The sequence below is a fragment of the Pseudomonas palleroniana genome (assembly GCF_022836895.1).
GTDB classification, from domain to species: domain Bacteria; phylum Pseudomonadota; class Gammaproteobacteria; order Pseudomonadales; family Pseudomonadaceae; genus Aquipseudomonas; species Aquipseudomonas palleroniana.
In genome coordinates this window covers 5627105-5682552 of record NZ_CP092411.1, presented here as the reverse complement: position 1 = coordinate 5682552, position 55448 = coordinate 5627105, and the positions used below count along the sequence as shown (strand labels likewise).

Sequence of the window (55448 nt, the reverse complement as noted above, 5' to 3'; positions counted from 1 at the left end):
AACCTGCCGACGCTGTCGCGCAGCGATCTGTTCGATGCGCGCAAGCACATGGGGGTGCTGTTCCAGAGCGGCGCGCTGTTTACCGACCTCGATGTTTTCGAAAACGTAGCGTTTCCGCTGCGGGTGCATACCCAGCTGTCCGACGAGATGATCCGTGACATCGTGTTGTTGAAACTGCAGGCCGTTGGCCTTCGTGGTGCCATCGACCTGATGCCCGACGAGTTGTCCGGCGGCATGAAACGCCGTGTCGCCCTTGCGCGGGCTATTGCCCTCGACCCACAAATCCTCATGTATGACGAGCCTTTCGTCGGCCAGGACCCCATCGCCATGGGCGTGCTGGTACGCCTGATCCGCTTGCTCAATGATGCGCTGGGGATCACCAGCATCGTGGTGTCCCACGATCTGGCCGAGACCGCGAGCATCGCTGACTACCTCTATGTAGTGGGTGATGGCCAGGTGCTGGGGCAGGGTACGCCGGAGGAGCTGATGAATGCCGATAACCCGCGTATCCGCCAGTTCATGACCGGCGATCCCGATGGCCCGGTGCCTTTTCACTTTCCGGCAGCGGACTACCGCTCAGATCTTCTGGGGAAGCGCTGATGCGCAAGACATCTCTTATCGAGAAGGTTCGCCTTTTCGGCCGCTCAGGCATCGACATCGTCGAAGTGCTGGGTCGCTCGACTATTTTCCTGTTTCACGCCTTGCTCGGTCGCGGCGGCATCGGCGGCGGCTTTGGGTTGCTGGTCAAGCAGCTGCATGCGGTCGGCGTGATGTCCCTGGTGATCATCGTCGTCTCGGGCGTATTCATCGGCATGGTGCTGGCGTTGCAGGGCTTCAATATTCTTTCCAGCTACGGTTCGGAGCAGGCGGTAGGGCAGATGGTCGCCCTGACGCTGCTGCGTGAGCTTGGTCCGGTGGTCACCGCGTTGCTGTTCGCCGGGCGCGCCGGTTCGGCGCTGACTGCCGAGATCGGCAACATGAAGTCCACCGAGCAACTGTCCAGCCTGGAAATGATCGGCGTAGACCCGCTCAAATACATTGTTGCCCCGCGCCTGTGGGCCGGCTTCATTTCCCTTCCATTGCTGGCGATGATTTTCAGCGTGGTGGGTATCTGGGGCGGTTCTTGGGTGGCGGTGGACTGGCTGGGGGTCTATGACGGCTCCTACTGGGCCAACATGCAAAACAGCGTGACGTTCAGTGGCGATGTGCTCAACGGCATCATCAAGAGTATCGTTTTCGCCTTTGTAGTGACCTGGATCGCCGTATTCCAAGGCTACGACTGTGAACCCACCTCAGAAGGGATCAGTCGCGCCACCACCAAGACCGTTGTGTACGCCTCGCTGGCCGTACTGGGCCTTGACTTCATTTTGACCGCCTTGATGTTTGGAGATTTCTGATGCAAAACCGCACTGTGGAAATCGGTGTCGGCCTTTTCTTGCTGGCTGGCATCCTGGCTTTACTGTTGCTGGCGCTGCGCGTCAGCGGCCTTTCGGCCAGCCCCACCGCCGATACTTATAAACTTTACGCATACTTTGACAATATCGCCGGTTTGACGGTCAGAGCTAAAGTGACCATGGCCGGTGTGACCATCGGCAAGGTCACGGCAATCGATCTGGATCGCGACAGCTTCACCGGTCGAGTGACCATGCAAGTGGATAAGAAGGTAGATAATCTGCCGACGGACTCCACTGCATCTATCCTCACTGCGGGTCTGCTGGGCGAAAAATACATCGGTATCAGCGTGGGCGGGGAAACAGCCCTGCTCAAGGATGGTTCGACAATCCACGACACACAGTCGTCGTTGGTGCTTGAAGACCTGATCGGTAAATTCCTGCTCAATACGGTCAATAAAGACGCCAAATGAGGAACCTGTTCATGATCTCTACCTTGCGACGCGGCCTGCTGGTACTGCTTGCAGCGCTGCCGCTGATGGCCAACGCGGCAGGTTCTGCGCACGATCTGGTGCAGGACACGACCAACAAGATGCTGGCGGACTTGAAAGCCAACAAAGAGCAATACAAACAAGACCCAAGCCAGTTCTACAACGCCCTGAACACTATTGTCGGGCCTGTGGTTGACGCCGAAGGCATTTCCAGAAGCATCATGACGGTCAAGTACTCGCGCAAGGCAACCCCAGCGCAGATGCAGACCTTCCAGGAAAACTTCAAGAGGGGCCTGTTCCAGTTCTACGGCAATGCGCTGCTTGAGTACAACAACCAGGGCATTACCGTTGCTCCGGCCGGCGATGAGTCGGGCGACCGCACCAGCGTGAACATGAGCGTCAAAGGCAACAACGGTGCCGTCTACCCTGTGCAGTACACGCTGGAGAAGGTCAACGGCGAGTGGAAGCTGCGCAACGTGATCATCAACGGCATCAATATCGGCAAGCTGTTCCGTGACCAGTTCGCCGATGCCATGCAGCGCAACGGCAACGACCTGGACAAGACCATCAATGGTTGGGCGGGTGAAGTGGCCAAGGCCAAGGAAGCTTCCGATAAAGAAGCTGGGAAGTCCGCGCAATGACCGAGTCGGCTGTTCGTCTTGGCGATGCCGGCGAGCTGCTGCTCAGCGGCGTGCTGGACTACCGCACCGGGCCTGCGCTGCGCAAGCAGGGCCAGGCGTTGATCAAGTCCAGCACCGCGCCCGCTCTGGTGCTCGATTGCTCGGCGGTGACCAAGTCCAGCAGCGTCGGCTTGTCGTTGTTGCTGTGCTTCATGCGGGATGCCGAGGCTGCTAAAAAGCCTGTGAGTATCCGCGCGTTGCCCGAAGATATGCGTGAAATTGCCCAGGTCAGTGGCCTGACCGAGCTGTTGGCGCATCCTTAATAGCTATTATCAAGAAAGCCCCCCGTCAGAGTCCTGCTATGCGGGGTTCGCAGGCGCGGGGCTTTTTTGTATGATGTGCGACCCGTGCGCACTGGGCGCCGATAGAGGTTGAGCATGCAGGCCCTAGAAGTTAAGAGCTTCCTTGAAGGAAAGCTGCCGGAAACGATCGTAGAAGTTGAAGGCGAAGGCTGCAATTTCCAGCTGAACGTGATTAGCGATGAACTGGCGGCATTGAGCCCGGTCAAGCGTCAACAGCAGATCTATGCCCATTTGAACCCGTGGATCACCGATGGCAGCATCCACGCGGTCACTATGAAATTTTTCAGCCGCGCGGCTTGGTCCGAGCGCACCTGAGCCCCCAAGGCGTCGAGATTCTTATGGATAAATTGATTATTACCGGTGGTGCCCGCCTTGATGGCGAGATTCGCATTTCCGGTGCGAAAAACTCCGCCTTGCCGATCCTGGCAGCGACCCTGCTGTGCGATGGCCCGGTGACTGTGGCCAACTTGCCGCACCTGCACGACATCACCACCATGATCGAACTGTTCGGTCGCATGGGTATCGAGCCGGTCATCGACGAGAAACTGGCGGTCGAAATCGACCCGCGCACCATCAAGACCCTGGTTGCCCCGTATGAATTGGTGAAAACCATGCGTGCGTCGATCCTGGTACTGGGCCCGATGGTTGCCCGTTTCGGCGAAGCCGAAGTGGCCCTGCCTGGCGGTTGTGCCATCGGTTCGCGCCCGGTTGACCTGCACATCCGTGGCCTTGAAGCCATGGGCGCGATCATCGACGTCGAAGGTGGCTACATCAAGGCCAAGGCGCCGGAAGGCGGCTTGCGTGGCGCCAACTTCTTCTTCGATACCGTCAGTGTGACCGGTACCGAGAACATCATGATGGCCGCTGCCCTGGCCAATGGTCGCAGCGTCCTGCAAAACGCCGCGCGTGAGCCGGAAGTGGTCGACCTGGCGAATTTCCTGATCGCCATGGGTGCCAACATCAGCGGCGCCGGCACCGACACCATTACCATCGACGGTGTGAAGCGTCTGCACTCGGCCACCTACAAAGTGATGCCGGACCGTATCGAAACCGGCACCTACCTGGTTGCCGCCGCCGTGACCGGTGGCCGCGTGAAGGTCAAGGACACCGATCCGACCATCCTCGAAGCCGTCCTGGAAAAACTCAAGGAAGCCGGTGCTGAAATCACCACCGGTGAAGACTGGATCGAGCTGGACATGCACGGCAAGCGAGCCAAAGCCGTTAACTTGCGCACTGCTCCTTACCCGGCGTTCCCGACTGACATGCAAGCGCAGTTCATCTCCTTGAACGCAATTGCCGAAGGCACGGGCGCCGTGATCGAGACCATCTTCGAAAACCGCTTCATGCACGTGTATGAGCTGCACCGCATGGGTGCCAAGATCCAGGTCGAGGGCAACACCGCTATCGTTACCGGCATCGATGAGCTCAAGGGCGCGCCGGTGATGGCGACCGACCTGCGTGCTTCGGCCAGCCTGGTGATTTCTGCACTGTGCGCCAAAGGCGACACCCTGATCGACCGCATCTACCACATAGACCGTGGCTACGAGTGCATCGAAGAGAAGCTGCAGATGCTCGGTGCGAAGATCCGCCGCGTACCGGGCTAGTCCGCTATCACTGTAGTGAGCGGGCTTGCCCCGCGCTGGGCTGCGAAGCGGCCCTAAAAATCTTGGGAGCGCTGCGCACTCCAGCGCGGGGCAAGCCCGCTCACTACAATGAAGTTTGCCGTTATTTCAAGTCGAGGCTGTAATGGCCTCGATCTGTGTCTGGCGCCGTTTGCGCCCGGACAGCAATAGCCTGATGAAGGACTGACGTTTCCCATGTTGACCATCGCACTGTCCAAGGGCCGCATCCTTGACGACACTTTGCCGCTTCTGGCTGAAGCGGGCATCGTGCCGACCGAGAATCCGGACAAGAGCCGCAAGCTGATCATCCCCACGACCCAGGACGACGTTCGCCTGTTGATCGTGCGGGCTACCGACGTGCCGACCTATGTTGAACATGGCGCGGCCGACCTCGGTGTCGCCGGTAAAGACGTGCTGATGGAATACGGTGGCCAGGGCCTGTACGAGCCGTTGGACCTGCGTATTGCCCTGTGCAAGCTGATGACTGCCGGTCGTGTCGGTGACGTCGAACCCAAGGGCCGCCTGCGGGTTGCCACCAAGTTCGTCAACGTTGCCAAGCGCTACTACGCCGAGCAGGGTCGTCAGGTCGACATCATCAAGCTCTACGGTTCGATGGAGTTGGCGCCGCTGATTGGCCTGGCCGACAAGATCATCGACGTCGTCGACACCGGCAACACCCTGCGTGCTAACGGCCTGGAACCCCAGGATTTCATTGCTGACATCAGCTCCCGCCTGATCGTCAACAAAGCTTCCATGAAAATGCAACACGCCCGTATTCAGGCGTTGATCGACACCCTGCGCAAGGCAGTGGAGTCTCGACACCGCGGTTGACCTACCCGCGCGGCCTTAGGTCGCGCCCGTCTATCCGCCTCATAGCCAGAATTCTCAGGTGCCCAAGCGGATCGACTGCTAACTTTCGGCGCCTGAGCATTTTTGCCAATCCTATGAGGCCCTCGCTATGACCACGTCCACTGCAATTGCCCGACTCAATGCTGCCGACCCGGATTTCGCCCATCATCTGGATCATCTGCTGAGCTGGGAAAGCGTGTCCGACGACTCGGTCAACCAGCGAGTACTCGACATCATCAAGGCTGTGCGCGAGCGCGGTGACGCAGCGCTGGTGGACTTCACCCGCCAATTCGACGGCCTGGACGTCCAGTCCATGGCCGACCTGATCCTGCCCCGCGAACGCCTGGAACTGGCCCTGACGCGCATCACTGCAACCCAGCGCGAAGCTCTGGAAGTCGCGGCGGCGCGGGTGCGCAGCTACCACGAAAAGCAGAAACAGGACTCGTGGAGCTATACCGAAGCCGATGGCACCGTGCTGGGCCAGAAGGTCACGCCGCTGGACCGCGCTGGCCTATACGTGCCGGGCGGTAAAGCCTCGTACCCGTCATCGGTGTTGATGAACGCGATCCCGGCCAAAGTGGCCGGCGTGACCGAAGTGGTCATGGTGGTGCCCACCCCGCGCGGAGAAATCAACGAGTTGGTGCTGGCGGCGGCGTGCATCGCCGGTGTCGACCGCGTGTTTACCATTGGCGGCGCCCAAGCCGTCGCGGCCTTGGCCTATGGCACCGAGAGCGTGCCGAAGGTCGATAAGGTGGTGGGGCCGGGCAACATCTATGTGGCCACCGCCAAGCGCCATGTGTTCGGCCAGGTGGGGATCGACATGATCGCCGGTCCTTCGGAAATCCTCGTGGTGTGCGACGGCCACACCGACCCGGACTGGATCGCCATGGACCTGTTCTCCCAGGCTGAGCACGACGAAGACGCCCAGGCGATTCTGGTCAGCCCGGACGCCGAGTTCCTCGACAAGGTCGCCGCCAGTATCGATAAGCTGCTGCCGACCATGGAGCGCGCCGAGATCATCGAGAAGTCGATCAATGGCCGGGGCGCGCTGATTCTGGCTCGCGACATGGAGCAAGCCATCGAAGTGGCCAACCGCATCGCGCCGGAACACCTGGAGTTGTCCGTGGCCGACCCGCAGGCCTGGCTGCCGTCGATTCGGCACGCCGGAGCGATCTTCATGGGCCGCCACACCAGCGAAGCCCTGGGCGACTACTGTGCAGGCCCTAACCACGTACTGCCGACTTCCGGCACCGCGCGTTTCTCGTCGCCGCTGGGGGTGTATGACTTCCAGAAGCGTTCGTCGATCATCTTCTGTTCGCCGCAGGGCGCCTCCGAGTTGGGCAAGACCGCCTCGGTGCTGGCCCGTGGTGAATCGCTGAGTGCGCACGCGCGCAGCGCCGAATATCGCATCCTCAAGGGAGAGTAAGGCATGAGCAAATTCTGGAGCCCTTTCGTCAAGGACCTGGTGCCTTACGTGCCCGGCGAGCAACCCAAGTTGACCAAGCTGGTCAAGCTCAACACCAATGAAAACCCCTATGGTCCCTCGCCCAAGGCACTGGCGGCCATGCAGGCCGAGTTGAATGACAATCTGCGCCTGTACCCGGACCCCAACAGCGACCTGCTCAAGCAGGCTGTGGCCAAGTATTACGGGGTCGACGCCGGTACGGTATTCCTCGGCAATGGTTCCGATGAAGTCCTGGCACACATCTTCCACGGTCTGTTCCAGCACGACTTGCCGCTGCTGTTTCCAGACATCAGCTACAGCTTTTATCCGGTGTACTGCGGGCTGTACGGCATCAAGTCCGACCCGGTGCCGCTGGACGAGCAGTTCCAGATTCGTGTGGCCGATTACGCCAAGCCTAACGGCGGGATCATTTTCCCCAACCCGAACGCGCCGACCGGCTGCGTGATGGCATTGCAGGCAGTGGAGCAGATGCTCAAGGCCAGCCCGGATTCGGTGGTGGTGGTCGATGAAGCCTATATCGACTTCGGTGGCCAAACCGCTATCAGCCTGGTGGACCGCTACCCGAACCTGCTGGTGACCCAGACCCTGTCCAAATCGCGCTCACTGGCCGGTTTGCGGGTGGGCCTGGCCGTAGGCCACCCGGACCTGATCGAGGCGCTGGAGCGGGTCAAGAACAGCTTCAACTCCTACCCGCTGGATCGCCTGGCGATTGTCGGCGCGACGGCAGCGTTCGAGGACCGTGAGTACTTCGAGAAAACGTGCAAGCAGGTGATCGACAGTCGCAACACACTGGTCGCACAACTGGAAGGCAAAGGCTTTGAAGTGTTGCCGTCGGCAGCCAACTTCATCTTTGCCCGCCACCCTCGGCACGACGCAGCCGGCCTGGCGGCCAAGTTGCGTGAGCGGGGTGTGATCGTACGGCACTTCAAGCAGGAGCGGATTGCCCAGTTCCTGCGGATCAGCATCGGCACGCCTGAGCAGAACCAGGCGCTGGTCGATGGGCTCGGCGAGCTCTAAGCGACACTGGAGATCAAAAAATGTGGGAGGGGGCTTGCTCCCGATGGCAGTAGATCAGTCAATCATGTATCGACTGACACTCCGCCATCGGGAGCAAGCCCCCTCCCACATTTTGTTCACAGTGCCTGTTAGATCAACGGCTTGTCAGACTGCTTGTTCTTCCACCCATCATTACCCGGCAGCAGCAGGTTCAAACCAATCGCCACCACCGCGCACAGGGCGATGCCCTTGAGGCCGAAATCATCCGGGCCAGTGCCGGTGCCTACCAGTACACCGCCGATACCGAACACCAGGGTCACGGACACAATCACCAGGTTGCGTGCCTCACCCAGGTCGATCTTGTGGCGGATCAGCGTGTTCATCCCCACTGCGGCAATCGAGCCGAACAGCAGGCATAGAATGCCGCCCATCACGGGTACCGGAATGCTTTGCAGCAATGCGCCGAACTTACCGATAAATGCCAGGCTGATGGCAAAGATTGCGGCCCAGGTCATGATTTTAGGGTTGTAGTTCTTGGTCAGCATCACCGCGCCGGTCACTTCGGCGTAGGTGGTATTCGGCGGGCCACCAAACAGGCCGGCGGCCGTGGTGGCGATCCCGTCACCCAGCAAAGTGCGGTGCAGGCCCGGTTTCTTCAGGTAGTCACGACCGGTCACGCTGCCCACCGCAATCACACCACCGATATGTTCGATCGCCGGGGCCAGGGCTACCGGCACGATAAACAGAATCGCCTGCCAGTTGAATTCCGGCGCGGTGAAGTGGGGCAGGGCGAACCAAGGGGCGGCTGCGATCTTCGCCGTATCGACCACGCCAAAGTAGAACGACATGGCGAAACCCACCAGTACCCCGGAGATGATCGGCACCAGGCGGAAAATACCCTTGCCGAACACCGCCACGATCAAGGTGGTCAGCAAGGCCGGCATCGAGATCATCATGGCGGTCTGGTAATGAATCAGCTCGCCGCCATCACCGGCTTTACCCATCGCCATATTGGCGGCAATCGGCGCCATGGCCAGGCCGATGGAGATAATCACCGGGCCGATGACCACCGGCGGCAGCAACCGGTCAATGAACCCGGTGCCCTTGATTTTCACCGCCAGGCCCAGGAAGGTATAAACGAAACCGGCCGCCATCACGCCGCCCATGGTCGCTGCCAGGCCGAACTGGCCCTTGGCGAGAATGATCGGGGTGATGAACGCGAAGCTCGATGCCAGGAACACCGGCACCTGCCGCCCCGTCACCACCTGGAACAACAGCGTGCCCAGGCCGGCGGTGAACAGCGCGACGTTTGGATCCAGACCTGTGATCAGCGGCATCAACACCAGCGCGCCAAATGCCACGAAGAGCATTTGTGCGCCAGACAGGATCTGGCGCCAAAGCGGGTCGTTGAATTCATCCTGCATGTTCACGCGTCCTTCTGTTTGGTGCCGAAAATCTTGTCACCGGCATCGCCCAGGCCAGGGATGATGTAGCCGTGTTCGTTCAGGCGCTCGTCGATGGATGCGGTGTAGATCTGCACGTCGGGGTGGGCCTTCTCGACGGCGGCAATGCCTTCGGGGGCGGCGACCAGCACCATGGCGCGGATGTCCTTGCAACCGGCCTTTTTCAGCAGGTCAATGGTGGCGACCATGGAACTGCCGGTGGCGAGCATCGGGTCGATGATCATGGCCAGGCGCTCGTTGATTTCCGGAACGAGTTTTTCCAGGTAAGTGTGCGCCTGCAGGGTTTCTTCATTGCGGGCCACGCCGACGGCGCTGACCTTGGCGCCTGGAATCAGGCTGAGCACGCCTTCGAGCATGCCGATACCGGCGCGCAGGATCGGCACCACGGTAATCTTCTTGCCGGCGATTTTCTCGACCTGGACGGGACCGGCCCAACCGGGGATCTCGTAGCTTTCCAGGGGCAAATCCTTGGTGGCTTCGTAAGTGAGCAGCGCTCCGACTTCCTGAGCAAGCTCACGGAAGTTCTTGGTACTGATATCGGCACGGCGCATCAGGCCGAGTTTGTGTCGGATCAGCGGGTGGCGGATCTCGCGAGTGGGCATGGGGAAGGCTCCGGCAGCGGGCAAAAAAACCGGCCTAGATTAATCTATCCGAGGGTGTTGTCCTATAGACATCAAGTACGTTAGTCCATAAAGGCTTGATTGGAGCGCACGAGAAGCGTACCTTCGCCCGCTTTTCTTGCCACAGCACCCCTTGGAGAGCGCCATGTCCGCTGATCTCGAGCATATCCGTCAAATCATGCGCGAGGCTGACTGCCTGTACACCGAAGCACAAGTCGAAGCAGCGATCGCCGAGGTTGGAGCGCACATCACTCGCGAAATGGCCGACACCAACCCGGTGGTTTTCTGTGTGATGAACGGTGGCCTGATCTTCGCCGGCAAATTGCTGACGCACCTGCACTTCCCGCTGGAAGCGTCCTACCTGCACGCTACGCGCTATCGTAATGAAACCAGCGGCGGCGATCTGTTCTGGAAAGCCAAGCCGGAAGTCTCGTTCATCGACCGCGACGTACTGATCATCGACGACATCCTCGATGAAGGGCACACCCTGGGCGCGATCATCGACTTCTGCAAGCACGCCGGCGCGCGCAAAGTGCACACTGCCGTGCTGATCGACAAAGACCACGACCGCAAGGCCCGCCCGGACCTGAAAGCCGATTATGTCGGCCTGCCGTGCGTCGACCGCTACATCTTCGGTTATGGTATGGACTACAAAGGCTACTGGCGTAACGCCAATGGCATCTTCGCCGTTAAAGGAATGTAATGAATGGCCCGCTTTCTTGATCAATCGCTGTTTGCTGAGTTGGCCGAGAAAGCGGCCAGCAGTCCACGCGGTCGGCACCATCACAACTTTCACCAGATGGAAGAGCCGTGCCATCGCCTGGCGGTGAGCCTGCAGCCCACCACCTACGTACCCCCCCATCGGCACCTGAGCGCGGACAAGGCGGAAACCTTGTTGGTGCTCAAAGGGCGTTTGGGCTTGTTGATATTCAACGAGGCCGGCGAGGTCATCGCCAAGCGTGTCATGCAGGCCGGTGGAGAGTGCTCGGGCGTCGATCTGCCGCCGGGTGTGTTCCACGGCCTGGCGGTCCTGGAGCCGGACACCGTCATGTTTGAGTGCAAAGCCGGTCCGTATCGCCCGGTAGGTGAAGGGGAGCTTGCCGAGTGGGCGCCTCGCGAGGGCGATGCCGAGGTCGCTCAATACCAGCGCTGGATGCTTGCCCAGTTCGAATGAGCGGTTTGATCCTCGCCTACACAAGGCCGAGCCCCGCAGGTAGACTTCAATCCCCGTGTAAATGTCTGCAGGCTGGAGTCGGTAATGCGTAAAGATAAGAAACAGGTGATTGGTGATGAGATCGGTGACGATCAGATCAAGTTGTTCCTGGACTTCGAGCCGGCTGATGCGACTTCACCGTCCCTGCACAAACTGATCAAGGCCTACCGTGGCTTGCGTATCGACGATTTCGAACGGTTCCTGGGCTTTTTCAAGGCTGCAGGCCTGGATCTCGATGGCAAGGATGAACAGGGCCAGACCTTTGTCGACCTGATCAAGGATCAGCGTCACGCGGACGAGTACATCGAGTTGATCGAAAACGCTCGCGGCTGATTATCCGAACATAAAAAAACGCCCCGTCCTCATGCAGAGGGCGGGGCGTTTTTTATGGGCTCTTCTGTAGGCGCGAGCTTGCTCGCGAAGAGCCCCAGGGCGCTGGGCTAAACCAGGCGCGCTGCGTTATCGTTAACGATCTTCGCGAGCAAGCTCGCTCCTACCAGTCTCGGCGGCAGGCTCAACCAGTTCCAGGCTGATGTTGTTTTGCGTGTTGATCTTGCGGTACAGCTCGGCATCGGTTTCGAGTGTCTTTTCCCGTGCCGGGAAGATCTCGTGCAGCTTGGCTGCCCACTCACCAGCGGCTTTCTCCGGGAAGCACTTCTCGATCAACTCCAGCATGATCGAAACGGTTACCGAAGCACCTGGGGATGCGCCCAGCAGTGCTGCCAGCGATCCATCCTTGGCCGCGACCAGCTCGGTGCCGAATTGCAGCACGCCGCCTTTCTTCGGATCTTTCTTGATGATCTGCACCCGCTGGCCGGCCACTTCCAGGCGCCAGTCTTCGGCTTTCGCCTCAGGGTAGAAGCGGCGCAAGGATTCCAGGCGTTGCTCCATGGACTGCATCACTTCGCTGACCAGGTACTTGGTCAGGTCCATGTTGTCCCGTGCGACGGCGAGCATCGGGCCGATGTTGCCGGCGCGGACCGACAGCGGCAGGTCGAGGAACGAACCGTGCTTGAGGAACTTGGTGGTGAAGCCGGCGTATGGCCCGAACAGCAGGGATTTCTTGCCGTCCACCACGCGGGTGTCCAAGTGCGGGACGGACATCGGTGGCGAACCCACGGCCGCCTGGCTGTAGACCTTGGCCTGGTGGTGCTTGACCACTTCCGGGTTGTCGCAACGCAGCCATTGGCCGCTGACCGGGAAACCGCCAAAGCCTTTGCTTTCTTCGATACCCGAGGCTTGCAGCAACGGCAGGGCCGCGCCACCGGCGCCGAGGAACACGAACTTGGCATCAACTTCGCGGCTGTTGCCACTGTTGACGTCCTTGATGCTCACGGTCCAGCCCGCGCCATTGCGCTTGAGGCCGGTGACGCGCTTGCTGTACTTGACCTGGGCGTCTGCAGAGCTGGTCAGGTGACTGAGCAGTTGGTTGGTCAGGGCGCCGAAGTTGACGTCAGTGCCGTTCATCACACGGGTGGCGGCGATTTTTTCATCGAGCGGGCGACCCGGCATCATCAAGGGCATCCACTCGGCCATTTCGCTACGGTCTTCGGTGTAGTGCATGTCCGAAAACGCGTGGTGCTGGCTGAGGGTTTCAAAACGCTTCTTGAGGAAAGACACGCCTTTTTCACCCTGCACGAAGCTCAGGTGCGGCACCGGGCTGATAAAGGACTTGGACGAGCCAAACGTGCCTTTCTTGGTCAGGTAGGCCCAGAACTGCTTCGATACCTCGAATTGGGTGTTGATGTGCACCGCTTTCTTGATGTCGATGGAACCGTCAGCCGCCTGCGGCGTGTAGTTCAGCTCGCACAGCCCGGCGTGGCCAGTACCGGCGTTGTTCCACGGGTTGGAACTTTCCGCGGCACCCGAGTCCATCAGCTCAACGACTTCCAGCTTGAGGCCGGGGTCGAGCTCTTTGAGCAGTACGGCCAGGGTGGCACTCATGATGCCGGCCCCTACCAGTACTACGTCGACTGCTTCGTTATGCGCCATTTAACGCGTCTCCAAAATCTGCAGCACCAAATTGACGGCATGGCTGCCAGGAGTGACGGGGCGGTTCACGTGTTGCCCCAGGTTACCCATGGCCAGGATCGCCATGTCCGATTCTTCGCAATTTTTTTGCAACTTCAGCGCACGCTTCCTGCCGGGCTAATCTGCCTATGAACGCATTCATGGGCGCCTGTGGCAATTCGACTTATGGTCAAAGCGTGCGGTTCGTGCAACCAAATCCGTAGCGGACAGGTTTCAAGCTCCAGTTTTCGGGGAGTTCTCGGTCCTGTGTTGGGCTGTTCCAGACGCTGATGGTGCTTGTACAAACGCAAAACTATTCATTTGCTCGCCACACTCTTGTGAAGTTGTGAAAACCCGTTTTTTCACGCTCTTTTGAAGACGTGAACCTCAAAAATGGGCTGCCCCAGCCTGGCACCTGGCCCGAGGTCCTTGCCGACACGCGGCAAAACGGGCAAACAACTCAAGTGGCCGAGCGCAATGGCAGCTCTGGCAGATTCGGTAAAGGCGGGTGGTTTGCAAGAAAACAGCAAGCGCGCCGGCTTCACTCGATCTGTGTGGGCGGCTCTCTGTGGGCGGTTTGGGGGTTAATGCCGGGGCATTAACGATGCTGCGGGGCCCGATCAGGAGACGTCCTTATAATCGGGGGGAGATTGTAGCGAAGAACGCCAGGGAAATGGGCGTGTTTTATGACTTTTATTAGCGCCTCGGTCAGGAGGCCAACGCTTGCGGTGGTTGTGCATGCGCAGACAACGGGCGCACCCGGGCGCTGGCCGGCAACGGGCGGTTCATCCACCCCAGGTGAGTCTCCGTCACCTCCACCCAACCCTCACCGACGGGCGGCAAGCGGCACTGCTTGAATGCCAGGCAATAGCCACGGGCATCAAGCCGGGCAAAGTGGCGATGATCGGCGCGTGGCATGAACAGTGATTTGAGAAGGCGCATGGTTTTGTACCTGTTACGTTACATGCTCGAAGGTTGCCAGTGTGCCATGACACTGGAGTGACCAAATTATGTGAAATTGTAATTTCCGCGTGCCTTCAGCTGCCGTTCAGGATGGCTGGTGAGCGGCGCGCCTGCACCGTTATACTGGCGGCCTGTTTGCCTCTAGTTCTGGAGAAATGAGTATGTTGCAACGCCTGTTGTTCGGTTTGATCACTGTGACCAGTTTGACGCTGGTTGGCTGCGCCAACAGCCCGCAACAACTCAGCCCGCAACCTAAAGTCACTGCGCAGTTGGCACCTGTGGGGCATGGCCAGCCGGTGTCGGTACGCGTGGTGGATGGTCGTCCGTCGCCGACCCTGGGCTCTCGCGGGGGCCTGTACCCTGAGACCGCGCTTATTTCGGTAACCGGCCAGGATGTGCTGCCCAAGCTGCAAGCCCAGGCCGAAGCGGCTGTACGCCTGCTGGGTTTCACGCCGGCCAACTCGCCGGGCGCACCTCAACTGACCATTACCTTGGCCGAACTGAAGTACCAGTCGCCTAAACAAGGCTTGTATGTGACTGAAGCGTCCATCGGCGCGACGTTCAAGTCCGACGTCGTTGCCGGCACCCGTCGCTACAGTGGCCGTTACGGCGCGTCCCTGGACCAGCGTTTCGGCATGTCGCCGAACCAGGAAACCAATACCAAGCTGGTCAGCGACGTGCTCAGCGACGCCCTGACCCGTCTGTTCAAAGACCCAAGCATCGGCCAGTTGCTCGGCTCGCAGTAAACACCGCTCAATAAAAAACCGGGCTCAGTGATGAGCCCGGTTTTTTTATGCCTGTGATGTTCATGCCGCCGTTTCGACATAAAGCTCCAGCACACTGACACCTGTGAGCAGATCCAGCTCCGGCAGGTCGGCATGCTGATGCCCGGCGAGGGCGCAATACACCAGCCAATGGCGGTCTTGGACGTTGAATGCCAGGCTGCCGACCAGCGCCTCTTGTTCGTCGCTTTGTGCGACCCAATACAGTCGATCCTGGTTTTGCGCGTGCAGCATGACAAGCTCCTCAAACGTCGAAGGGCAACAGAGTGGCTTGTTAAGGTGACGTTCAGGTGACGCTGTAAATTACTGGATACATTAGCGCTATGGGGGAGGGAGCAGGAAGGCGCAGGAGGCGACTATCGTTCAGGTTTGTATCTGAGCTGATACCAGGCCACTGATACATCGAGGTTTGCGATGGCACTGCCCGCACTGCTCATCAATACTGCCGCGCTACTGGTTGCCTGCCCGGGCGCCGCGCTGCTATTCATAACCCGCCTGCGATCACAGCGTGCGATGGCCGATCTTACCGCGCGAAGCGAAGAGCGCGCCGTTGACCAACCGATGCTGTTTCTGGATGTACACACCGAACGGGCGTATCGCCTGGCCTATCGTGTCGGGTTTGCCTGCCTTGGGCTGGCGCTGGCCACCTCCTGGCTCAGCACCCATCTGTAAAAAAAGCACTGCAAAAACATCTGTGGGAGAGGGCAAGCCCCCTCCCACAGGTGTCATCGGCGGTTACAGAGGCATTCCGGCCTTGACCCGGTACTGATTGCGCACCGGTGTTGCATATTGCACCACCAGGTACGGGCGGTGCTCGGCCGGGCATTCGTTCAAGCGCCGCTCCCATTCCGCTTTGGCCTTGGCCAGTTCGTCGGCCGGGAACAGGTCTGCTGCCTTCGGCACCTGCAGTTGAGGGTCGGCATCACTCCACTGTGCATAAGCCAGGTAGTGCACCGGGAACAGTCGATACCCGCCCAGGATCTGCCGGTCCATTTCCACGGCGAGCAGCTTGGTGTCTTCAAAGCGTTCGGTGATCGGCGGCGCGAAGTTGACGTGCACACGGCCCTTGTAGCCGGTGATACCCAAAGCAATGCTCACATCATCCTCGCCTGGGGCCTTGCTGTAGGTGCCGGTTGTGGCACGGATATACAGCTCACGGGCCTTGGCCGCATCGCAGGGGTCGTATTCGTAGCTGATGGACACCGGCGTCAGGTTCAGCGACTGGATGACCTCGGCAAACGGTTCGTCCTTGCGGCTGACGTGGAACATCTTGAGGATCGCCGACTCGGTGCGATCATCCCCATCCTTGGCGCGACCTTCGGCCTGGGCGATCCAGATCGACTGGCCGTCGTTGCGGATCGAATGATTGATGTAGGCCGACAGCAGGTTGAACGCCGCCATCTTCTCCTTTCGCCCGGTGATCGAGCGGTGCACGATGAAGCTCTTGTTCAGGCGCATCAGGTCGCTGACAAACGGCTTTTGCAGCAGGTTGTCGCCAATGGCGATGCGGGGTGTCGGCAGGCCGGCGTGGTACACGGCGTAGTTGACGAAGGCCGGGTCCATCACGATATCGCGGTGGTTGGCCAGGAACAGGTAGGCGGTGCCCGATTTAAGTTGCTCGACGCCGGTATAGGTCACGCCGTCGGTCGCCCGGTCGATGGTATGGTCGACGTAATACTCGACTTTGTCCTGCAGCGTCGCCACGGTGGTGACGCCGGCAAACTCGCGGCGCAATTTGCGCGCGATCATCGGCTTGAGCAACCAGCCCAGGGCGCCGGCAAAGCGCGGGAAGCGGAAGTGGGTCAGGATGTCCAGAAAGGCCTTGTCACTGAACAGGCGTGCCAGCACTGCCGGGACTTCGCTGTCGTTGTAAGGTCGGATGGTATCGAATTCGCCCATCATGCTCTCTTGTTAGAAACGGCTAGGGTAAGTAGAAGGAAACATCAGGGTGCGGCCGCAATATTGGCTCTGCCGTGAATAGCCCTGTAAATAGACCGGCGATTATACGCACAAGTCACCTGGGAGACCGCGATGCTGGAAACCGCACTGTACGAATGTCCTTATTGTGGCGAAGAGGTCGAGACAACGGTGGACCTGTCTGGCGGTGACCAGACTTATATAGAGGACTGCCAAGTGTGTTGCCGGCCGGTCATTTTCACCCTGCAGGTGCACGGTGACGAGTGGATGCTGGACACCCGCAGCGAGAACGAATAACCGGCAGGTCATGAATAACAGGTACGCGCATGCAGCGAATCTACGAACCGGAAAACCTGATGGAAGGCGAGCTGCTGCAACAGATGCTTGCCAGCGAAGGTATCGAGGCGCATCTGGTGGGGCGCCATTTGCTCGGCGGTACGGGGGAACTGCCGATTTTCGGGCTGCTGGGCCTGGAAGTGGACAACGATCAGGCCGCCTATGCCCGTGAGCTGATTACCGCCTACATCGGCGCCCAACCCTTGCCCGGTGAAGAACCCGACAGCTTCCCCGACGTGCTGGTCTGTTAGGCTGTCGGTCGGTTTACCCAAGAGTCGTGTTACCCCATGTGTGGACGTTATGCCTTGTTTCGCTGGAACTCATCGTTTGCTGCCCTGCCGGGCTTCCCGGCGGATCAGCAGGCCCAGTGGAATATCTCCCCCAATGACTCGGTGCTGATCCAGCGCCTGAGTGAGGGTCAGCGCACCCTGGCGCGTGCGCGTTGGGGCCTCACGCCACCCTGGCTGACCGATCTGTCGCGCACCCCAGCCCACGCGCGCGCCGAGACCCTGGCCGAACAACCGATGTTTCGCGAAGCCTTTCGCCAGCGTCGCTGCCTGCTGCCGGCCAACGGGTTCTATGAATGGCGAGGCACCCAGCGCAAGCGCCCGTATTGGCTGACGCCGGGGGAGGGTTCCACGTTGTTTTTTGCCGCCATCTGGGAGGCGTACCCGGTGCAGGAGCAGGTCTGGCTGAGTACGGCGGTGGTGACCCAGGCTGCACAAAACCAGCGGCGTCCGTTGATTCTGGACGCGCAGGGGCAGGAGGCCTGGCTCAATCCCGAAACCTCCCTGCCTGCCCTGCAGGCCCTGCTGGCCAGTGAGCCCGCCGCATTGCGCGAGCGGGTCCTGGCCAATATGGTCAACGATCCCAAGCTCAACGGGCCGGAGTGCCTGACCCCGGCCTAGTGGTGGGATTGACCGGCCTCATCGGGAGCAAGCCCCACATTTGAATGTACCCACACCTTGAACTGTGGGAGGGGGCTTGCTCCCGATGCGGCCTCAAAGTCGCCGCAAATCTCAAACCTTGAACTGATTGATCAGGCGCCGCTGCTGTTCAGCCAGTTTGGTCAGGTCCGCGCTGGCCGTGCTGGACTCATCCGCACCGCCCGCGACTTCATTGGCCACCTGGCCAATATTGATCACATTGCGATTGATGTCCTCGGCCACCGCGCTTTGTTCCTCGGCAGCACTGGCGATCTGGGTGTTCATGTCGTTGATCACCGACACCGCCTGGGTGATGGTCTCAAGCGCCTCAGCCGCCTTGGCTGCGTGTTGCACGCTTTCATCGGTGCGGTTCTGGCTGTCCTCCATCACCCGTACCACATCGCGGGTACCTTGTTGCAACTGCTGGATCATGGCCTGGATTTCTTCGGTGGCCTTCTGGGTTTTCTGCGCCAGGTTGCGTACCTCATCGGCGACCACGGCAAAACCACGGCCTTGTTCGCCGGCCCGGGCCGCTTCGATGGCCGCGTTGAGCGCGAGCAGGTTGGTCTGCTCGGCAATCCCGCGAATCGCCGTGAGGATCGCATTGATGTTCTCGCTGTCCTTGGCCAGGGTCTGGACCACGCCCACGGCTTTGCCGATTTCCTCTGCGAGCGCACCAATGGAGGAAGAGGTATCGCGCACAATGCGCATCCCCTGGCTGGCCGCCTGGTCGGCATGGCTGGCGGCTTGCGCGGCCTGGGTAGCGTTGCGCGCCACATCCTGTGCGGTGGCGGTCATCTCGTGCACGGCGGTTGCCACCTGGTCGATCTCGACCATTTGTTTGTGCACGCCCTGGTTGGTGCGGATCGCAATGTCAGCGGTGTGTTCCGACGAGTCGCTGACCTTCTGCACCGAGCTCACCACTTGCGTAATCATGCCTTGCAGCTTGATCAGGAAGGTATTGAAGCCGCTGGCGATCGCGCCCAACTCGTCGGCGCGGTCACTGCTCAGGCGGCGTGTGAGGTCGCCTTCGCCCTGGGCGATATCATTGAGCATGGCCACCATTTGTTTGAGTGGACGGGCGATACCGTGGCCGACCAGCCAGATCACCAGCAGGCCGAGGCCGGCGATCACCAGGCCGACCATGGCCATGCCGAAGATGTCCGCCTTGCGCTGGGCCTGCAGGTCACTTTGCAGCGCGTTCGAATCCGCCATCACGGCGCTCAGGGGCAGTTGCAGCATCAAGGTCCAGCGCGCGTCGGTCTGGCCGATATTGAACGGCAGGAGCAACTCGATATGCCCGTGTTCCTTGTCGATGACGTAGCGCACTTCGCCAACCTTCAATTGGCCTAGATTGGACAGCTCACTGCTGTCGAGCAGGTCACTGGCTTTTTCGCCGAGTTTGCTTGAGTCCTTGGTGTAGGCCACCAGGCGTCCATTGTTGGAGATCAGCGCCAGTTCGCCGGCGCCGTCGTAGAGGTTCTGGTCGGCGCGGGTCAGCATGTCCTGGATAAAGTTCACCGACAGGTCGGCACCGACGATGCCCTGGAACTTGCCGTCGATCATGATCGGCTCGATGAACGACGCCAGCATCACCATGGCATTGCCGACCTTATAGGGGGCAGGGTCGATGGCGCAGGGTTTCTGGCTTTCCTTGGAGCACAAGTAGTACTCGCTGGCGCGTATGCCGGTGGAGAGAATGCTCTGGTCGTTGACGTCGGCGAGTTTGTCCAGGCCCAGGCTGCCATCGGCGTTGCGGTACCACCAGGGTAGAAAGCGGCCGTCGGTGCCCATGCCGACGATCGGGCTGTTTACATAATTGGCATCGTTATGGTCGATTGCATTGGGTTCCCAGCCGATGTAGGCGCCGAGGATTTTCGGGTTACGCACCACCGTTTCATGCAGCAGGCTGATCAATTGCTCGCGGCCGATCTGCAGCGCGGGTTCGCCCTTGGCGTCCTTCATGCCGAGCAGGGCGTTGGTGGTGGCCAAACCTTTGGCGGTCACCAGTGGCGCCTCCAGTTCACGCTGGATCAGTGTGGCCTGGGTCTGTGCCAGCGCGGTGAGGCGCTCCTTGATGATTTGCTCGAATTGGGTTTGGGTGCGTGTCTGCACCATCTCCTGGGTGCGCGCACCGGAAAACAAGGCGTAGAGCACCAGCACGGCGACCACGCTCAGCACGATGGCGCCGGTGAGTGCCGCGACAGAAAACTGAATCGACTTGAATTTCATGAAGGCTCCGGGCGCAGAGAGGTTGGGCTTATTGTTATATCGGCCATGCCGGAGGGTGTATTAAGGCTTGTCCTGCAAATGAGTGGGGGGTGTCGCAAATGCGATCATGGCTGGCGTTGTGAGATGTATCCGAAAATCAGCGGTTAAACGTCTGTTGTATCTGGCGTCGATATAAATGACCGCCTACGATATGCGCCAGATTTTCAGGGAGAGTGTCATGAAGAAAACATTGGCGGTAAGTCTACTCAGTTCAGCGGTGTTGCTCGCAGGTTGCCAGTCGGTCAACACCACCAGTGGTGGCGCCGTGGGTGTGGAGCGTAAGCAGTACATGTTCAGCATGCTGTCGAGTCAGGAAGTCGACCAGATGTATGCCCAGTCTTACCAGCAGACGTTGGGTGAGGCGAGCGGCAAGGGGTTGGTCGACAAGACCAGCACCAACGCCAAGCGCGTGCAGGCCATCGCCAACCGCTTGATCGCCCAGGCGCCGAATTTCCGCCCGGATGCGGCGCAGTGGCAGTGGGAAGTGAACCTGATCAAGAGCGATGAGATGAACGCCAACTGCGGGCCTGGCGGCAAGATCTTCGTGTACAGCGCGTTGATCGACAATCTCAAGCTCACCGATGACGAGCTGGCTGCCGTAATGGGCCATGAGATTGCCCACGCCTTGCGTGAACACGGCCGCGAAGCCATGTCCAAGGCGTATGGCATCCAGATGGCCAAGCAGGGCGCCGGTGCATTGTTTGGCCTGGGCCAGGACAGCCTGGCGCTGGCCGACACGGTCGCCAACTATGGCATGACCTTGCCTAACAGCCGCGCCAACGAAAACGAAGCGGACCTGATCGGCCTGGAGCTTTCGGCTCGCGCCGGCTACAACCCGAACGCCGCCATCACGCTGTGGAACAAGATGGCCAAGGCTTCAGAGGGCGCGCCACCGGAGTTCATGAGTACTCACCCGGCGTCCGACAGCCGGATCGCTTCGCTGCAGGCGGCCATTCCGAAGGTGATGCCGCTCTACCAACAGGCCCGGAAATCCTGATACTCCGAACCTTGTGAAGATCCAAGTGTGGGAGGGGGCTTGCTCCCGATGGCGGTGAATCAGTCAACATATATACCGACTGAAATACTGCTATCGGGAGCAAGCCCCCTCCCACAATGGGTTTGGGTTTACAGCCTTAGATCCAACCGCTGCTTTGCATGGCCTTGTACACCGCCACGATCGCCAGGATGAAAAACGCCGAAGCCGCCAGTCGACGAATCAAGGTCAGCGGCAACTTCTCGGCTGCAAAATTCCCCGCCAATACGACCGGCACGTTGGCAATCAGCATGCCCAGGGTGGTGCCGATGATCACCAACCACAACTCCGGATACTGCGCCGCCAGCATCACCGTGGCGATCTGCGTCTTGTCGCCGATTTCGGCGAGGAAGAATGCGATCAAGGTGGTCAGGAATGGCCCAAACTTGCGTGTGGTACTGGCTTCGTCATCGTCGAGCTTGTCCGGCACCAGCGTCCACAGCGCGGTGGCACAGAAGCTCGCCGCCAGGATCCAGTGCAGCACCGCATCCGAGAAGAAACTACCGAACCAGGCCCCCACGGCACCGGCGGCCGCATGGTTGGCCAGGGTCGCGGCGACGATACCGGCGATGATCGGCCAGGGCTTGCGAAAGCGTGCGGCGAGGATGAGCGCGAGCAGTTGCGTCTTGTCGCCGATTTCGGCCAAGGCAACGATTGCGGTAGGAACGAGTAATGAATCCAGCATCAGGTAGGCTTCCAGGGGCGGGTCGACACGGCTATGACACGTACAGCCTTCCCGCCCCGGGTAAGGTGTGCGTGTCATAGGTCTTGTCAAACCCCGGTCCGTCTGTGCGGACTCCTGGGTCGCATACGCCATGGCCTGCTGACCAAGTATGTTGACGTATGCCGGACGAGCGTGGCGCTCGTGGGAGACTACTCCCCTAGGACGGAGCGGATTCTGCCTAGGCAAAATCCATTCGGCAAGCGTTCTTTTTCAAACGCCCGTCAGCCGCGCTTGGCACGGTAAATGCGAAAGCCGTTGCCTTCGGCCTTGATCGCACAGACCCCAAGATGCTCTTCGATCAGCGGCTGATACTTCAGGAAGCTGTTGGCGACTAACCGAAGTTCGCCGCCTTTTGCCAGGTGTTTCGCGGCTTTTCGCAGCAGGTTCTCAGTGGCGAAATAATCGGTATGCACCCCGACATGGAACGGTGGGTTGCTCAGGATGGCGTTCAAACCCATCGGTGCGGCGTCGATACCATCACCGGTCAACACCTCGGCTTCCAGGCCATTGGCAGCCAATGTCAGGCGACTGCTGGCAGCGGCAAATGCGTCCACGTCGAGCAGCGTGACGCTGTTGTGCGGGTAGCGTCGCTTGACGGCCGCCCCCAGCACACCGGCGCCGCAACCAAAGTCGAGCAAGTGACCGCCAGGCAGCTTGTCCAGATGCTCCAGCAACAGCTCGGTGCCGCGATCCAGGCGCCCATGGCTGAACACGCCCGGCAGGCTTACGACCTTGAGCGGCCCTTCGGCCAGCGGTACGTCGAACACTTGCGCCAGGCTTTCCAGCTCGACCGCTTGCGGGGCATTGGCCACGGTGACCTGCCACAGTTGGCAATGCCGTGCGCTATCGAGCTTGCGCGGTTTGCCGAAGGGGATCATCTGTTTGGCGGCACTTTCGATACCGCCTTTTTTCTCCCCGACCAGAAACAGCTCGGCGCCGGGCAGGCGTGCGGCCACGGCGTTGAGCAGGTAGTCGGTGAGGTCTTTGGACTTGGGCAGGAAGATCACTGCCGCGTCGAACGGGCGCTCAGGCACGTTCACACCGAACTGGCTGCGCTCGGGGAAGCGTGCATCGAGCGCGGCCTGGTCGCCGGCATGCCAGCACCAACCGTGGGCGTTGGGCAGGCGGCCCAGCAGGTCGTCGGCGGGCAAGCCGACCAGCAGCAGGTTACCTTGAAAAAGTTCGGCCTGACGAAGCAGTACTTCACTGCGCGGATCCATGGTCTGCTCCTTGAAAAGGGGCGCAGTTTATCAATTGACGACGCGCAACGGGGCGCCGTTGAAAAAGCCTTGGGCGTTTTCCACCAATTGGCCGACGATCCGCTGTCGAGCTTCGCGGCTGCCCCAGGCATTGTGCGGCGTGACGATCAATCGAGGAATGTCGCCTGCCAGCAGCGGGTTACCCTGCACCGGCGGCTCGACACTCAGCACATCGGTGGCTGCGCCGCCCAGGTGGCCGCTGCGCAACGCGTCTGCCAGCGCCTGTTCATTGATCAAGCCACCGCGCGCGGTATTGACGATAAAGGCGCCGGGCTTGAGCAATGCCAGTTCGCGGGCGCCGATAAAGTCGCGGGTGTGTTCATTGAGCGGGCAGTGCAAGGTCAGCGCGTCGACCTGTGCGAGCAATTCATCCAGCGGCACGCGGTCGGCGCGGGCAGGGCGTCCGGGAATCGCGCCGAGCACCACGCGCATGCCGAAGGCTTGCGCCAGGCGTGCCACGGCGCCGCCCAATTCGCCATGGCCGAGCAGGCCGAGGGTTTTGCCTTCCAGCTCGACGATGGGGTAGTCCAGCAGGCAGAACTGCTTGGCTTGCTGCCATTTGCCGGCCGCCACATCGCGTTGATAGTCCTTCAAGCGTGTCGCCAGGTTGAGCAGCAACATGATCGTGTGCTGCGCCACCGACGGTGTGCCGTAGCCCTGGCAGTTGCTTACGGTAATGCCATGGGCGCGGGCGGCGGCGAGGTCGACGTTGTTGGTGCCGGTGGCCGATACCAGGATCAGTTCCAGTTCAGGGCAGGCCGCCAGGGTTTCGGCGTTGAGCACGATCTTGTTGCTGATCACCACCTGGGCGTTTTGCACGCGCTCAAGCACATTCTGTGGCGTGGTATCCGTAAACAGCTGCAGCTCGCTGAAGCTGTTGCGCAACTCGTCGAGGTCGAGGTCGCCCAAGTCCAGAGAGGAGTGATCAAGGAAGACGGCGCGGCGATTGTTCATCTCAACTGTACCTTTTGTGACGAGGTTCGAAGGCGTAATCTGCCGAGCCTATCAGATGAAATAATCAGTTACTTAATGGAGTAAGCATGTACGTCGCCGAGTTTTTGACCGTAGCGCTGATTCACCTGTTGGCAGTGGCCAGCCCCGGCCCGGATTTCGCCGTGGTCGTGCGTGAAAGTGTGACCCATGGCCGCCGCGCCGGGACGTGGACGGCGCTGGGCGTCGGCTCGGCGATTTTCCTGCACGTGGGTTACTCGTTGCTCGGTATCGGCTTGATCGTGTCGCAGTCCATCGTGCTGTTCAACGCGCTGAAATGGGCGGCCGCCGCGTATCTGCTGTACATCGGTTTCAAGGCATTGCGTGCGCAGCCGGCCAAGCCTGCCGCCGAAGGCGAGTTGCACCGCGAAGCCGGCGAGCGCACCCCGCGTGGCGCATTTACCGCAGGTTTCGTGACCAATGGCTTGAATCCCAAGGCCACCCTGTTTTTCCTCTCGTTGTTCACTGTGGTGATCAACCCGCAGACGCCGCTGGCCATTCAAGCGGGTTACGGCGTGTACCTGGCGGTGGCGACGGCGCTGTGGTTCTGCCTGGTGGCGATGTTGTTCAGCCAGCAGCGCGTGCGTGCCGGGTTTGCGCGGATGGGCCACTGGTTCGACCGCACCATGGGTGCGGTACTGATCGCTATCGGTGTGAAGTTGGCCTTTACCAGCATGAAATGAGTTTTTCAGTGGCCGGATGCTGGCTTAAAGCTAGCATTCGCCGGGGTCTGCAAATCATTCCTTTGGCTGATTTAGCTGACACATAAGCTCTCTAAAGTGCAGGTCTTCAAGCCAAGACCGTGCAGTCAGATAAGGGATTAGTATGTTGCAGACCCGCGTTATCCCGCCCGCCGAAGGTGCGTACCAGTACCCGCTGTTGATCAAACGCCTGTTGATGTCCGGCACCCGTTACGAGAAAACCCGGGAAATCATCTACCGTGACAAGCTGCGTTATACCTACCCGACCTTGATCGAACGGGTCGCGCGGCTGGCCAACGTATTGACCGAAGCCGGCGTCAAGGCCGGTGACACCGTGGCGGTCATGGATTGGGACAGCCACCGGTACCTGGAGTGCATGTTCGCTATCCCGATGATCGGTGCGGTGATCCACACCATTAACGTGCGCCTGTCGCCGGAGCAGATCCTCTACACCATGAACCACGCCGAAGACCGCTTTGTGTTGGTCAACAGCGAGTTCGTGGGGCTTTACCAGGCGATCGCCGGGCACCTCACCACCGTCGACAAGACCCTGCTGCTCACCGATGGTGACGCCCAAACCGCCGAGCTGCCGAACCTGGTGGGCGAGTATGAAAGCCTGCTGGCGGCCGCCAGCCCGAAGTACGACTTCCAGGACTTCGACGAAAACTCGGTCGCGACCACCTTCTACACCACCGGCACCACCGGCAACCCCAAAGGTGTGTACTTCACTCATCGCCAACTGGTGCTGCACACCATGGGTGTGGCAACCATCATGGGCAGCGTCGACAGCGTGCGCCTGCTGGGCACCAACGATGTGTACATGCCGATCACGCCGATGTTCCATGTACACGCCTGGGGCCTGCCCTATGTAGCCACCATGCTGGGGCTCAAACAGGTCTATCCCGGCCGCTACGACCCGGAATACCTGGTGGAGCTGTGGCGCAAGGAAAAAGTCACCTTCTCGCACTGCGTGCCGACCATCCTGCAAATGGTGCTCAACGCCAAGGCCGCCCAGGGCGTGGATTTCGGCGGTTGGAAAATCGTCATCGGCGGCAGTGCGCTGAATCGCTCGTTGTATGACGCCTCCAAGGCGCGGGGCATTCAACTGACCGCCGCGTACGGCATGTCCGAGACCGGGCCGCTGGTGTCCTGTGCCCACCTCAATGAAGAGCTGATGGCCGGCAGTGAAGATGAGCGCACCACCTACCGCATCAAGGCCGGCGTGCCCGGGCCGTTGGTGGAAGCGGCGATTATCGATGATGACGGCCATTTCCTGCCCGCCGATGGCGAATCCCAGGGCGAGCTGGTGTTGCGCGCCCCTTGGCTCAGCGAAGGCTATTTCAATGAGCCGCAGAAGGGCGCCGAGCTGTGGGCCGGCGGCTGGATGCACACCGGTGACGTGGCGACCCTGGACGCCTTCGGGGTGATTGATATCCGCGATCGCATCAAGGACGTGATCAAGACGGGGGGCGAATGGATCTCCTCCCTGGCGCTTGAAGACCTGGTCAGCCGTCACCCGGCGGTACGTGAAGTAGCAGTGGTAGGCATCGCCGACCCGCAGTGGGGCGAGCGCCCGTTTGCGTTGCTGGTCGTGCGTGATGGCCATGTGATAGGTGCGCGTGAGCTCAAGGAACATCTCAAGCCTTTTGTCGAACTGGGCCACTTGAGCAAGTGGGCCATTCCAAGCCAGATCGCGGTTGTTACTGAAATTCCCAAGACCAGCGTAGGAAAACTCGACAAAAAACGTATCCGTATCGACATCATCGAATGGCAGGCCAACAACAGTACGTTCCTGTCGACCCTGTGACGCCCTTCGCCGCGCCCGCTCGGGCGCGGCAATGCTCTATCTCAAGCCTTCACTTGTGATTTATCGATTTTCAGCCATCCTTGCCACGCCGATCTTCGTCGGTGTGGCGAAAGGGTTGTGGCAGACGGGTTGGTGATGCAAATCACACTTTAGAGGGATCAAGCGCTCCCCCCTGCTGGCTATAGTCCCTTCCAGAGTTATTCACGGATGCTCCGCTTCGGGCCATGGAGGCTCGGGTGCCGTACGGCATTGGGATCGTTGTATCCCGGCTGTTACATGCATCTGTAGGAAAGAACTCACTGCCATAACAATAATGCACATGGAGTAGCGTCGATGACCTCAGTAAACCAGTTCTGGCGCCGGGCGAGATTGCCTCTGGCCGTCAGTCTCGCTTCTACGCTCGCCGGGCCCGCATTCGGCGTCAGTTTCAATATCGGTGAAGTCGAAGGGAGCTTTGACTCGTCGCTTTCCGTGGGGGCGAGCTGGTCGACAGCCAAGCCTAACCGAGACCTGATCGGTGCCAACAACGGCGGCAAGGGGTTGTCCCAGACCTCCGATGACGGCCACTTGAACTTCAAGCGCGGTGAAACGTTCTCGAAGATCTTCAAGGGCATCCACGACCTGGAACTGAAATACGGCGACACCGGCGTGTTTGTGCGCGGCAAGTACTGGTACGACTTCGAACTCAAGGACGAAAGCCGTCCGTTCAAGGACATCAGCGACAACAACCGCAAGGAAGGCGCCAAGTCCTCCGGCGGGCAGATCCTCGATGCATTCATTTACCACAACTACAACATCGCCGATTTGCCGGGCAACGTGCGTTTCGGCAAGCAGGTGGTGAGCTGGGGTGAAAGTACCTTCATCGGCGGCGGCATCAACTCCATCAACCCGATCGACGTGTCCGCATTCCGTCGTCCGGGCGCCGAGATCAAGGAAGGCTTGATTCCGGTCAACATGTTTTATGTGTCGCAATCATTGACGGATAACTTGTCGGCTGAGGCGTTTTATCAGCTGGAGTGGGACCAGACGGTGACCGATAACTGCGGCACGTTCTTCTCCCAGCCCGACGTGATTTCCGATGGCTGTGACAACAACCTGCGTGTCCTCAACAAGCGTTCGACCATCCCGGGCGCTGCGTTGCCGACGCTCAATGCCCTGGGTGTGGACGTCAACAACGAAGGCGTACTGGTACGTCGCGGTCCGGACCGGGATGCCCGCGACAGCGGCCAATTCGGCGTGGCCATGCACTACAACTTCGAGCCGCTGGATACCGAGTTCGGCGCGTACTTCATGAATTACCACAGCCGCGCGCCGATCTTCAGTGCACAAGGCGCTCCTTCGTCGGCTTACACCCGCCCTCTGGGGCCTCTGGCTGCCTTGCGTCCATTGATCGTGGCCGGCAGTTCCAACTACTTCGTCGAGTACCCGGAAGATATCCGCCTGTACGGTTTGAGCTTCTCGACCACGTTGCCGACAGGCACGGCCTGGAGTGGTGAACTGAGCTACCGTCCAAACGCTCCCGTGCAATTGAGCACCACCGATATCCTGTACGCCGGTGTCACGCCGATCCCTGGCTTCGGCAACGCCTCCGTGCTCAAAGGTACGCCGGGCCAGGACCTGCATGGTTACAACCGTAAGGAAGTGACGCAGTTCCAGACCACCTTCACGCACTTCTTCGACCAAGTCATGGGCGCCAGCCGCCTGACCACCGTCGGTGAGATCGGGGTGACCCATGTCGGGGGGCTGGAAAGCAAATCACAAGCCCGCTATGGCCGCGATCCGGTCTTCGGCCCTGGCAGCTTGCCGGGTGGCTTCTGCAATGCGCTCAACAATTCCACCGCGACGGGGGCGGGCCTGCCCAATGCCGCCGGCCTGAACACCAACTGCAACAATGATGGCTACACCACAGCCACGTCCTGGGGCTACCGCGCCCGAGCCATCTGGGAGTACCCGGACGTGTTCGCGGGCGTCAACCTCAAGCCAAACGTGGCTTGGTCGCATGACGTCAAGGGGTATTCACCCGGCCCCGGCGGTAACTTCGAAGAAGGTCGCAAGGCTGTCAGCCTGGGCCTGGATGCCGAGTACCAGAATACTTATACCGCCAGCCTGGCCTACACCAACTTCTTTGGTGGCAAGTTCAGCACGGTGGATGACCGCGACTTCATCGCCCTGAGCGTCGGCGCCAACTTCTAAGCACACTGTATTTTCAGGAAGACCAGAATATGCAAATAACAAAAAGTCTGTTGCACGTGGGTGTGCTGGGGCTGTCGATCCTGGCGAGCAATGTCATGGCGGCGGTATCGGCGGATGAAGCCGCCAAGCTGGGCACGAGCCTGACCCCGATGGGCGCTGAAATGGCTGGTAACGCGGCGGGCACCATTCCGAAATGGTCGCCGCTGCCCACCAATGCCGGTGCCGTGGATGCGCGTGGTTTCCTGGCCAACCCCTACGCCAACGAACAGCCGCAGTTCACCATCACCGCAGCCAACGTCGAGCAGTACAAGGACAAGCTGGCACCCGGGCAGTACGCGATGTTCAAGCGCTACCCGGACACCTTCAAGATGCCGGTCTACCCGACCCATCGCGGCGCGACCGTGCCGGCGGATGTGTTTGCAGCCATCAAGAAGAATGCCACGCACACCAACCTGGTTTCCGGCGGCAACGGCTTGGAGAACTTCGAAACCGCGGTGCCGTTCCCGATTCCAAAAAGCGGCGTGGAAGTCATCTGGAACCACATTACCCGCTATCGTGGCGGCAGCGTGACCCGCCTGGTAACCCAGGCCACGCCGCAAACCAACGGTTCGTACAGCCTGGTGTATTTCCGCGATCAGTTCGTGTTCCGCGACAAGATGAAAGACTTTGATCCGAAAAACCCAGGCAACGTGCTGTTCTACTTCAAGCAGCAAGTGACCGCGCCGGCGCGTCTGGCCGGTGGCGTGCTGCTGGTACACGAGACCCTGGACCAGGTGAAGGAGCCGCGTTCGGCTTGGGTCTACAATGCGGGTCAGCGTCGCGTGCGTCGGGCGCCGCAAGTGTCCTATGACGGGCCGGGCACTGCCGCCGATGGCCTGCGCACTTCCGACAACCTCGACATGTACAACGGCGCGCCGGACCGCTACGACTGGAAACTGGAAGGCAAGAAAGAACTCTACATCGCCTCCAACAGCTACAAGGTCGACGATCCCAAGCTCAAATACGCCGACATCATCAAGGCCGGTCACATCAACCAGGACCTGGCACGCTACGAGCTGCGTCGCGTCTGGCATGTGGTTGCCACCTTGAAGGAAGGCCAGCGCCACATCTACGCCAAGCGTGACTTCTTCATCGACGAAGATACCTGGCAAGCGGCCGTGATCGACCACTATGACGGCCGTGGTCAGCTGTGGCGCGTCGCCGAAGCCCATGCCGAGAACTACTACGACAAGCAAGTGCCGTGGTACGCCCTGGAAACCCTCTACGACCTGCAGTCCGGCCGCTACCTGGCGCTGGGCATGAAAAACGAAGAGAAGCAGGCGTATGACTTCGGCTTCACCGCCACCACCAGCGACTTCACTCCAGCGGCCCTGCGCCAGGACGGTGTGCGCTAAGCGGCAACAGGGTTCCAGTGTGGGAGGGGGCTGCCCCCTCCCTAATGCTACTCAGTCAAGAGAACCTGCCGCGACCAAACTCTGTAGTGAGCGGGCTTGCCCCGCGCTGGGTGGCGCAGCCGCCCCAACAAAGACGCCGCGGTATTTCAGGAGGACCGAGGCGCCTGGGTTTGGGGCGGCTTTGCCACCCAGCGCGGGGCAAGCCCGCTCACTACAGACGATGTGTTCTACATCCCACCATTTAAGTGACTGGCATCAGGCCCCTCCCACATTTTTTGTCGCAGTTCTTTTTCAGGTAAATGTTGCAAAGATCTACAACCCCGCCGCTTTTACCGCTAGTCTGCGGACATCTGCAATGCCGACAACAGCCTTCTACAAGAGCCCGGCGATGACTGATCTGTCCCGAATCCAAGGGCCTGCGAGCGCAGCGATTCCGACGCTGGAAGCGCGCTTCTACAGGCCGCCGCTGCCTGACGGCTACGTGCTGCGACCGCGCTTGTGCGAACGTTTGAGCGCCGGGTTGGAGGGGCGATTGCTGCTGGTCAGCGCGCCGGCCGGGTTCGGCAAAAGCTCATTGGCGGTCGAGTTCTGCCAGGCCCTGCCCACGCACTGGCAGAGCCTGTGGTTGGGTTTGAGCCCACGGGACAGCGACCCTGGTCGATTTCTTGAGCGCCTGCTCGACGGTTTGCAGCAATACTTCCCGCAGCTCGGTGCCCAGTCCCTCGGCCTGCTGAAAATGCGCCAACGCCATCAGCCCTTTGCTTTCGAGGAGTGGCTGGATGGTTTGCTGGATGAGCTGACGGGCTACCTGTCCACGCAGACGCCTTTATTGCTGGTACTGGATGACTACCACTTGGCCCAGGGGCCGGTGCTGGATCGTTGCCTGCAATTTTTCCTCAATCATTTGCCTGACGGCCTGGTGGTGTTGGTCACCAGTCGCCAGCGTCCGGATTGGCACCTGGCGCGATTGCGCTTGTCACGGCACCTGCTGGAGTTGCATGAACAGGACCTGCGCCTGACTCATGACGAGTCCCTGGCGGTGCTGGACCGCCATAGCAGCTCATTGCGCGGTGAGGCCCTGGATAACCTGATTCGCCGCAGCGAAGGCTGGGTCGCCGGCCTGCGTTTCTGGCTGCTGGCGGCGTCCGAAGCCGGCAATGAAGGCGCGTTGCCGCAAAGCCTGCACGGCGGGGAAGGGCTGATCCGGGATTACCTGCTGGAGGAGGTCATCGACTGCCTGCCGGTCGAGGTGCAAGCATTTTTGTATGACACGGCGCCTCAGGATCGTTTTTGCAGCGAGCTATGCGATGCCGTACGCGAAGCCCATGACAGTGGTGAAATCCTGCGCTACCTGCTGGCTCATCAAGTCTTCCTGGTGCCTTTGGACGAGCAGGGGCATTGGTATCGCTACCACCATCTGTTTTCCGACCTGCTGCGTACGCGTCGTGCCAAGAGCGCCACATTGCCCCTGGCCAGCCTTCACCTGCGCGCCTGCCGGTGGTTTAACGCCCAGGGGTTGATCGATGAAGCGGTCGAGCAGGCACTACGGGCCGGCCATCTCGATGTGGCGGCGAACCTGGTGCAAAACCTGTCTGAAGAGCAACTGCTGGCCGAGCAGAACGTGGGCATGTTGCTGCGCTGGAAGATGGACTTGCCCGATAGCCTGCTGATCAGCACGCCACGCTTGATCGTGTTGTATAGCTGGGCCTTGGGCCTGGCTTGCCAACTGGACGCGGCCGAAGAGTTATCCAGCTACCTCAGCCGCTTCCTGCCGGCGCCGTCAGCGACCGCACAGAAATCCATGCTCGCCCAATGGCTGGCGCTGAGCGGCATCATTGCCCGTGGCCGCGGGGATCGCGAATCGACTCAGCGTTATTGCAGCGAGGCGTTGGAAAGCCTGCCGCACAAGCGCTACGGCCAGCGCCTGATGTGCCTGTCGACCCTCTCCAACCTGGCCATCGTCGATGCCGACCTATGGCGTGCCCGGGGCTTGAATCGAGAGTCCCTGGAGCTGGCGCAACGCGTCGGCAACCCCCTGTTTGAAGCACTGGCCCATTACGACCGGGCGCGGGTACTGCAGGCGCGTGGCGAGATCCTGCGCTCGCTCGACGAAGTGCGCCAGGGCTTGCAGCGCCTGCATGACCTGGCGCCACAACGGTTGTATGCCGTGCGCGCGCGGCTGTCGCTATATGAAGGTTACCTGCTGCTGGTGCGGTACCAGCCCGAAGCCGGCCTCGCACGGTTGCGTGCCGGGCTGGCGGAAGCCCGCGCCTGTCGGGATATCAGCGTATTGATCGGGCATTGCGTGATCGCCAACTTCGAAGGGCGACGTGGGGATTTCCCCAAGGCGTTTGCCGAGCTGGCCGAGGCCGAGCGCCTGATGCATATCTGGGATGTGCCACCGATCTACTATCTGGCGATGATCACGCTGATCAAATGTGAGCTGTGGCTGATCCAGGGGCGCACTGACCTGGCCGATGCCTGGCTGACTCGCCTGGGGCAGACCTACAACGGTGAGCACGCGGCCGCAGCGCCGGAGTTTCATCCACACTTGCCGCAACATATCGAGCTGCAGCAGGCCGCGCTGGATGCAACGCGCCATCAATCCGAGGCTTCACTGCGACGGCTTGAAGCGTTGGCGCAGCAAGCTCATAACGATGGGCGCCAGATGATCGCGCTGATGGCACTGACCCAGCAGACGCACTTGCTACTGGAGTGCGGCCAGGAGGCCAAGGCCCGGTCCGTCCTCGTCCAAGCCTTGGAAGCAGGAGCGGGCGGTGCGCTGCAACCGTTCCAGCGCTTGCTGGAAAACTACCCGGACTGGATGCGCGAACAACTTGGCAGGGACTCCCATGGCCTGTTGAACCAGAGTTTGCTGGCGCTGCTTCCCGTGGTGGTGCCGGCCGGAACTTCGCCTGCCCACGAAACCCTGAGCGCCCGAGAGCGGGCGGTCCTGCAATTGATCGCCCAGGGGTGTTCGAATCAGGAAATCAGCAATCAGCTGTTTATTTCACTGCACACCGTCAAGACCCACGCCAGCCACATCAACAGCAAACTGGGGGTCGAGCGGCGTACTCAGGCGGTGGCGCGGGCGCAGGAGTTGGGGTTGATTGGTTAACGCTTCGCCCCGTGTATGCAAGGATGCGCCGGTTCAGTTTTTCACCGGCTTGTTGCGCCGGCAGCGCTGCGAGCAGTAAAGCACTTCATTCCAGCAACGGGCCCACTTTTTTCGCCAGGTAAAGGAGAGGCCGCAAGACACGCAGGTTTTCACCGGCAGCTCACTCTTTTTCAAAATGACTCACCCTCATCCAGCCGGGCCAGCAGACTCTGCCCCCGTTGCCAGAGCGCCTGCTGCTTGGCCTCCGTCAGGCGGTCGAGGTTCTTATACACCATGCCCATGCGGTGATTGCCGCGCAGAAGGTCAGCGTGACGCATGAGAAAGTGCCAATAGAGCGCATTGAAAGGGCAGGCGTCTTCGGTGGTGCTTTCACTGACCTTGTAGGCACAGGTACGACAGTAGTCAGACATGCGTTTGATGTACTGACCGCTCGCACAGTAAGGTTTGGATCCCAGGTACCCACCGTCGGCGTGCATCACCATGCCCAGGGTGTTTGGCAGCTCGACCCATTCGAATGCATCCATGTAGATCGCCAGGTACCACTCGCATATCTGAGGCGGAGCGATACCGGCCAAGAGGGCAAAATTGCCTGTCACCATCAACCGTTGAATGTGATGAGCGTAGGCGTGCTCCAGACTTTGGTTGATGGCTTGGCGCATGCAGTTCATCCGGGTAGCGCCTGTCCAGTAGAACTCCGGCAGTGATCTTGTATTGCCGAACGCATTACCGTTGGCGTAGTCAGGCATCCTCAGCCAGTAGACGCCCCTGACATACTCCCGCCACCCGATCAGTTGGCGAATAAAGCCTTCCGCGGCATTCAGCGCGATGTTGCCCGACCAATAGGCGGCCTCGACATCGCTGCACAGTTGGCGAACATCCAGCAGGCCGATATTGAGCGCGGCACTGATACGGGCATGGAACAGAAAGGGCTCATCACTGGCCATTGCGTCCTGATAGTCACCGAAGGCCGCCAGCCCCCAATCGAGGAAGTAATCCCAGAGAGCCTGCGCATCTGCATGAGTGACCGGGTAGTCGAAGTGGGCCAGAGTGCCGTAGTGGCTGGAAAAGTGTTCAGCCACCAGCGCAAGGACTTCCTGGGTGAGCGCGTCGGGCGGGAAGCGGGCCGGCGCAGGCGGCCGCACTCCTTTGGGTAGGGGCTTGCGGTTGTCCGCATCAAAATTCCACGCACCGCCTACCGGGCTGCCGTCACCGTTGAGCAGTATCCTGTTTTTGCGGCGCATTTCTCGATAGAAAAACTCCATGCGCAGCTGTTTTTTGTCTGCGGCCCAATGGGCGAATTCGGCACGACTGCAGAGAAATCGACTATCGCGATGCCACTCAATCGCCAAGCCACACATACGGATTGACTGTTCCAGGCGCCAATCGCCACATTTGGTGATGTGCAGTTCATCGGGCTGCAACAGTGACTGCCAGCGCCGTAGCTCACTTGGCACCGAGCCAGTGTTCTTCGGATCATCAAGGGTGACGTAGTGGACCTGCGTTCCAGCCTGCTTCAATGCCTCGGCGAAGTGGCGCATGGCGCTGAAGACCAGGGCGATCTTTTGCGGGTGATGAGGGACGTGGCGGGCCTCTTCCATCACTTCGACGAGCAGTACGCTATCGCGCTCTTTATCCAGGCCCTGCAGCGAGGCCAGGTCGAAAGACAATTGATCGCCCAGAACCAGGCATAGTCGGCGATGTGCAGTCATCGAGCAGTTTCCAGTGATGGAGAAACGTATAGGGTGCAGGCATGCCGGGGCCACGGTGAGAGGGCGCACGGATGACTGACTGCTCACCTATACTTGTACAATAAAAATAATTTGTACAATTTTTTTCGACGGGACGTGCAGTGATTTCTCGCAGGGGCAAACGGCTCACTCGGTGAGCGGAAGTTTTACGAGGAAAGTAGTGCCTTGCGTTGCGTCAGAAGTGACGTCGATTGAGCCCTTATGGGCGGTCACGATTTCTGACGCGATAAACAGGCCCAGGCCCAACCCTTCGGTAGGTCCGTTTTCAGTGGTAGAGCGCTGAGAAAAACGCCCCATGGGGTTGAAGATAAACGGTAGGGCATCCTCAGGTATCGGTTGGCCGCTGTTATGGACGCTGAATACCGCGACGTCCTCCGTGACCGACAATTGCACGGTTATGGGAAGCTGGACATTGCCGTGACTCACAGCGTTGCTGATGATGTTTGAAAAGACCTGCTCCAATCGCGGGCCGTCAAACCTGCCGGGAACCGCAGTGCGCGCGACAAACAGCACGTTGGCTTCAGGATGAAATGCCTGGATTTCTTCCACCACTCTGCGGCACAGCGGTAAAAGGTCCAGGTCTGTTTTGGTGACGGGAATACCGGGCCCCATGTGGCAGCGTGTCAGATCCAGCAAATCGCCAACAATACGGCTCGCCCGGGTAACGCTGGTATGTATCTGGGTCGCGACTTTGGCATCCCGCGCCCCGAGACCCTCGGAATGCTTGAGAATGTCGCTGCCCAGTAAAATCGCCCCGAGCGGGGTGCGTAAATCGTGGCCGAGAACGCCCAGGAAAATATTGCGCGACACATCAACGGCTCGGGAGTAACTGGCGATAGACTCCGCGAGAGCCTGGTCAATCGCTTCGTGGAATCGGGTCATATCATCAATATTCAGTGACGCGCCATTTTTTACCTGGCTCATCCACTGCCTGAGCACACTCGCCCTGAGGGCGCGATATTCAGAAACCATTTGATCGATGGTGAAGCCCGCCAGTAAGCGAGCCACTGCATGGGTTTCAGCGGCGGTTTCGTGCTCTTCCACCGGCCCCAGGCCATGCGACTTATCAATTTGCTCTTGTGCGGTCTGTGCGGTTCGCAGGTCGGCGACGATCGCCCGCAGCATTTGCTCTGCATGGTCGCGCAATGCACTGCGGTCGAGATCCGCGCCGGGTGTCTCGATCGTTCTCGCGAAATCTTCCCAGGCCTGCAAGATGGGCTCGAGGTTTTCTAGAATGAAATCCGGCAGGCGCATGTCGGTGTCCTGATCAGGTCCGTTATAGGCGGACTGAAGCAAAATTGCGTAGGTGGGAGCAAGGTGGTGAGCCAGTTTAGGAGGTTCTCCAGTGGATTTCAAAGCGCGACCAAGCCGGCTTTACCCGATATAGGGCCCGATATAGGGAGCGAGCATCACGCGTTTTAACGCTTGCCCTGAGCCGTCGTGCTGAGAGGCTGTTCTATAGGCCCGCTGTCAACAATCTCAGCCTTTTCTCGACGGCGCTGTCGAAATGGTTGGACAGCAACTCACAACGCTCTGCCGGTAGGCCGTCACAACAGGTTATTCCCAGGACGAATCCTTCGGCCTTAGCGCCGGTTTTTACCGCGAAAATCATCGAGCCTGCCCGCTCTATATCGTAAAAAAGCCTATCGGCCTGACGCTTGATGGCATCAGGCAAGTCATCTGTGTATGGGTTCATGACCTACTCCACATGCTTACTTCTGCAATCTGGTCCGACGCATGAGCGCTGCACCTCATGCAATAAATGACCGTGGGTCGATTGAGATGTTCGTAATTTCTGGCCTTGACGAGCGCTTGGGATCAAACGGCGTTTGAGCGTGTTGCTATCTGCAATAGACGGCAGGCCCATTCGGGCAAGGTGCATGAATTCAAATTGCCACTAATCTAAATAACCTATTGAAATATAATGGGTTTAAATTTTTTGTAAGGTGGCACGGCAAATGCGATAGCCCTAGGGAGATAGCCGCCAAAGAACGGCTGAACCCTTCCGTGATAGCCATAGTGAGATAGAAAAATGAATGCCATCGACCTTCTCAAAGCCGACCACGAAAAAGTCAAAGCCATCCTGACCCAACTGAGTGAATCGACTGAGCGTGGGGTGAAGAAACGCACTGAGCTGCTGGAAAAATTAGAGATGGAAGTGTCCATCCACACCCAGTTGGAAGAGCAGATTCTCTATCCCGCCTTCAAGGCCGCCGGTGGGAAAGACGAGGCCGAGATGTACTATGAGGCAAAAGAGGAGCACCGCACGGTTGACTCTCTGGTTCTTCCCGACCTGAAAGCAACTGATCCTACCTCCCCGGAATTCGCAGGGCGGGTGAAGGTGGTCAAGGAACTGCTCGAACATCACATCGAAGAAGAGGAAACAGAGATGTTTCCCAAGGCCAAGAAGCTTCTGGGCAAAGCCGAGCTTGAAAAGCTGGGTGAACAGATGCTGGCCATGAAGTCATCGTTGAAAAAGAGTTACGTGTCTCAAAAAGTTGCAGCCTGACCCAATAGGCTTTAACTGCGCCTGTAGAGAGGTGAGCCCGACTCCATGTCGGGCTCATTTTTTTTGCCCCTCGGAATCGGCCTTTGAACGGTTGCGCTTGGGTTGACTCAGCCTCGCTTTCTAATTGCGGTGTGACTGTTCCTGGATACCCAGTGGCTACTTTCCGGCGACATTTGCAGAGAAATCGACAATCGCCGTTCAGCAATCGTCTGCTAGGGTTTGAGTGTGCTCGGCCGTTGTAGAGCACGGCGCCCGCCGGGCATGGAATTTTTACCGTTTGTCGTGTTCCAAGCTCGGCACAGGTCCATTGCCAATGTCCTCTGCATCACAGAATGCAAAAGTAGGAGCTTCCTTCATGTTTACTCCGCGTCGTCTGCTTGTTGTCGCTACCGCCGTAGCCTTGTTGTCCGGCTGCGCTTCACCTAATCCTTATGACGGCAGCAGCCAGGGACAGGCAGGTAATGAGTCCGGCGGTATGAGCAAGACCGCCAAGTACGGTGGCCTGGGTGCCCTGGCCGGCGCATTGGCAGGTGCGGCCATCGACCATAACAACCGTGGCAAGGGCGCACTGATCGGTGCGGCTGTTGCCGGTATTGGTGCTGCGGGTTACGGCTACTACGCCGACCAGCAGGAAAAGAAACTGCGTGAAAGCATGGCCAACACTGGGGTTGAAGTTCAGCGCCAGGGTGATCAGATCAAGCTGATCATGCCGGGTAACATCACCTTCGCCACCAACTCGGATGCCATCGCTAGCAGCTTCTACCAGCCGCTGAACAATCTGGCCAACTCCCTCAAGCAGTTCAACCAGAACACTATCCAGATTGTCGGCTACACCGACAGTACCGGCAGCCGCCAGTTGAACATGGACCTGTCCCAGCGTCGTGCGCAGAGCGTAGCGAACTACCTGACTTCCCAAGGCGTCAGCCCAGCCAACCTGAGCGCCCGCGGTGCCGGCCCGGATAATCCGATTGCCAGCAACGCCGACGTGAATGGCCGCGCCCAGAACCGTCGCGTAGAGGTCAACCTCGGTCCGATTCCTGGCCAGCAATACGGCCAGCCTGGTCAGCAGCAACAGGCACCACAACAGAACAACCAGTTCCAGGGTAACCCGTACCAGCAGTACCAATAAACACGGGCGACAAGCGACAAAAAAGGGCGCCGTGCAGTCAATGCACGGCGCCCTTTTTCATGGCTGTCGGTTACATCAATCGATGTATTCGAACACCTTCACGATCTTCTGCACACCCGATACGCCTTGCACAAGGTTGGCTGCACGCGCGGCTTCCGCCTGGGTCAGCAGGCCCATCAGGTAGACGATGCCGTTATCGGTGACGACCTTGATGCGCGAGCCGGGAATCGCGCTGTCGGTCAGCATCTGCGTCTTGATCTTGGTGGTCAGCAGGGCATCGTTGCTGATGGCCAGCAGGGTGATCGGGTCCATCACTTGCAGTTCGTTGTTAACCTTCTTGACGCGCTGGACACTCGAAGCGGCTTGTTCAGCCAGGGCCTTGAGGTCGGCACGCGGGGTTTGCCCAGCCAGCAATACCACGCCGTTGAAGCTGGTCACGACGATGCGCGAAGCACCGTTGCCCAGGTCCGGTGCGGCCTTGGCAATGTTGACCTCGACCTTGGTTTCGATCAGCGAGTCGTCGATCTTGCTGCCGAAGGTACGAGTGCCCTTATCGTCCTGAATGGGGGTGTCACGTGTTGCGGTGATTGCCGTGCTGCAGCCGCTGATGGCAAGGCACAGCGTAATGCCCAAAAGGCTGAGGCGTTTAACGGTCATTCTTCACTCCCGAACAGTTGGCTGTCGATCAGATCGCACAGGCAGTGGATCGCCAGCAGGTGGACTTCCTGAATGCGTGCAGTGACATTGGCCGGGACGCGGATCTCCACATCCTCGGGCAGCAACAGCGAGGCCATGCCGCCGCCGTCGCGGCCGGTCAATGCTACGACAATCATTTCGCGATCATGTGCGGCCTGGATCGCTTGAATAATATTCGCCGAGTTGCCGCTGGTGGAAATCGCCAGCAGCACATCGCCCGGTTGGCCCAGGGCGCGGATCTGCTTGGAGAAGATCTCGTTGTAGCTGTAATCGTTGGCAATCGAGGTGATCGTCGACGAGTCGGTGGTCAGGGCGATGGCCGGCAAGCTCGGGCGCTCACGCTCGAAGCGGTTGAGCAGCTCGGAGGAGAAGTGTTGGGCGTCACCGGCCGAACCGCCGTTACCGCACGAAAGCATTTTGCCTTCGTTGAGCAAGGCGTTGACCATGACCTGACTGGCTTGCTCGATGTGCGGTGCAAGTACGTCCATCGCCTGTTGCTTGGTGTCGATGCTGGCCTGGAAAAGCTGGCGAATTCGGGATTGCATGTCCATCTGTGTGACCTTAAGTGGCGCGGCTGATTGGCACGAAAATGTGCAGCCCGCAATGCAAAGAGCAAAAGTGTGTGATGAAGGTGTCCGGTGAATCAGCTGTCGAAGGCATCTTTGAGCCAGTTCAGATCAGCTGGGCCTAACGGTGTGCTTTCTATGGCAACCACATCGAAACGGCAGGGAGAGTCAGCCCAGCGATGCTCTGTTTGCAGGAAAATCTGCGCGGCGAGTATCAGCTTCTGACGCTTGCGCCCGTCGATACTGGCGAGCGCACCACCCCATTGTGCGTGTTTTCTGTAGCGGACTTCGACGAATACTACTGTATCGCCGTCAAGCATGACCAGATCAAGCTCGCCGCGTTTACACAACCAGTTTTGCGCCAGCAGGCGCAAACCTTGTCGTTGCAGATACTGGAGAGCTTGCAGTTCGGCATCCTTGCCGCTTTGTGCGCTGGACCGCTCGGGCATCAGCGCGGGGTGTCCGGCAGGCGCTGGATGTCGCCACCGACAAACTTCGCCCAAGGCATCTGACGGTCGACACGCTGGTTGGCGCTGACGCCCAGGCTGCCCGAAAGCCCGTCAACCCGAGTGTCGGGCAGCGCCTTGAGCTGGCCCAGGCGCGGTGCCAGACGGTAGGCATCGACACCCATTGCGTACAGGCGACCGAGGCTGCCATTGGCCTGTGGCCATTGTGCGGCGACCTGATTGCGCAGTGGGTCGGTGCTGTTGAGCAACCATGGGGTCTCGCAGAACATGACGTTGGTCATGTCCAGGTACTGGTTCTTGTCGCCGCTGGCACTGAACACGTGGGAGGTTGCGTAAACCGGCACATCACCGGCGTACTGGAAGTTCAGGGTGGGTTTGATCTGCTGGGCCAGCTGCGGGGTAACGGCCAGGAAGATGAACTCGATATCCTGGCGACGCGATGGCTGGGCGGCAACGTCGGTACCGACGGTGCTTTGCAGGCTCTTGGCGCGACCTTCGCTTTTACGCAGCTGGAACAGGTCTGCGATCTGTTGGGCGAGGGCGACGGGCTGGTCGACGTACTCAACACCGACGACGGTGCCGCCATTGGCTTCCCAATCCTGGCGGAAGGCCTTGTAGACGCGCTCGCCCCATTCGCCACGAGGAACCATGGCGGCGGCACGGTGCAGGCCATCGGCGCGAGCACGGCGCGATACTTCGCGGGCTTCATCTTCAGCCGCCAGGCCAAACTGGAACAGTTGGGCCGGGTTGTGTTCAGCCTCGCTGTAGTTCAGTGCCAGGGTGGTGATCGGCAATTGCGGACGTGCGCTGAGTTGTTTGACCAGCGGCTTTTCCAGTGGGCCAACCACCAATTGCACGCCGGCGGCCTGGGCCTTGGCGTAGAAGTCGTCAAGGGAGGTCAGGCGCGAGCTGTCGTAGAACTCGATCACCGGCGGCTTCTGCCCGGCCTGTTCGGCCTGGTAGTGCGCGGCCATGAAACCTTCACGCAGCGCTTTGCCGACTGAGGCCAGTTGGCCTTCCTGCGGCAACAGCAGGGCGATCTTGTTCAGGGGCTGGCTGGCCAGTTCCTTGAGCTTGGTCAGTGGCAGCGGCAGTTGCACCGCCGCCGGATGCCCCGGGTTCTGCGCACGCCAGGTATCGATAGCGGCTTGCTGCTGCTCCAGGGTGCCGGCGCCCTTGACCGCCTGCGCCAATGTGATCCAGCCGTCCAATACCGGGTTGCCGCTGGCTTGCAACTGATCGGCTGGCAGCGCGGCAATCAACGTCCAGATCGCTTCGTGGTTGCTCTTGGCGGCGTCGCCGCTGAGCAGCGGGGCCATGGCGACGCGTTCGCGAGCGGCAGCCAGGGTCTGGCCATCGGCTTCATAAGCGCGGGCATGTACGGTGCCGGTACGGATCTGCTGGTCTGTCGGCAGATCCTTCAGGCTTTGCAGGCTCGGGTGGTTGAGCGCTGCCAATGCAGCCTTGGGCTGATTGCGTGCCATGGCCAACTCAGCGGCCAGGGTGCTGGCAAATACTTGTGCGGCCGGTTTCAGGACATCCAGCGGCACCTGCGCAAGAATCTGCGACGAGCGGCCGGGGTTGTTCTGGTGGAACGCCAGGTCAGCCGCACTCAGGCGCAGCAGCGCGGCCTTTTCTGGCGTCTTGGCGGTAGTTGCCTGTTCGAGCAGTTGCTCGATACTGGCATCCGGGGTCCGGGGCAGGTCGCCAAGGCTGGACGAGGGCGAGCTGGCACAAGCGGCCAGGAGGGCAGCGAGGCAGAGGGCGGAGAGCAGCCGCAGGCAAGCGATCATGTAAGTGTTCCTGATACCGATCAAATTAGCGTGGAATTGTACCCAAGCACTGGCTCAGGCGCGATGTTACTGGCGTGAAAGCGTCGATTTAGGTCGTGCAAATGTTGCAATCGCTCGTCGATGGCTGAAAAAGCATCCATCGTGATGGCGTATTTTCGAAGCGCCTACGCGCTACACTATGGCTTTTGCCAACCATCGAGGTGTGCGTTTTGACTGCTCCAGGTCCTTTGAATTCCACTGCTGGCTCGCTTTTTGTGGTGGCGACGCCGATTGGCAACCTGGACGACATCAGTGCCCGGGCGCTGAAGGTGTTGCGCGAAGTCAAGCTGATCGCGGCGGAAGACACGCGTCACTCCCAGCGGTTGATGCAGCATTTTGGTATCAGCACGCCATTAGCGGCGTGCCATGAACACAACGAGCGCGAAGAGGGCAGCCGCTTCATCACCCGTCTGCTGGCGGGGGACGACGTGGCACTGATCTCCGACGCGGGTACACCGCTGATTTCCGACCCGGGCTACCATCTGGTACGTCAGGCGCGTGCCGCAGGTATCAATGTAGTGCCTGTTCCGGGTGCGTGCGCGCTGATCGCCGCATTATCTGCCGCCGGCTTGCCGTCGGACCGTTTTATCTTTGAAGGCTTTTTGCCGGCCAAGGCGGTTGGGCGGCGTGCGCGCCTTCAAGCCTTGAAGGAAGAACCGCGTACCTTGATCTTCTATGAGGCTCCGCATCGCATCCTGGAATGCCTGGAAGATATGGAGTTGGTGTTTGGCGGTGAGCGCCTGGCGCTGCTGGCCCGTGAGCTGACCAAGACCTTCGAGACCCTCAAGGGGCTGCCGCTGGAGGCATTGCGTGCCTTTGTCGAGGGTGACAGCAACCAGCAGCGTGGCGAGTGCGTGGTGTTGGTGGCCGGCTGGACCGCGCCGGAAAACGAAGACGCGGTCGGCAGTGAGGCGATGCGCATCCTGGACTTACTGCTCAAGGAAATGCCCCTCAAGCGCGCCGCGGCCCTGGCGGCGGAAATTACCGGCTTGCGTAAGAATGTGTTGTATCAAGTCGCGCTGGATAAACAGAAAGCCGAATAGTTCCGGGGTTTAACCTGTATTTCGTCTGAACGTGATGGCCATTCTGAACTTTTATTACTTGTCCTGAGGCCGTCGTGCCGTTAACCTGCGCGGCGGAGAGTCGATTGGACAGTCGCTGCCCTCTATGAAAATTAGGGGGGGGAGGAAAGTCCGGGCTCCATAGGGCGAAGTGCCAGGTAATGCCTGGGAGGCGTGAGCCTACGGAAAGTGCCACAGAAAATAACCGCCTAAGCACTTCGGTGCCGGTAAGGGTGAAAAGGTGCGGTAAGAGCGCACCGCACGACTGGCAACAGTTCGTGGCTAGGTAAACCCCACTTGGAGCAAGACCAAATAGGGTCCCAAGGCGTGGCCCGCGCTGGGACCGGGTAGGTTGCTAAAGATGTCCAGTGATGGCCATCGTAGACGAATGACTGTTCAAGACAGAACCCGGCTTATAGATCGACTCTCCACCTTTTTTCCTTCTGTCCGGATCTCGGGCAGAAAACCGGTAGTAACGCAAGACTCCCTCCCTGCCGAATCATTGGCAGATGCATCTTCGTAATACCAAAAAAATCTTACTCTTAATAAATCACTTTAACTTTAAGCCATAGCTCCATGAGCTATTTGCGGTTGTTGAGTCAAAAACATCGCCAAACTCTCGTTTCTCCTCCTTTTGCGCTCCTAAATCTCCGTTCTGTAAGGCTTTTCCTTGAATCCGCGCCTTGACGGTGTGGTGGGCGCATTCCTATAGTGTGCGCAAGTGGCGGAAAGTGGCACAAAGTGGGTTTTTTGAACGTAAAACGCTAAAATTTGGAGAAACGCAACTGTGTTTCGCGGAGCCAACGCTATCAGTCTCGATGCAAAAGGCCGTCTCGCCATGCCGAGCCGGTATCGTGACGAGCTCATTTCGCGAAGTTCAGGCCAGTTAATCATCACGATTGATGCTGTTGACCCTTGTTTGTGTGTTTACCCCCTCGATGAGTGGGAGTTGATTGAAACCAAGTTGCGCGCTCTGCCTTCATTGCGTGAAGAAAACCGTCGCCTGCAGCGTTTGCTGATTGGTAATGCCGTCGACCTCGAACTGGATGGCAGCGGTCGTTTCCTGGTGCCTCCGCGTCTGCGCGAATACGCCAAGCTCGACAAGCGCGCAATGCTGGTGGGCCAACTGAACAAGTTCCAATTGTGGGACGAAGATGCCTGGGATGCTGTTTCTGCAGCTGACCTGGCGGCTATTCAACAACCGGGCGCCATGCCTGATGAACTGCGTGATTTGATCCTGTGACTATTGATAGCGGCTTTAACCACATCACCGTACTGCTTGACGAAGCCGTTGAGGCTCTCGCCGTACGCGCGGATGGCTGCTATGTGGATGGCACCTTCGGCAGGGGCGGGCATAGCCGTTTGATACTCAGCCAGCTCGGATCTGACGGCAAACTCCTCGGATTCGACAAAGACCCTCAAGCGATTGCCACCGGGCAAGCGCTAGCGGCCGAAGACGGCCGCTTTGTCGTTGTGCAGCGTAGCTTTGCCGAGCTGGGTGCCGAAGTGACCGAGCGCGGCATGGCAGGCAAGGTGGCCGGGGTTTTGCTCGATCTGGGCGTGTCCTCGCCACAACTCGACGACCCGGAGCGCGGCTTCAGCTTCATGAACGATGGCCCCCTCGATATGCGCATGGACCCTACCCGGGGCGTCAGTGCCGCGCAGTTCATCGCTACGGCGCCGGTGGAAGAAATCGCCCGCGTGTTCAAGGAATATGGTGAAGAACGTTTCGCCGGCCGCATGGCTCGCGCCGTGGTCGAGCGCCGCGAGATCCAGCCGTTCGAACGTACCGCCGACCTGGCCGAAGTGCTGAAGGTTGCCAACCCTGCTTGGGAAAAAGGTAAAAATCCGGCCACCCGTGCGTTCCAGGGCCTGCGTATTCACGTCAATAACGAACTGGGTGACTTGGAAGCCGGCCTTGAAGCCGCGCTGGATGCCCTCGAAGTGGGGGGGCGCCTGGTGGTGATCAGCTTCCACTCCCTGGAAGACCGCATCGTCAAACTGTTCATGCGTCGCCTGGTCAAGGGCGAGACGGATAACCTGCCGCGCAACCTGCCGGTGCGTTTCGAAGCCTTTGTGCCGAAAATCAAGATCCATGGCAAAGCGCAGTTCGCTTCCGAAGCTGAACTCAAGGCCAACCCGCGTGCCCGTAGTGCCGTCATGCGTGTTGCGGAGAAGTTACGGTGAGCAAGCTTTTCGCCAAGCCCCTCCCGGGCGGTAGCTTCTTTATGTTGCTGCTGTTTATCGGCGTGCTGGTGTCCGCGATCGCGGTGTCCTACAGCGCCCACTGGAACCGCCAGTTGCTCAATACCCTGTACGGGGAATTGAGCGTGCGCGACAAGGCTCAGGCGGAGTGGGGTCGGTTGATTCTCGAGCAAAGCACCTGGACAGCCCACAGCCGTATCGAGGTGCTGGCCACCGAGCAGCTGAAAATGCACATTCCGGGCGCGGCCGAAGTCCGCATGGTGGCGCCATGATGAAGCTCGAAGGCGCACTCTACCCATGGCGCTTCCGCGTGGTGCTCGGCTTGCTGGCGCTGATGGTGGGCGCAATCGCCTGGCGCATCATCGACCTGCAGGTCGTCGACCGTGACTTCCTGATTGGTCAGGGCGATGCCCGTAGCCTGCGTCATATCCCGATCCCGGCGCACCGTGGCCTGATCACCGACCGCAACGGCGAGCCTCTGGCCGTCAGTACCCCGGTGACGACCCTGTGGGCCAACGCCAAGGAACTGCAGACCGCCAAGGAAAAATGGCCGGAACTCGCAGCCGCCCTGGGCCAGGATCCGAAAGCCCTGGCTGAGCGTCTGGAAGCCCAGGCCAATAAAGAATTCATCTACCTGGTGCGCGGGCTCACCCCTGAGCAGGGCCAGCAAGTGCTCGACCTTAAAGTCCCCGGTGTCTACGGCATCGAGGAGTTTCGTCGTTTCTACCCAGCCGGTGAAACCACCGCGCATATGGTCGGCTTCACCGATATCGACGACCACGGTCGCGAAGGTGTCGAGCTGGCCTACGATGAATGGCTGGCCGGGGTTCCCGGCAAGCGACAGGTCATCAAGGACCGGCGCGGCAGGCTGATCAAGGATGTCCAGGTCACCAAGAACGCCAAGGCTGGCAAGCCCTTGGCGTTGTCGATTGACCTGCGTCTGCAATACCTGGCCAACCGTGAACTGCGTAACGCGATCATAGAGAACGGCGCCAAGGCCGGTAGCCTGGTTATCATGGACGTGAAGACCGGCGAAATCCTCGCAATGGTCAACCAGCCGACCTACAACCCGAACAACCGTCGCAACCTGCAACCGGCGATGATGCGTAACCGCGCCATGATCGACGTGTTCGAGCCGGGTTCGACCATGAAAGCCATCTCCATGAGTGCCGCCCTCGAAACCGGGCGCTGGAAGCCGAGCGACAAAGTCGAGGTTTACCCAGGCACCTTGCAGTTGGGCAAATACACCATTCGTGACGTGTCCCGTACCGAAGGTCCGGTGCTGGATTTGACCGGTATTCTGATCAACTCCAGTAACGTGGGCATGAGTAAGGTCGCCTTCGATATCGGCGGCGAAACCATCTACCACCTGGCCCAGAAGATCGGCTTGGGCCAACCCACCGGTCTGGATTTCCCGGGCGAGCGCGTGGGCAACCTGCCGAACTACCGCGACTGGAAAAAAGCCGAGACCGCCACACTGTCCTATGGCTACGGCCTGTCGGTAACGGCGATCCAGCTGGCGCACGCTTTCTCGGTATTGGCCAATAACGGTCGCATGGTTCCGTTGAGCCTGATCCATGTCGACGAAGCGCCGAAAGCCACCCAGGTCATCCCGGAAAAAGTCGCCAAGACCATGCAAGGCATGCTGCAACAAGTGATCGAAGCCCCGCGTGGCGTATTCCGCGCCCAGGTGCCGGCCTATCACGTGGCAGGCAAGTCCGGTACGGCGCGTAAAACGTCGGTGGGTACCAAGGGCTATGCCGAAAACTCCTACCGCTCACTGTTCGCCGGCTTCGGTCCGATGAGTGATCCGCGCTACGCCATCGTCGTAGTGATTGATGAACCGAGTAAAGCCGGCTACTTCGGTGGCCTGGTATCGGCGCCGGTGTTCAGCAAAGTCATGTCCGGCACCCTGCGTCTGATGAACATCACGCCGGACAATCTGCCGCCGACCCAACAAGCGAATGCCGGACCTCCGGCTGCCGCTGCAAAAGCCAATGGAGGGCGCGGCTGATGTCTCTTAGCCTGAACAAGATTTTCGCCCACGCCGGTCACGACCTGTTGATTCGCGAGCTGAGCCTGGACAGCCGTAGCGTGCGCGCCGGGGACCTGTTCCTGGCGGTGCCTGGCGGCAAGTTCGATGGTCGCGAGCATATCGCCGATGCGCTGCAGCGCGGCGCTGCGGCCGTGGCTTATGAAGTGGAAGGCGCCACCGTGTTGCCGATCACCGATGTCCCGTTGATTCCGGTCAAGGGCTTGGCGGCGCAATTGTCCGATATCGCCGGGCGTTTCTATGGCGACCCGAGTCGCCAGCTGAACCTGGTGGGCGTAACCGGTACCAACGGCAAGACCAGCGTGACCCAACTGGTCGCACAAGCGCTTGACCTGCTGGGCCAGCACTGCGGCATTGTCGGCACGCTGGGCACCGGTTTTTATGGCGCGCTGCAAAGCGGCCTGCACACCACGCCGAACCCGATTGCCGTGCAAGCCACCTTGGCCGACCTGAAAAAGGCCGGCGCCAAGGCGGTCGCCATGGAAGTGTCCTCCCATGGCCTGCACCAGGGGCGCGTTGCTGCGCTGGCCTTTGATGTGGCGGTGATGACCAACCTGTCGCGCGATCACTTGGACTACCACGGCACCATGGAGGCCTACGCTGCTGAAAAGGCCAAGCTGTTTGCCTGGAATGACTTGAAGTGCCGCGTAGTGAACCTGGATGACGAGTTCGGTCGTCAGCTGGCGGCCCAAGAGGGTGAGTCGCGCCTGATCAGCTACAGCCTGGAAGACGCCAGTGCGTACCTGTATTGCCGCGAAGCCCAGTTCAATGATGAAGGCGTGCTCGCCACGCTGGTGACGCCACAAGGCGAGCACCATTTGCGCAGCAGTCTGTTGGGGCGTTTCAACCTGAGTAACGTCCTCGCCGCCATCGGCGCGTTGCTCGGCCTGGATTACGCCCTCGACGAAATCCTGAAAGTCCTGCCGAAGCTGGAAGGTCCGGTCGGCCGCATGCAGCGCCTGGGTGGCGGTTCGCAGCCGTTGGTGGTGGTCGATTATGCCCACACGCCGGACGCCCTCGAAAAAGTCCTGGTGGCCCTGCGCCCACACGCCAAGGGCAAATTGCTCTGCCTGTTCGGCTGCGGTGGTGACCGTGATCGGGGCAAGCGTCCGTTGATGGCCGAGATTGTCGAGCGCCTGGCCGACGGCGTGCTCGTGACCGACGACAACCCGCGCAGCGAAAACCCGAGCCAGATTTTCGATGACATCCGTGCTGGCTTCAAAGACGCTTCCAAGGCCACGTTCGTTGCCGGTCGTGGTGCAGCCATTGCCCAGTTGATCGCCAGCGCCGGCGCTGACGACGTGGTGGTGCTGGCCGGTAAAGGCCATGAGGACTACCAGGAAATCAACGGCGAACGCCATGCCTTCTCCGATCTGGTCGAGGCCGATCATGCCTTGACCGCCTGGGAGGTTGCCCATGCTTAAGGCGATGAAGTTCAGCGAACTGGCCCAGGCCCTTTCGGCCCGCGTATTGTCGAGCGACTGCAGCTTCGACGGCGTCAGTATCGACAGCCGTAATATCAAGCCGGGCCAGCTGTTTGTGGCTTTGGCCGGCCCGCGCTTTGACGGGCATGATTACCTGAACGACGTTGCCGCCAAAGGTGCAGTAGGTGCTCTGGTGCAACGTGAAGTTGCGGACTGCGCCTTGCCGCAGTTGCTGGTCGCCGATACCCGCCTGGCCCTCGGTCAACTGGGTGCGCTGAACCGCGCCGCCTTTGACAAGCCTGTCGCGGCCATCACCGGCTCCAGCGGCAAGACCACGGTCAAGGAGCTGCTTGCCGGTGTGTTGCGCACGCGGGGGCCGGTGCTTGCTACCCGTGGCAACCTGAACAATGATTTCGGCGCTCCGCTGACCCTGCTCGAACTGGCCCCGGAACACACGGCGGCCGTGATCGAACTGGGCGCTTCGCGCATCGGCGAAATCGCCTATACCGTGGCGCTGACCAAGCCTCACGTGGCGATCATCAGCAACGCCGGGACCGCCCACGTCGGCGAGTTCGGCGGCCCGCAGAAGATCGTCGAGGCCAAGGGTGAAATCCTTGAGGGCCTCGACGCATCCGGTACTGCGGTTTTGAATCTCGACGACAAGGCTTTCGAGACCTGGCGTGTACGCGCTGCCGGTCGCAAGGTGCTGACTTTTGCCGTACTCAATGCCGCCGCTGATTTTCACGCCTCCGATATCTCTGTCGACGCCCGTGGCTGCCCGTCGTTCACCCTGCACACCCCGCAGGGCAGTGAGCGGGTGCAACTGAATCTGCTCGGCAACCATAACGTCGCCAATGCCTTGGCCGCCGCCGCCGCTGCGTACGCCCTGGGTGTGTCGTTGTTCGGTATCGCGACCGGCCTGGGCGCCGTGCAGCCGGTCAAGGGGCGCACCGTGGCGCAGTTGGCAAGCAACGGTATGCGCGTCATTGATGACACTTACAACGCCAATCCATCCTCCATCAATGCCGCCGTGGATCTGCTCAAGGGCTTCGACGGGCGCAAGGTGCTGGTGTTGGGCGATATCGGCGAATTGGGCGACTGGGCTGAACAAGGCCACCGCGAAGTCGGCGCGTATGCCGCCGGCAAAGTCGATGCGCTTTACGCCGTCGGCGCGAACATGGCGTACGCCGTCAACGCCTTTGGCGCCGGTGCGCGGCATTTCGCGACCCAGACCGAATTGATCCAGGCGCTGACGGCGGCTGAACAAGACAAACACACCACTATTTTGATCAAGGGATCGCGCAGCGCGGTGATGGAAAACGTCGTCGCGGCCTTGTGTGGCTCAAGTACGGAGAAACATTAATGCTGCTGCTGCTGGCTGAGTATCTGCAACAGTTCTACAAAGGCTTCGCGGTCTTTCAGTACCTGACCCTGCGCGGGATTCTGGGTGTGCTGACCGCGCTGTCTCTGTCGCTGTTCCTGGGGCCATGGATGATCCGTACCCTGCAGAACCTGCAAATTGGTCAATCGGTTCGCAATGACGGTCCGCAGTCGCACCTGTCCAAGTCCGGCACCCCGACCATGGGCGGTGCGTTGATCCTGTCGTCCATCGGTATCAGCACCTTGTTGTGGGCCGACCTGCACAACCGCTATGTGTGGGTGGTGTTGCTGGTGACCCTGTTGTTCGGCGCCATCGGCTGGGTGGACGACTACCGCAAAGTGATCGAGAAAAACTCCAAGGGGCTGCCAAGCCGGTGGAAGTATTTCTGGCAATCGGTGTTCGGTCTTGCCGCTGCGATTTTCCTCTACACCACTGCGCCAAGCGCGGTCGAAACCACTCTGATCATCCCGATGCTCAAGGACGCCAGTATTCCCCTCGGCGTTGGTTTCGTGGTGCTGACCTACTTCGTGATTGTCGGCTCCAGCAATGCGGTGAACCTGACCGACGGCCTTGATGGCCTGGCGATCATGCCGACGGTGATGGTGGGCGGCGCGCTCGGCATCTTCTGCTACCTGTCGGGTAACGTGAAATTCGCTGAATACCTGCTGATTCCCTACGTACCGGGTGCGGGTGAGCTGATCGTGTTCTGCGGCGCACTGATCGGTGCCGGCCTGGGGTTCCTGTGGTTCAACACCTACCCAGCCCAAGTCTTCATGGGTGACGTCGGCGCACTCGCGCTGGGCGCGGCCCTGGGTACCATCGCGGTGATCGTTCGCCAGGAAATCGTGCTGTTCATCATGGGTGGTGTGTTCGTGATGGAAACCCTGTCGGTGGTCATCCAGGTGGCTTCCTTCAAATTGACCGGGCGTCGTGTGTTCCGCATGGCGCCGATTCACCACCACTTTGAACTCAAGGGCTGGCCCGAGCCACGCGTGATTGTCCGTTTCTGGATCATCACCGTGATTCTCGTGCTGATCGGCCTTGCCACCCTGAAACTGAGGTAGAAACGAGTGTCCCTGATCGCTTCAGACCACTTCCGCATCGTTGTCGGCCTCGGCAAGAGCGGCATGTCCCTGGTTCGCTTCCTGGCGAGCCGGGGCGTGGCGTTCGCCGTGGCCGACACGCGGGAAAATCCACCGGAGCTGGTCACGCTGCGCCGTGACTATCCGCACGTGGAAGTGCGTTGTGGCGAGCTGGATGTCGAGTTTCTGTGCCACGCCGACGAGCTCTACGTGAGCCCCGGCCTGGCGCTGGCGACACCGGCCCTGCAAGCAGCAGCGGCGCGTGGCGTGAAGCTGTCGGGCGATATTGACCTGTTTGCGCGGCACGCGAAGGCGCCGATCGTGGCCATCAGCGGCTCCAATGCAAAAAGCACCGTGACTACCCTGGTCGGGGAGATGGCCGTAGCGGCCGGCAAGCGTGTGGCCGTGGGCGGCAACCTCGGCGTGCCGGCCCTGGACTTGCTCAGCGACGACGTCGAGCTGTACGTGATGGAGCTGTCGAGCTTCCAGCTGGAAACCACCCACGACCTGGGCGCCGAAGTCGCCACCGTGCTGAACGTCAGCGAAGACCACATGGACCGCTACAGCGGCCTGCCGGCGTATCACCTGGCCAAACACCGGATCTTCCGCGGTGCCAGGCAGGTAGTGGTCAACCGTCAGGATGCCTTGAGCCGTCCGCTGATGGGCGAGGGCCTGCCGTGCTGGACCTTCGGTCTGGGCAAACCCGACTTCAAGGCCTTCGGTATCCGTGAAGAAAACGGCGAGAAATACCTGGCCTTCGAATTCCAGAACCTGATGCCGGTGCGCGAGCTGAAAATCCGCGGTGCGCATAACCAGTCCAACGCCCTGGCGGCACTGGCGCTCGGTCATGCCGTTGGCCTGCCGTTCGATGCCATGTTGTCGAGCCTGCGCACATTCGGTGGTCTTGAGCATCGCTGCCAGTGGGTTCGCGACCTGGATGGCGTCAGTTACTACAACGATTCCAAAGCGACCAACGTCGGTGCGGCGCTGGCGGCCATCGAAGGCCTCGGCGCCGATATCGAAGGCAAGCTGGTGCTGATTGCCGGCGGTGATGGCAAGGGCGCCGACTTCAAGGACCTCAAAGAGCCGGTCGCCGCACATTGCCGCGCCGTGGTGTTGATGGGCCGTGATTCGGACCTGATCGGTGCCGCCATTGGTGACACCGTGCCGCAGGTTCGCGTGACGTCCCTGGACGACGCCATTGCGCAATGCAGGGCCCTGGCCCAGCCGGGCGACGCGGTGTTGCTGTCGCCGGCCTGTGCCAGTTTCGACATGTTCAAGAACTACGAAGAGCGCGGCCAGTTGTTTGCCCGCGGCGTGGAGGCCTTGGCATGAGCATCAATTTCAGAAACATCATCAAGCCGTACCCGTCGCCGATCATCACCGGGCGTGGTATCGACCTCGACTTCCCAATGCTCGCCGGCTGCCTCGCGCTGCTGGGCCTGGGCCTGGTGATGATCACTTCGGCATCCTCCGAAGTTGCCGCTGTGCAGTCGGGCAACACCCTGTACATGATGATCCGTCACCTGGTGTACCTGGTGATCGGCCTCGGGGCCGGCGTTGTCACCATGATGATCCCCATCGCCACCTGGCAGCGCCTGGGTTGGATGATGCTGATTGGCGCGTTCGGCCTGCTGGTCATGGTGATCCTGCCCGGCATCGGTCGCGAGGTGAACGGTTCGATGCGCTGGATCGGCTTCGGTGCGTTCAACGTGCAGCCGTCGGAAATCGCCAAGGTGTTCGTGGTGATCTACCTCGCCGGCTACCTGGTACGTCGACAGAAAGAAGTGCGCGAAAGCTGGATGGGCTTCTTCAAGCCGTTCATCGTGCTGCTGCCGATGGCCGGCCTGTTGCTGATGGAACCCGACTTCGGCGCAACCGTGGTGATGATGGGCGCGGCGGCGGCGATGTTGTTCCTGGGCGGCGTGGGCCTGTTCCGCTTCACCTTGATGGTGGTGCTGGCGGTTGCGGCGGTGACGATTCTGGTCCAGGCGCAACCCTATCGTATGGCGCGTCTGATTACCTTTACCGACCCCTGGTCCGACCAGTTCGGTTCCGGCTACCAGTTGACCCAGGCGCTGATCGCCTTCGGTCGCGGCGAGTGGCTGGGCGTGGGCCTGGGTAACAGTGTGCAGAAGCAGTTCTACCTGCCGGAAGCGCATACCGACTTCGTATTCTCGGTGCTCGCCGAAGAGCTGGGCGTGGTGGGTTCGCTGTGCACCGTCGCGTTGTTCCTGTTTGTGTGCGTACGCGGCATGTACATCGGCTTGTGGGCCGAGAAGGCCAAACAGTTTTTCGCCGCCTATGTGGCGTACGGCTTGTCGTTCCTGTGGATCGGCCAGTTCCTGATCAACATCGGGGTGAACGTCGGCCTGCTGCCGACCAAGGGTCTGACCTTGCCGTTCCTCAGTTACGGCGGCAGTTCGTTGGTGATCTGCTGCGTGTGCCTGGGCTTGCTGCTGCGCATCGAGTGGGAGAGTCGAACCCACCTGGGCAGCGAAGAGATGGAGTTCAGCGAAAGCGACTTCGCCGAGGAGCCGTCTCATGGGCGCTAACGTGCTGATCATGGCGGGCGGTACCGGGGGCCATGTGTTCCCGGCCCTGGCTTGCGCCCGTGAATTCCAGAGCCGTGGCTACACCGTGCACTGGCTGGGTACGCCGCGTGGCATCGAGAACGACCTGGTGCCGAATGCCGGCCTGCCGTTGCATCTGATCAACGTCACCGGCCTGCGTGGCAAAAGCAAGCTGTCCCTGCTCAAGGCGCCGTTTGTGCTGCTCAAGGCGGTGTTCCAGGCGCGCAAGATCATCCGCGAACTGAAGCCGGTCTGTGTGCTCGGTTTTGGTGGTTACGTCACCGGCCCTGGCGGTGTTGCCGCCAGGCTCGCGGGTGTGCCGGTGATCGTGCACGAGCAGAACGCCGTCGCCGGCACCGCCAACCGCATGCTGGCGCCGTTGGCTGCGCGGGTGTGCGAGGCTTTCCCGCAGACCTTTGGTGTCTCGGACAAACTGCGTACCACCGGCAACCCGGTACGCACCGAACTGTTTATGGATATCGCGCGCCAGGCCCTAGTCGGGCGCAAGGCTCACCTGCTGATCCTGGGCGGAAGCCTGGGCTCCGAGCCGCTGAACAAGCTGCTGCCGGAAGCGGTGGCGCAACTCCCGGTGGAGCTGCGCCCGGAGATCTTCCATCAGGCCGGCAAGGATCATGGTGAAGTCACCGCCACGCGCTATCGCGAGGCGGGTGTAGAGGCGAACGTACAGCCCTTCATCAAAGACATGGCCCATGCCTATGGCTGGGCCGACCTGGTGGTCTGTCGCGCTGGTGCGCTGACCGTCAGTGAACTGGCCGCCGCCGGTCTGCCATCGTTGCTGGTGCCTTTGCCCCATGCCATCGACGATCACCAGACCCGCAACGCCGAATATTTGGCCGGGGAGGGCGCTGCCTTCCTGCTGCCGCAAAGAACGACTGGCGCCGCCGATTTGGCCGCACGCCTGACCGAGGTTTTGATGCAACCGGAACGACTCAGCAACATGGCGAGCACCGCAAGCCGCCTGGCCAAACCCGACGCTACCCGCACCGTGGTGGATATCTGCCTGGAGGTGGCCCATGGTTGAGAATCAGAAAGCCATGCCACAACCGGAGATGCGCCGCATCCGTCGTATCCACTTCGTCGGGATCGGCGGCGTGGGCATGTGCGGTATTGCCGAAGTGTTGCTGAACCTGGGTTACCAGGTCTCCGGTTCGGACTTGAAAGAGTCGCCGGTGACCGATCGCCTGA

56 protein-coding genes, 1 other RNA gene, 1 pseudogene and 1 riboswitch (2 of these 59 running past the window's edge) are annotated in these 55448 nt (G+C 60.2%); of the genes and pseudogenes, 39 read left to right on the top strand and 19 right to left on the bottom strand.

Going from position 1 to position 55448, the window contains the following annotated elements:
• The 10 genes from MJP36_RS25540 to hisC all read left to right on the top strand — a co-directional run.
• Positions 1-600: the 3' portion of an ATP-binding cassette domain-containing protein gene (locus MJP36_RS25540; RefSeq protein WP_003171811.1), read on the top strand. Its footprint begins 210 nt before the window's first position; only the last 600 of its 810 coding nucleotides appear in the window; the start codon falls outside the window, past its left edge; the stop codon is at positions 598-600.
• Entirely contained in the window at positions 600-1397 is a 798-nt protein-coding gene (gene mlaE, locus MJP36_RS25535; protein WP_060754952.1) for a lipid asymmetry maintenance ABC transporter permease subunit MlaE, read from the top strand. The genes MJP36_RS25540 and mlaE overlap by 1 nt, the downstream gene beginning before the upstream one ends.
• Positions 1397-1864, top strand: a complete 468-nt coding sequence (mlaD, locus tag MJP36_RS25530; RefSeq protein WP_010170575.1) for an outer membrane lipid asymmetry maintenance protein MlaD — start codon at positions 1397-1399, stop codon at positions 1862-1864. Before mlaE ends, mlaD begins: the two co-directional genes overlap by 1 nt.
• 11 nt (positions 1865-1875) lie before the next feature.
• Positions 1876-2523, top strand: coding sequence for an MlaC/ttg2D family ABC transporter substrate-binding protein (locus MJP36_RS25525; protein WP_090366737.1), 648 nt, complete (start codon positions 1876-1878; stop codon positions 2521-2523).
• Positions 2520-2825, top strand: a complete 306-nt coding sequence (locus MJP36_RS25520) for an STAS domain-containing protein (protein WP_060754954.1) — start codon at positions 2520-2522, stop codon at positions 2823-2825. Before MJP36_RS25525 ends, MJP36_RS25520 begins: the two co-directional genes overlap by 4 nt.
• Before the next feature lie 114 nt (positions 2826-2939).
• Positions 2940-3179, top strand: a complete 240-nt coding sequence (locus MJP36_RS25515) for a BolA family protein (RefSeq protein ID WP_060754955.1) — start codon at positions 2940-2942, stop codon at positions 3177-3179.
• Positions 3180-3202: 23 nt separating this feature from the next.
• The gene (gene murA / locus MJP36_RS25510) at positions 3203-4468 is read left to right on the top strand and encodes a UDP-N-acetylglucosamine 1-carboxyvinyltransferase (RefSeq protein WP_060754956.1); all 1266 of its coding nucleotides are present in this window, start codon (positions 3203-3205) and stop codon (positions 4466-4468) included.
• Positions 4469-4681: 213 nt separating this feature from the next.
• Positions 4682-5317, top strand: a complete 636-nt coding sequence (gene hisG / locus MJP36_RS25505; RefSeq protein WP_003188599.1) for an ATP phosphoribosyltransferase — start codon at positions 4682-4684, stop codon at positions 5315-5317.
• A gap of 127 nt (positions 5318-5444) precedes the next feature.
• On the top strand, positions 5445-6761 hold the full coding sequence (gene hisD, locus MJP36_RS25500; protein ID WP_060754957.1) for a histidinol dehydrogenase: 1317 nt from the start codon (positions 5445-5447) through the stop codon (positions 6759-6761).
• A gap of 3 nt (positions 6762-6764) precedes the next feature.
• On the top strand, positions 6765-7817 hold the full coding sequence (gene hisC, locus MJP36_RS25495) for a histidinol-phosphate transaminase (protein WP_244384322.1): 1053 nt from the start codon (positions 6765-6767) through the stop codon (positions 7815-7817).
• A gap of 128 nt (positions 7818-7945) precedes the next feature.
• On the opposite strand, the gene MJP36_RS25490 is transcribed toward hisC, so the two are convergent.
• Together MJP36_RS25490 and upp are read right to left on the bottom strand one after the other, a co-directional pair.
• Entirely contained in the window at positions 7946-9220 is a 1275-nt protein-coding gene (locus MJP36_RS25490) for a uracil-xanthine permease family protein (RefSeq protein WP_244384321.1), read from the bottom strand.
• A gap of 2 nt (positions 9221-9222) precedes the next feature.
• Positions 9223-9861, bottom strand: coding sequence for a uracil phosphoribosyltransferase (gene upp / locus MJP36_RS25485; RefSeq protein ID WP_024073483.1), 639 nt, complete (start codon positions 9859-9861; stop codon positions 9223-9225).
• 163 nt (positions 9862-10024) lie between these two features.
• Here upp and MJP36_RS25480 point away from each other — a divergent pair, with 163 nt between their 5' ends.
• The 3 genes from MJP36_RS25480 to MJP36_RS25470 all read left to right on the top strand — a co-directional run bounded on the left by MJP36_RS25480 (position 10025) and on the right by MJP36_RS25470 (position 11425).
• Positions 10025-10582 carry a hypoxanthine-guanine phosphoribosyltransferase gene (locus MJP36_RS25480; protein ID WP_060754960.1) on the top strand — a complete coding sequence of 186 codons (558 nt, stop codon included), beginning with the start codon at positions 10025-10027 and terminating at the stop codon, positions 10580-10582.
• Positions 10583-10585: 3 nt separating this feature from the next.
• Entirely contained in the window at positions 10586-11053 is a 468-nt protein-coding gene (locus tag MJP36_RS25475; protein ID WP_060754961.1) for a WbuC family cupin fold metalloprotein, read from the top strand.
• 84 nt (positions 11054-11137) lie between these two features.
• Entirely contained in the window at positions 11138-11425 is a 288-nt protein-coding gene (locus MJP36_RS25470) for a PA4642 family protein (protein ID WP_060754962.1), read from the top strand.
• A 132-nt stretch (positions 11426-11557) separates the two neighbouring features.
• Here MJP36_RS25470 and mqo read toward each other — a convergent pair whose 3' ends face one another.
• Positions 11558-13084, bottom strand: a complete 1527-nt coding sequence (mqo, locus tag MJP36_RS25465; RefSeq protein WP_090366724.1) for a malate dehydrogenase (quinone) — start codon at positions 13082-13084, stop codon at positions 11558-11560.
• A gap of 726 nt (positions 13085-13810) precedes the next feature.
• The gene (locus tag MJP36_RS25460; RefSeq protein ID WP_060754964.1) at positions 13811-14044 is read right to left on the bottom strand and encodes a hypothetical protein; all 234 of its coding nucleotides are present in this window, start codon (positions 14042-14044) and stop codon (positions 13811-13813) included.
• A gap of 182 nt (positions 14045-14226) precedes the next feature.
• Between MJP36_RS25460 and MJP36_RS25455 the strand changes: the two genes are divergently transcribed.
• Positions 14227-14811, top strand: coding sequence for a YajG family lipoprotein (locus tag MJP36_RS25455; protein WP_060754965.1), 585 nt, complete (start codon positions 14227-14229; stop codon positions 14809-14811).
• Positions 14812-14871: 60 nt separating this feature from the next.
• Here MJP36_RS25455 and MJP36_RS25450 read toward each other — a convergent pair whose 3' ends face one another.
• Positions 14872-15081, bottom strand: coding sequence for a hypothetical protein (locus MJP36_RS25450; protein ID WP_060754966.1), 210 nt, complete (start codon positions 15079-15081; stop codon positions 14872-14874).
• Positions 15082-15261: 180 nt separating this feature from the next.
• Between MJP36_RS25450 and MJP36_RS25445 the strand changes: the two genes are divergently transcribed.
• Positions 15262-15519: a hypothetical protein gene (locus MJP36_RS25445; RefSeq protein WP_060754967.1), complete on the top strand. Its 258-nt coding sequence runs from the start codon at positions 15262-15264 to the stop codon at positions 15517-15519.
• 63 nt (positions 15520-15582) lie between these two features.
• Here MJP36_RS25445 and MJP36_RS25440 read toward each other — a convergent pair whose 3' ends face one another.
• The gene (locus MJP36_RS25440; protein ID WP_174554023.1) at positions 15583-16746 is read right to left on the bottom strand and encodes a 1-acyl-sn-glycerol-3-phosphate acyltransferase; all 1164 of its coding nucleotides are present in this window, start codon (positions 16744-16746) and stop codon (positions 15583-15585) included.
• A 132-nt stretch (positions 16747-16878) separates the two neighbouring features.
• Here MJP36_RS25440 and MJP36_RS25435 point away from each other — a divergent pair, with 132 nt between their 5' ends.
• From MJP36_RS25435 to MJP36_RS25425, 3 genes are read left to right on the top strand one after another with little or no spacing between them, the layout of a single operon-like run.
• Positions 16879-17061: a CPXCG motif-containing cysteine-rich protein gene (locus MJP36_RS25435; RefSeq protein ID WP_060754969.1), complete on the top strand. Its 183-nt coding sequence runs from the start codon at positions 16879-16881 to the stop codon at positions 17059-17061.
• Positions 17062-17090: 29 nt separating this feature from the next.
• Entirely contained in the window at positions 17091-17351 is a 261-nt protein-coding gene (locus MJP36_RS25430; protein WP_060754970.1) for a putative signal transducing protein, read from the top strand.
• A gap of 36 nt (positions 17352-17387) precedes the next feature.
• Positions 17388-18008 carry an SOS response-associated peptidase gene (locus MJP36_RS25425; RefSeq protein WP_060754971.1) on the top strand — a complete coding sequence of 207 codons (621 nt, stop codon included), beginning with the start codon at positions 17388-17390 and terminating at the stop codon, positions 18006-18008.
• 111 nt (positions 18009-18119) lie between these two features.
• On the opposite strand, the gene MJP36_RS28250 is transcribed toward MJP36_RS25425, so the two are convergent.
• Positions 18120-18824: a methyl-accepting chemotaxis protein gene (locus tag MJP36_RS28250; protein WP_425226353.1), complete on the bottom strand. Its 705-nt coding sequence runs from the start codon at positions 18822-18824 to the stop codon at positions 18120-18122.
• A gap of 201 nt (positions 18825-19025) precedes the next feature.
• Positions 19026-19082, bottom strand: a pseudogene (locus MJP36_RS28245) (hypothetical protein); the annotation flags it as partial.
• Between the two features lie 1393 nt (positions 19083-20475).
• Between MJP36_RS28245 and MJP36_RS25415 the strand changes: the two are divergent.
• Positions 20476-21294 (top strand): M48 family metallopeptidase, encoded by an 819-nt coding sequence (locus tag MJP36_RS25415; protein ID WP_060754981.1) that lies wholly within the window; start codon positions 20476-20478, stop codon positions 21292-21294.
• Between the two features lie 136 nt (positions 21295-21430).
• Here MJP36_RS25415 and MJP36_RS25410 read toward each other — a convergent pair whose 3' ends face one another.
• The 3 genes from MJP36_RS25410 to MJP36_RS25400 all read right to left on the bottom strand — a co-directional run bounded on the left by MJP36_RS25410 (position 21431) and on the right by MJP36_RS25400 (position 24267).
• Entirely contained in the window at positions 21431-22015 is a 585-nt protein-coding gene (locus MJP36_RS25410) for a TMEM165/GDT1 family protein (RefSeq protein WP_016978300.1), read from the bottom strand.
• 88 nt (positions 22016-22103) lie between these two features.
• A riboswitch (yybP-ykoY riboswitch) is annotated at positions 22104-22225 on the bottom strand.
• Between the two features lie 50 nt (positions 22226-22275).
• On the bottom strand, positions 22276-23274 hold the full coding sequence (locus tag MJP36_RS25405; protein WP_060754973.1) for a class I SAM-dependent methyltransferase: 999 nt from the start codon (positions 23272-23274) through the stop codon (positions 22276-22278).
• A gap of 30 nt (positions 23275-23304) precedes the next feature.
• Positions 23305-24267 (bottom strand): 2-hydroxyacid dehydrogenase, encoded by a 963-nt coding sequence (locus MJP36_RS25400; RefSeq protein ID WP_244384317.1) that lies wholly within the window; start codon positions 24265-24267, stop codon positions 23305-23307.
• Between the two features lie 86 nt (positions 24268-24353).
• On the opposite strand from MJP36_RS25400, the gene MJP36_RS25395 reads away from it, so the two are divergent.
• From MJP36_RS25395 to MJP36_RS25375, 5 genes are all read left to right on the top strand, one after another.
• Positions 24354-24986 (top strand): LysE family translocator, encoded by a 633-nt coding sequence (locus MJP36_RS25395; protein WP_060754975.1) that lies wholly within the window; start codon positions 24354-24356, stop codon positions 24984-24986.
• 142 nt (positions 24987-25128) lie between these two features.
• Complete coding sequence (locus tag MJP36_RS25390; RefSeq protein WP_244384315.1) at positions 25129-26811, top strand: fatty acid--CoA ligase; 1683 nt, start codon at positions 25129-25131, stop codon at positions 26809-26811.
• Between the two features lie 333 nt (positions 26812-27144).
• Positions 27145-29004, top strand: a complete 1860-nt coding sequence (locus MJP36_RS25385) for a DUF1302 domain-containing protein (protein ID WP_060754977.1) — start codon at positions 27145-27147, stop codon at positions 29002-29004.
• A gap of 29 nt (positions 29005-29033) precedes the next feature.
• On the top strand, positions 29034-30398 hold the full coding sequence (locus tag MJP36_RS25380) for a DUF1329 domain-containing protein (RefSeq protein ID WP_060754978.1): 1365 nt from the start codon (positions 29034-29036) through the stop codon (positions 30396-30398).
• Positions 30399-30786: 388 nt separating this feature from the next.
• The gene (locus MJP36_RS25375) at positions 30787-33516 is read left to right on the top strand and encodes a winged helix-turn-helix domain-containing protein (protein WP_244384313.1); all 2730 of its coding nucleotides are present in this window, start codon (positions 30787-30789) and stop codon (positions 33514-33516) included.
• A 33-nt stretch (positions 33517-33549) separates the two neighbouring features.
• Here the strand turns inward: MJP36_RS25375 and MJP36_RS25370 are convergent, their stop codons facing one another.
• The 4 genes from MJP36_RS25370 to MJP36_RS25355 form a co-directional block, all read right to left on the bottom strand.
• Positions 33550-33690, bottom strand: a complete 141-nt coding sequence (locus MJP36_RS25370) for a DUF2256 domain-containing protein (RefSeq protein ID WP_081086983.1) — start codon at positions 33688-33690, stop codon at positions 33550-33552.
• Positions 33687-35225 carry a cryptochrome/photolyase family protein gene (locus MJP36_RS25365; protein WP_244384311.1) on the bottom strand — a complete coding sequence of 513 codons (1539 nt, stop codon included), beginning with the start codon at positions 35223-35225 and terminating at the stop codon, positions 33687-33689. The genes MJP36_RS25370 and MJP36_RS25365 overlap by 4 nt, the downstream gene beginning before the upstream one ends.
• Before the next feature lie 165 nt (positions 35226-35390).
• Positions 35391-36518 carry a sensor histidine kinase gene (locus MJP36_RS25360; RefSeq protein WP_244384309.1) on the bottom strand — a complete coding sequence of 376 codons (1128 nt, stop codon included), beginning with the start codon at positions 36516-36518 and terminating at the stop codon, positions 35391-35393.
• 202 nt (positions 36519-36720) lie between these two features.
• Positions 36721-36960 carry a hypothetical protein gene (locus MJP36_RS25355; RefSeq protein ID WP_244384306.1) on the bottom strand — a complete coding sequence of 80 codons (240 nt, stop codon included), beginning with the start codon at positions 36958-36960 and terminating at the stop codon, positions 36721-36723.
• A 336-nt stretch (positions 36961-37296) separates the two neighbouring features.
• Here MJP36_RS25355 and MJP36_RS25350 point away from each other — a divergent pair, with 336 nt between their 5' ends.
• Positions 37297-37773 carry a hemerythrin domain-containing protein gene (locus tag MJP36_RS25350; protein WP_104995539.1) on the top strand — a complete coding sequence of 159 codons (477 nt, stop codon included), beginning with the start codon at positions 37297-37299 and terminating at the stop codon, positions 37771-37773.
• A 355-nt stretch (positions 37774-38128) separates the two neighbouring features.
• The gene (locus MJP36_RS25345; protein ID WP_060753922.1) at positions 38129-38902 is read left to right on the top strand and encodes a YiaD family glycine zipper/OmpA-like lipoprotein; all 774 of its coding nucleotides are present in this window, start codon (positions 38129-38131) and stop codon (positions 38900-38902) included.
• A 75-nt stretch (positions 38903-38977) separates the two neighbouring features.
• Here the strand turns inward: MJP36_RS25345 and MJP36_RS25340 are convergent, their stop codons facing one another.
• The 4 genes from MJP36_RS25340 to MJP36_RS25325 form a co-directional block, all read right to left on the bottom strand.
• A complete protein-coding gene (locus MJP36_RS25340) occupies positions 38978-39559 on the bottom strand; it encodes a BON domain-containing protein (RefSeq protein WP_090366702.1) in 582 nt (193 codons plus the stop codon).
• A complete protein-coding gene (locus MJP36_RS25335) occupies positions 39556-40149 on the bottom strand; it encodes a phosphoheptose isomerase (RefSeq protein WP_007904374.1) in 594 nt (197 codons plus the stop codon). The genes MJP36_RS25340 and MJP36_RS25335 overlap by 4 nt, the downstream gene beginning before the upstream one ends.
• A gap of 92 nt (positions 40150-40241) precedes the next feature.
• Positions 40242-40613 carry a YraN family protein gene (locus MJP36_RS25330; protein WP_198760514.1) on the bottom strand — a complete coding sequence of 124 codons (372 nt, stop codon included), beginning with the start codon at positions 40611-40613 and terminating at the stop codon, positions 40242-40244.
• Positions 40613-42424 carry a penicillin-binding protein activator gene (locus tag MJP36_RS25325; protein WP_090366698.1) on the bottom strand — a complete coding sequence of 604 codons (1812 nt, stop codon included), beginning with the start codon at positions 42422-42424 and terminating at the stop codon, positions 40613-40615. The genes MJP36_RS25330 and MJP36_RS25325 overlap by 1 nt, the downstream gene beginning before the upstream one ends.
• Before the next feature lie 209 nt (positions 42425-42633).
• On the opposite strand from MJP36_RS25325, the gene rsmI reads away from it, so the two are divergent.
• The 13 genes from rsmI to murC form a co-directional block, all read left to right on the top strand.
• A complete protein-coding gene (rsmI, locus tag MJP36_RS25320; RefSeq protein ID WP_090366696.1) occupies positions 42634-43506 on the top strand; it encodes a 16S rRNA (cytidine(1402)-2'-O)-methyltransferase in 873 nt (290 codons plus the stop codon).
• A 96-nt stretch (positions 43507-43602) separates the two neighbouring features.
• Positions 43603-43956: RNase P RNA component class A (gene rnpB / locus MJP36_RS25315), an RNA gene on the top strand.
• 355 nt (positions 43957-44311) lie between these two features.
• On the top strand, positions 44312-44767 hold the full coding sequence (gene mraZ / locus MJP36_RS25310) for a division/cell wall cluster transcriptional repressor MraZ (RefSeq protein ID WP_003171868.1): 456 nt from the start codon (positions 44312-44314) through the stop codon (positions 44765-44767).
• Entirely contained in the window at positions 44764-45711 is a 948-nt protein-coding gene (gene rsmH / locus MJP36_RS25305; protein WP_060753917.1) for a 16S rRNA (cytosine(1402)-N(4))-methyltransferase RsmH, read from the top strand. Before mraZ ends, rsmH begins: the two co-directional genes overlap by 4 nt.
• Entirely contained in the window at positions 45708-46001 is a 294-nt protein-coding gene (gene ftsL / locus MJP36_RS25300; RefSeq protein WP_003171871.1) for a cell division protein FtsL, read from the top strand. The genes rsmH and ftsL overlap by 4 nt, the downstream gene beginning before the upstream one ends.
• On the top strand, positions 46001-47743 hold the full coding sequence (locus MJP36_RS25295; RefSeq protein ID WP_178126862.1) for a peptidoglycan D,D-transpeptidase FtsI family protein: 1743 nt from the start codon (positions 46001-46003) through the stop codon (positions 47741-47743). The genes ftsL and MJP36_RS25295 overlap by 1 nt, the downstream gene beginning before the upstream one ends.
• Complete coding sequence (locus MJP36_RS25290) at positions 47743-49206, top strand: UDP-N-acetylmuramoyl-L-alanyl-D-glutamate--2,6-diaminopimelate ligase (RefSeq protein ID WP_244384305.1); 1464 nt, start codon at positions 47743-47745, stop codon at positions 49204-49206. Before MJP36_RS25295 ends, MJP36_RS25290 begins: the two co-directional genes overlap by 1 nt.
• Positions 49199-50569 carry a UDP-N-acetylmuramoyl-tripeptide--D-alanyl-D-alanine ligase gene (locus tag MJP36_RS25285; protein WP_244384304.1) on the top strand — a complete coding sequence of 457 codons (1371 nt, stop codon included), beginning with the start codon at positions 49199-49201 and terminating at the stop codon, positions 50567-50569. The genes MJP36_RS25290 and MJP36_RS25285 overlap by 8 nt, the downstream gene beginning before the upstream one ends.
• The gene (gene mraY / locus MJP36_RS25280; protein WP_060753913.1) at positions 50569-51651 is read left to right on the top strand and encodes a phospho-N-acetylmuramoyl-pentapeptide-transferase; all 1083 of its coding nucleotides are present in this window, start codon (positions 50569-50571) and stop codon (positions 51649-51651) included. The genes MJP36_RS25285 and mraY overlap by 1 nt, the downstream gene beginning before the upstream one ends.
• A gap of 6 nt (positions 51652-51657) precedes the next feature.
• The gene (gene murD / locus MJP36_RS25275) at positions 51658-53004 is read left to right on the top strand and encodes a UDP-N-acetylmuramoyl-L-alanine--D-glutamate ligase (RefSeq protein ID WP_244384303.1); all 1347 of its coding nucleotides are present in this window, start codon (positions 51658-51660) and stop codon (positions 53002-53004) included.
• A complete protein-coding gene (gene ftsW / locus MJP36_RS25270) occupies positions 53001-54224 on the top strand; it encodes a putative lipid II flippase FtsW (protein WP_060753911.1) in 1224 nt (407 codons plus the stop codon). The genes murD and ftsW overlap by 4 nt, the downstream gene beginning before the upstream one ends.
• Complete coding sequence (murG, locus tag MJP36_RS25265) at positions 54214-55284, top strand: undecaprenyldiphospho-muramoylpentapeptide beta-N-acetylglucosaminyltransferase (protein ID WP_244384302.1); 1071 nt, start codon at positions 54214-54216, stop codon at positions 55282-55284. The genes ftsW and murG overlap by 11 nt, the downstream gene beginning before the upstream one ends.
• A protein-coding gene (murC, locus tag MJP36_RS25260) for a UDP-N-acetylmuramate--L-alanine ligase (protein WP_060753909.1) crosses the window boundary here: on the top strand, positions 55277-55448 show its 5' end (the start). It continues 1277 nt past the right edge of the window; 172 of the gene's 1449 nt are visible here — the first part of the coding sequence; it begins with the start codon at positions 55277-55279; its stop codon lies beyond the right edge, outside the window. Before murG ends, murC begins: the two co-directional genes overlap by 8 nt.

Bases quoted from the DNA above. Each gene is read 5' to 3' on its own strand.
- mlaE (WP_060754952.1), top strand. From the start codon at position 600: ATGCGCAAGACATCTCTTATCGAGAAGGTTCGCCTTTTCGGCCGCTCA.
- mlaD (WP_010170575.1), top strand. From the start codon at position 1,397: ATGCAAAACCGCACTGTGGAAATCGGTGTCGGCCTTTTCTTGCTGGCT.
- MJP36_RS25525 (WP_090366737.1), top strand. From the start codon at position 1,876: ATGATCTCTACCTTGCGACGCGGCCTGCTGGTACTGCTTGCAGCGCTG.
- MJP36_RS25520 (WP_060754954.1), top strand. From the start codon at position 2,520: ATGACCGAGTCGGCTGTTCGTCTTGGCGATGCCGGCGAGCTGCTGCTC.
- MJP36_RS25515 (WP_060754955.1), top strand. From the start codon at position 2,940: ATGCAGGCCCTAGAAGTTAAGAGCTTCCTTGAAGGAAAGCTGCCGGAA.
- murA (WP_060754956.1), top strand. From the start codon at position 3,203: ATGGATAAATTGATTATTACCGGTGGTGCCCGCCTTGATGGCGAGATT.
- hisG (WP_003188599.1), top strand. From the start codon at position 4,682: ATGTTGACCATCGCACTGTCCAAGGGCCGCATCCTTGACGACACTTTG.
- hisD (WP_060754957.1), top strand. From the start codon at position 5,445: ATGACCACGTCCACTGCAATTGCCCGACTCAATGCTGCCGACCCGGAT.
- hisC (WP_244384322.1), top strand. From the start codon at position 6,765: ATGAGCAAATTCTGGAGCCCTTTCGTCAAGGACCTGGTGCCTTACGTG.
- MJP36_RS25490 (WP_244384321.1), bottom strand. From the start codon at position 9,220: ATGCAGGATGAATTCAACGACCCGCTTTGGCGCCAGATCCTGTCTGGC.
- upp (WP_024073483.1), bottom strand. From the start codon at position 9,861: ATGCCCACTCGCGAGATCCGCCACCCGCTGATCCGACACAAACTCGGC.
- MJP36_RS25480 (WP_060754960.1), top strand. From the start codon at position 10,025: ATGTCCGCTGATCTCGAGCATATCCGTCAAATCATGCGCGAGGCTGAC.
- MJP36_RS25475 (WP_060754961.1), top strand. From the start codon at position 10,586: ATGGCCCGCTTTCTTGATCAATCGCTGTTTGCTGAGTTGGCCGAGAAA.
- MJP36_RS25470 (WP_060754962.1), top strand. From the start codon at position 11,138: ATGCGTAAAGATAAGAAACAGGTGATTGGTGATGAGATCGGTGACGAT.
- mqo (WP_090366724.1), bottom strand. From the start codon at position 13,084: ATGGCGCATAACGAAGCAGTCGACGTAGTACTGGTAGGGGCCGGCATC.
- MJP36_RS25460 (WP_060754964.1), bottom strand. From the start codon at position 14,044: ATGCGCCTTCTCAAATCACTGTTCATGCCACGCGCCGATCATCGCCAC.
- MJP36_RS25455 (WP_060754965.1), top strand. From the start codon at position 14,227: ATGTTGCAACGCCTGTTGTTCGGTTTGATCACTGTGACCAGTTTGACG.
- MJP36_RS25450 (WP_060754966.1), bottom strand. From the start codon at position 15,081: ATGCTGCACGCGCAAAACCAGGATCGACTGTATTGGGTCGCACAAAGC.
- MJP36_RS25445 (WP_060754967.1), top strand. From the start codon at position 15,262: ATGGCACTGCCCGCACTGCTCATCAATACTGCCGCGCTACTGGTTGCC.
- MJP36_RS25440 (WP_174554023.1), bottom strand. From the start codon at position 16,746: ATGGGCGAATTCGATACCATCCGACCTTACAACGACAGCGAAGTCCCG.
- MJP36_RS25435 (WP_060754969.1), top strand. From the start codon at position 16,879: ATGCTGGAAACCGCACTGTACGAATGTCCTTATTGTGGCGAAGAGGTC.
- MJP36_RS25430 (WP_060754970.1), top strand. From the start codon at position 17,091: ATGCAGCGAATCTACGAACCGGAAAACCTGATGGAAGGCGAGCTGCTG.
- MJP36_RS25425 (WP_060754971.1), top strand. From the start codon at position 17,388: ATGTGTGGACGTTATGCCTTGTTTCGCTGGAACTCATCGTTTGCTGCC.
- MJP36_RS28250 (WP_425226353.1), bottom strand. From the start codon at position 18,824: ATGACCGCCACCGCACAGGATGTGGCGCGCAACGCTACCCAGGCCGCG.
- MJP36_RS25415 (WP_060754981.1), top strand. From the start codon at position 20,476: ATGAAGAAAACATTGGCGGTAAGTCTACTCAGTTCAGCGGTGTTGCTC.
- MJP36_RS25410 (WP_016978300.1), bottom strand. From the start codon at position 22,015: ATGCTGGATTCATTACTCGTTCCTACCGCAATCGTTGCCTTGGCCGAA.
- MJP36_RS25405 (WP_060754973.1), bottom strand. From the start codon at position 23,274: ATGGATCCGCGCAGTGAAGTACTGCTTCGTCAGGCCGAACTTTTTCAA.
- MJP36_RS25400 (WP_244384317.1), bottom strand. From the start codon at position 24,267: ATGAACAATCGCCGCGCCGTCTTCCTTGATCACTCCTCTCTGGACTTG.
- MJP36_RS25395 (WP_060754975.1), top strand. From the start codon at position 24,354: ATGTACGTCGCCGAGTTTTTGACCGTAGCGCTGATTCACCTGTTGGCA.
- MJP36_RS25390 (WP_244384315.1), top strand. From the start codon at position 25,129: ATGTTGCAGACCCGCGTTATCCCGCCCGCCGAAGGTGCGTACCAGTAC.
- MJP36_RS25385 (WP_060754977.1), top strand. From the start codon at position 27,145: ATGACCTCAGTAAACCAGTTCTGGCGCCGGGCGAGATTGCCTCTGGCC.
- MJP36_RS25380 (WP_060754978.1), top strand. From the start codon at position 29,034: ATGCAAATAACAAAAAGTCTGTTGCACGTGGGTGTGCTGGGGCTGTCG.
- MJP36_RS25375 (WP_244384313.1), top strand. From the start codon at position 30,787: ATGACTGATCTGTCCCGAATCCAAGGGCCTGCGAGCGCAGCGATTCCG.
- MJP36_RS25365 (WP_244384311.1), bottom strand. From the start codon at position 35,225: ATGACTGCACATCGCCGACTATGCCTGGTTCTGGGCGATCAATTGTCT.
- MJP36_RS25360 (WP_244384309.1), bottom strand. From the start codon at position 36,518: ATGCGCCTGCCGGATTTCATTCTAGAAAACCTCGAGCCCATCTTGCAG.
- MJP36_RS25355 (WP_244384306.1), bottom strand. From the start codon at position 36,960: ATGAACCCATACACAGATGACTTGCCTGATGCCATCAAGCGTCAGGCC.
- MJP36_RS25350 (WP_104995539.1), top strand. From the start codon at position 37,297: ATGAATGCCATCGACCTTCTCAAAGCCGACCACGAAAAAGTCAAAGCC.
- MJP36_RS25345 (WP_060753922.1), top strand. From the start codon at position 38,129: ATGTTTACTCCGCGTCGTCTGCTTGTTGTCGCTACCGCCGTAGCCTTG.
- MJP36_RS25340 (WP_090366702.1), bottom strand. From the start codon at position 39,559: ATGACCGTTAAACGCCTCAGCCTTTTGGGCATTACGCTGTGCCTTGCC.
- MJP36_RS25335 (WP_007904374.1), bottom strand. From the start codon at position 40,149: ATGGACATGCAATCCCGAATTCGCCAGCTTTTCCAGGCCAGCATCGAC.
- MJP36_RS25330 (WP_198760514.1), bottom strand. From the start codon at position 40,613: ATGCCCGAGCGGTCCAGCGCACAAAGCGGCAAGGATGCCGAACTGCAA.
- MJP36_RS25325 (WP_090366698.1), bottom strand. From the start codon at position 42,424: ATGATCGCTTGCCTGCGGCTGCTCTCCGCCCTCTGCCTCGCTGCCCTC.
- MJP36_RS25295 (WP_178126862.1), top strand. From the start codon at position 46,001: ATGAAGCTCGAAGGCGCACTCTACCCATGGCGCTTCCGCGTGGTGCTC.
- MJP36_RS25290 (WP_244384305.1), top strand. From the start codon at position 47,743: ATGTCTCTTAGCCTGAACAAGATTTTCGCCCACGCCGGTCACGACCTG.
- MJP36_RS25285 (WP_244384304.1), top strand. From the start codon at position 49,199: ATGCTTAAGGCGATGAAGTTCAGCGAACTGGCCCAGGCCCTTTCGGCC.
- mraY (WP_060753913.1), top strand. From the start codon at position 50,569: ATGCTGCTGCTGCTGGCTGAGTATCTGCAACAGTTCTACAAAGGCTTC.
- ftsW (WP_060753911.1), top strand. From the start codon at position 53,001: ATGAGCATCAATTTCAGAAACATCATCAAGCCGTACCCGTCGCCGATC.
- murG (WP_244384302.1), top strand. From the start codon at position 54,214: ATGGGCGCTAACGTGCTGATCATGGCGGGCGGTACCGGGGGCCATGTG.